This is a genomic window from Pseudomonas sp. AP3_22 TE3818, assembly GCF_053628995.1.
This window is the reverse complement of sequence record NZ_JBRJHL010000001.1, coordinates 834,224-890,606: the sequence shown is the minus strand read 5'-3', so window position 1 is coordinate 890,606 and position 56,383 is coordinate 834,224. Positions and strand designations below refer to the sequence as shown.

54 protein-coding genes and 1 pseudogene (2 of these 55 cut by a window edge) are annotated in these 56,383 nt (G+C 60.3%); 24 read left to right on the top strand and 31 right to left on the bottom strand.

The genetic code is table 11. The annotated features are described in order from the left end of the window. On the bottom strand, positions 1-47 hold the start of the coding sequence (locus tag AB7M25_RS04230) for an aldehyde dehydrogenase (protein WP_429518505.1). The gene continues 1,444 nt to the left of window position 1, outside the view; only the first 47 of its 1,491 coding nucleotides appear in the window; the start codon lies at positions 45-47; the stop codon falls past the left edge of the window. A 227-nt stretch (positions 48-274) separates the two neighbouring features. Between AB7M25_RS04230 and AB7M25_RS04225 the strand changes: the two genes are divergently transcribed. Then, the gene (locus AB7M25_RS04225) at positions 275-1,204 is read left to right on the top strand and encodes a LysR substrate-binding domain-containing protein (RefSeq protein ID WP_454237004.1); all 930 of its coding nucleotides are present in this window, start codon (positions 275-277) and stop codon (positions 1,202-1,204) included. 30 nt (positions 1,205-1,234) lie between these two features. Here the strand turns inward: AB7M25_RS04225 and AB7M25_RS04220 are convergent. The 4 genes and pseudogenes from AB7M25_RS04220 to AB7M25_RS04205 form a co-directional block, all read right to left on the bottom strand. After that, a pseudogene (locus tag AB7M25_RS04220) lies at positions 1,235-1,372 on the bottom strand (helix-turn-helix transcriptional regulator); the annotation flags it as partial. A 14-nt stretch (positions 1,373-1,386) separates the two neighbouring features. Next, on the bottom strand, positions 1,387-2,622 hold the full coding sequence (locus AB7M25_RS04215; protein WP_454237003.1) for a hypothetical protein: 1,236 nt from the start codon (positions 2,620-2,622) through the stop codon (positions 1,387-1,389). Between the two features lie 115 nt (positions 2,623-2,737). Next, entirely contained in the window at positions 2,738-3,310 is a 573-nt protein-coding gene (locus AB7M25_RS04210; protein ID WP_454237002.1) for a lysozyme inhibitor LprI family protein, read from the bottom strand. Continuing rightward, on the bottom strand, positions 3,292-5,958 hold the full coding sequence (locus tag AB7M25_RS04205) for a hypothetical protein (protein ID WP_454237001.1): 2,667 nt from the start codon (positions 5,956-5,958) through the stop codon (positions 3,292-3,294). Before AB7M25_RS04205 ends, AB7M25_RS04210 begins: the two co-directional genes overlap by 19 nt. Before the next feature lie 618 nt (positions 5,959-6,576). On the opposite strand from AB7M25_RS04205, the gene AB7M25_RS04200 reads away from it, so the two are divergent. Beyond that, a complete protein-coding gene (locus tag AB7M25_RS04200; protein ID WP_454237000.1) occupies positions 6,577-6,888 on the top strand; it encodes a DUF6124 family protein in 312 nt (103 codons plus the stop codon). A gap of 93 nt (positions 6,889-6,981) precedes the next feature. Here AB7M25_RS04200 and hrpB read toward each other — a convergent pair whose 3' ends face one another. Further along, positions 6,982-9,498 carry an ATP-dependent helicase HrpB gene (gene hrpB, locus AB7M25_RS04195; RefSeq protein ID WP_454236999.1) on the bottom strand — a complete coding sequence of 839 codons (2,517 nt, stop codon included), beginning with the start codon at positions 9,496-9,498 and terminating at the stop codon, positions 6,982-6,984. Between the two features lie 109 nt (positions 9,499-9,607). Here hrpB and AB7M25_RS04190 point away from each other — a divergent pair, with 109 nt between their 5' ends. Both AB7M25_RS04190 and AB7M25_RS04185 read left to right on the top strand, forming a co-directional pair. After that, a complete protein-coding gene (locus AB7M25_RS04190) occupies positions 9,608-10,027 on the top strand; it encodes a polyribonucleotide nucleotidyltransferase (RefSeq protein WP_116581861.1) in 420 nt (139 codons plus the stop codon). Positions 10,028-10,068: 41 nt separating this feature from the next. After that, positions 10,069-10,965 (top strand): cation diffusion facilitator family transporter, encoded by an 897-nt coding sequence (locus tag AB7M25_RS04185; protein ID WP_116581862.1) that lies wholly within the window; start codon positions 10,069-10,071, stop codon positions 10,963-10,965. Here AB7M25_RS04185 and AB7M25_RS04180 read toward each other — a convergent pair. After that, entirely contained in the window at positions 10,959-12,035 is a 1,077-nt protein-coding gene (locus tag AB7M25_RS04180; RefSeq protein WP_454236998.1) for a DUF6515 family protein, read from the bottom strand. The genes AB7M25_RS04185 and AB7M25_RS04180 overlap by 7 nt on opposite strands. A gap of 438 nt (positions 12,036-12,473) precedes the next feature. Here AB7M25_RS04180 and AB7M25_RS04175 point away from each other — a divergent pair, with 438 nt between their 5' ends. Together AB7M25_RS04175 and AB7M25_RS04170 are read left to right on the top strand one after the other, a co-directional pair. Beyond that, positions 12,474-12,953 carry an Lrp/AsnC family transcriptional regulator gene (locus tag AB7M25_RS04175; protein WP_007937367.1) on the top strand — a complete coding sequence of 160 codons (480 nt, stop codon included), beginning with the start codon at positions 12,474-12,476 and terminating at the stop codon, positions 12,951-12,953. Positions 12,954-13,166: 213 nt separating this feature from the next. After that, complete coding sequence (locus tag AB7M25_RS04170; RefSeq protein ID WP_007975837.1) at positions 13,167-13,376, top strand: DUF2788 domain-containing protein; 210 nt, start codon at positions 13,167-13,169, stop codon at positions 13,374-13,376. Here the strand turns inward: AB7M25_RS04170 and AB7M25_RS04165 are convergent. From AB7M25_RS04165 to AB7M25_RS04150, 4 genes are all read right to left on the bottom strand, one after another. Then, on the bottom strand, positions 13,371-14,009 hold the full coding sequence (locus AB7M25_RS04165; protein WP_095965705.1) for a pseudouridine synthase: 639 nt from the start codon (positions 14,007-14,009) through the stop codon (positions 13,371-13,373). The two genes, AB7M25_RS04170 and AB7M25_RS04165, sit on opposite strands and share 6 nt — an antisense overlap. 71 nt (positions 14,010-14,080) lie before the next feature. Further along, entirely contained in the window at positions 14,081-15,580 is a 1,500-nt protein-coding gene (gene amn, locus AB7M25_RS04160) for an AMP nucleosidase (RefSeq protein WP_454236997.1), read from the bottom strand. A gap of 186 nt (positions 15,581-15,766) precedes the next feature. Continuing rightward, the gene (locus tag AB7M25_RS04155) at positions 15,767-17,416 is read right to left on the bottom strand and encodes an acyl-CoA dehydrogenase family protein (RefSeq protein WP_454236996.1); all 1,650 of its coding nucleotides are present in this window, start codon (positions 17,414-17,416) and stop codon (positions 15,767-15,769) included. 74 nt (positions 17,417-17,490) lie between these two features. After that, entirely contained in the window at positions 17,491-19,875 is a 2,385-nt protein-coding gene (locus AB7M25_RS04150) for a 7TM diverse intracellular signaling domain-containing protein (protein WP_454236995.1), read from the bottom strand. A gap of 387 nt (positions 19,876-20,262) precedes the next feature. Here AB7M25_RS04150 and AB7M25_RS04145 point away from each other — a divergent pair, with 387 nt between their 5' ends. The 4 genes from AB7M25_RS04145 (at position 20,263) to AB7M25_RS04130 (ending at position 23,788) form a co-directional block, all read left to right on the top strand. After that, positions 20,263-21,060 carry a hydroxymethylpyrimidine/phosphomethylpyrimidine kinase gene (locus AB7M25_RS04145; protein ID WP_057713171.1) on the top strand — a complete coding sequence of 266 codons (798 nt, stop codon included), beginning with the start codon at positions 20,263-20,265 and terminating at the stop codon, positions 21,058-21,060. Between the two features lie 31 nt (positions 21,061-21,091). Next, entirely contained in the window at positions 21,092-21,715 is a 624-nt protein-coding gene (thiE, locus tag AB7M25_RS04140) for a thiamine phosphate synthase (RefSeq protein ID WP_007990651.1), read from the top strand. A gap of 10 nt (positions 21,716-21,725) precedes the next feature. Next, entirely contained in the window at positions 21,726-23,009 is a 1,284-nt protein-coding gene (hemL, locus tag AB7M25_RS04135) for a glutamate-1-semialdehyde 2,1-aminomutase (RefSeq protein WP_007975850.1), read from the top strand. Between the two features lie 224 nt (positions 23,010-23,233). Beyond that, positions 23,234-23,788: a tetratricopeptide repeat protein gene (locus AB7M25_RS04130; protein WP_428607021.1), complete on the top strand. Its 555-nt coding sequence runs from the start codon at positions 23,234-23,236 to the stop codon at positions 23,786-23,788. 110 nt (positions 23,789-23,898) lie between these two features. On the opposite strand, the gene AB7M25_RS04125 is transcribed toward AB7M25_RS04130, so the two are convergent. Next, a complete protein-coding gene (locus tag AB7M25_RS04125; RefSeq protein WP_003185742.1) occupies positions 23,899-24,228 on the bottom strand; it encodes a DUF1820 family protein in 330 nt (109 codons plus the stop codon). Between the two features lie 135 nt (positions 24,229-24,363). On the opposite strand from AB7M25_RS04125, the gene miaB reads away from it, so the two are divergent. The 5 genes from miaB (at position 24,364) to lnt (ending at position 29,779) form a co-directional block, all read left to right on the top strand. After that, on the top strand, positions 24,364-25,692 hold the full coding sequence (gene miaB / locus AB7M25_RS04120) for a tRNA (N6-isopentenyl adenosine(37)-C2)-methylthiotransferase MiaB (protein WP_102700944.1): 1,329 nt from the start codon (positions 24,364-24,366) through the stop codon (positions 25,690-25,692). Between the two features lie 215 nt (positions 25,693-25,907). Further along, on the top strand, positions 25,908-26,915 hold the full coding sequence (locus AB7M25_RS04115; protein WP_015096962.1) for a PhoH family protein: 1,008 nt from the start codon (positions 25,908-25,910) through the stop codon (positions 26,913-26,915). Next, positions 26,908-27,402, top strand: a complete 495-nt coding sequence (gene ybeY, locus AB7M25_RS04110) for an rRNA maturation RNase YbeY (RefSeq protein WP_015096963.1) — start codon at positions 26,908-26,910, stop codon at positions 27,400-27,402. The genes AB7M25_RS04115 and ybeY overlap by 8 nt, the downstream gene beginning before the upstream one ends. Before the next feature lie 5 nt (positions 27,403-27,407). Beyond that, positions 27,408-28,247 carry an HlyC/CorC family transporter gene (locus tag AB7M25_RS04105; RefSeq protein ID WP_007975860.1) on the top strand — a complete coding sequence of 280 codons (840 nt, stop codon included), beginning with the start codon at positions 27,408-27,410 and terminating at the stop codon, positions 28,245-28,247. A gap of 8 nt (positions 28,248-28,255) precedes the next feature. Further along, positions 28,256-29,779, top strand: coding sequence for an apolipoprotein N-acyltransferase (gene lnt / locus AB7M25_RS04100; RefSeq protein WP_429383894.1), 1,524 nt, complete (start codon positions 28,256-28,258; stop codon positions 29,777-29,779). A 132-nt stretch (positions 29,780-29,911) separates the two neighbouring features. On the opposite strand, the gene AB7M25_RS04095 is transcribed toward lnt, so the two are convergent. Both AB7M25_RS04095 and AB7M25_RS04090 read right to left on the bottom strand, forming a co-directional pair. After that, positions 29,912-30,691: a YdcF family protein gene (locus AB7M25_RS04095; RefSeq protein ID WP_429383896.1), complete on the bottom strand. Its 780-nt coding sequence runs from the start codon at positions 30,689-30,691 to the stop codon at positions 29,912-29,914. Between the two features lie 104 nt (positions 30,692-30,795). Then, on the bottom strand, positions 30,796-31,116 hold the full coding sequence (locus tag AB7M25_RS04090) for a hypothetical protein (protein ID WP_429383898.1): 321 nt from the start codon (positions 31,114-31,116) through the stop codon (positions 30,796-30,798). A gap of 281 nt (positions 31,117-31,397) precedes the next feature. Between AB7M25_RS04090 and leuS the strand changes: the two genes are divergently transcribed. From leuS to AB7M25_RS04065, 5 genes are all read left to right on the top strand, one after another. Continuing rightward, positions 31,398-34,004, top strand: a complete 2,607-nt coding sequence (gene leuS, locus AB7M25_RS04085) for a leucine--tRNA ligase (protein ID WP_429383900.1) — start codon at positions 31,398-31,400, stop codon at positions 34,002-34,004. Positions 34,005-34,091: 87 nt separating this feature from the next. After that, positions 34,092-34,697: an LPS-assembly lipoprotein LptE gene (locus AB7M25_RS04080; protein WP_116581889.1), complete on the top strand. Its 606-nt coding sequence runs from the start codon at positions 34,092-34,094 to the stop codon at positions 34,695-34,697. 39 nt (positions 34,698-34,736) lie between these two features. Continuing rightward, positions 34,737-35,774 (top strand): DNA polymerase III subunit delta, encoded by a 1,038-nt coding sequence (gene holA, locus AB7M25_RS04075; RefSeq protein ID WP_429383903.1) that lies wholly within the window; start codon positions 34,737-34,739, stop codon positions 35,772-35,774. A 229-nt stretch (positions 35,775-36,003) separates the two neighbouring features. Beyond that, the gene (gene arfA, locus AB7M25_RS04070) at positions 36,004-36,168 is read left to right on the top strand and encodes an alternative ribosome rescue factor ArfA (protein ID WP_007975872.1); all 165 of its coding nucleotides are present in this window, start codon (positions 36,004-36,006) and stop codon (positions 36,166-36,168) included. 61 nt (positions 36,169-36,229) lie between these two features. After that, entirely contained in the window at positions 36,230-37,552 is a 1,323-nt protein-coding gene (locus AB7M25_RS04065; RefSeq protein ID WP_429391926.1) for a lytic murein transglycosylase, read from the top strand. A gap of 122 nt (positions 37,553-37,674) precedes the next feature. Here AB7M25_RS04065 and AB7M25_RS04060 read toward each other — a convergent pair whose 3' ends face one another. From AB7M25_RS04060 to AB7M25_RS04000, 13 genes are all read right to left on the bottom strand, one after another. Next, positions 37,675-38,625 (bottom strand): S66 peptidase family protein, encoded by a 951-nt coding sequence (locus AB7M25_RS04060; RefSeq protein WP_454236994.1) that lies wholly within the window; start codon positions 38,623-38,625, stop codon positions 37,675-37,677. Positions 38,626-38,801: 176 nt separating this feature from the next. Beyond that, positions 38,802-39,800, bottom strand: coding sequence for a lipoyl synthase (gene lipA, locus AB7M25_RS04055; RefSeq protein ID WP_162130289.1), 999 nt, complete (start codon positions 39,798-39,800; stop codon positions 38,802-38,804). A gap of 25 nt (positions 39,801-39,825) precedes the next feature. Beyond that, complete coding sequence (lipB, locus tag AB7M25_RS04050; protein ID WP_007975880.1) at positions 39,826-40,473, bottom strand: lipoyl(octanoyl) transferase LipB; 648 nt, start codon at positions 40,471-40,473, stop codon at positions 39,826-39,828. Beyond that, the gene (locus AB7M25_RS04045; RefSeq protein WP_056855803.1) at positions 40,473-40,748 is read right to left on the bottom strand and encodes a DUF493 domain-containing protein; all 276 of its coding nucleotides are present in this window, start codon (positions 40,746-40,748) and stop codon (positions 40,473-40,475) included. The genes lipB and AB7M25_RS04045 overlap by 1 nt, the downstream gene beginning before the upstream one ends. 83 nt (positions 40,749-40,831) lie before the next feature. Then, entirely contained in the window at positions 40,832-41,989 is a 1,158-nt protein-coding gene (locus AB7M25_RS04040; RefSeq protein ID WP_007975884.1) for a D-alanyl-D-alanine carboxypeptidase family protein, read from the bottom strand. Between the two features lie 185 nt (positions 41,990-42,174). Then, positions 42,175-43,182 carry a septal ring lytic transglycosylase RlpA family protein gene (locus AB7M25_RS04035; RefSeq protein ID WP_429518495.1) on the bottom strand — a complete coding sequence of 336 codons (1,008 nt, stop codon included), beginning with the start codon at positions 43,180-43,182 and terminating at the stop codon, positions 42,175-42,177. After that, positions 43,182-44,192, bottom strand: a complete 1,011-nt coding sequence (gene mltB, locus AB7M25_RS04030) for a lytic murein transglycosylase B (RefSeq protein ID WP_454236993.1) — start codon at positions 44,190-44,192, stop codon at positions 43,182-43,184. The genes AB7M25_RS04035 and mltB overlap by 1 nt, the downstream gene beginning before the upstream one ends. Before the next feature lie 17 nt (positions 44,193-44,209). After that, positions 44,210-45,313 carry a rod shape-determining protein RodA gene (rodA, locus tag AB7M25_RS04025; RefSeq protein WP_050549215.1) on the bottom strand — a complete coding sequence of 368 codons (1,104 nt, stop codon included), beginning with the start codon at positions 45,311-45,313 and terminating at the stop codon, positions 44,210-44,212. Between the two features lie 31 nt (positions 45,314-45,344). Then, a complete protein-coding gene (gene mrdA / locus AB7M25_RS04020) occupies positions 45,345-47,240 on the bottom strand; it encodes a penicillin-binding protein 2 (protein WP_007975894.1) in 1,896 nt (631 codons plus the stop codon). 12 nt (positions 47,241-47,252) lie between these two features. Continuing rightward, the gene (rlmH, locus tag AB7M25_RS04015; protein ID WP_007937439.1) at positions 47,253-47,720 is read right to left on the bottom strand and encodes a 23S rRNA (pseudouridine(1915)-N(3))-methyltransferase RlmH; all 468 of its coding nucleotides are present in this window, start codon (positions 47,718-47,720) and stop codon (positions 47,253-47,255) included. A gap of 9 nt (positions 47,721-47,729) precedes the next feature. Further along, a complete protein-coding gene (rsfS, locus tag AB7M25_RS04010; protein ID WP_007975896.1) occupies positions 47,730-48,224 on the bottom strand; it encodes a ribosome silencing factor in 495 nt (164 codons plus the stop codon). Positions 48,225-48,297: 73 nt separating this feature from the next. Continuing rightward, complete coding sequence (gene nadD / locus AB7M25_RS04005; RefSeq protein ID WP_007975898.1) at positions 48,298-48,987, bottom strand: nicotinate-nucleotide adenylyltransferase; 690 nt, start codon at positions 48,985-48,987, stop codon at positions 48,298-48,300. A 1-nt stretch (position 48,988) separates the two neighbouring features. Further along, a complete protein-coding gene (locus tag AB7M25_RS04000) occupies positions 48,989-50,260 on the bottom strand; it encodes a glutamate-5-semialdehyde dehydrogenase (protein WP_429383915.1) in 1,272 nt (423 codons plus the stop codon). Positions 50,261-50,450: 190 nt separating this feature from the next. Here AB7M25_RS04000 and AB7M25_RS03995 point away from each other — a divergent pair, with 190 nt between their 5' ends. Both AB7M25_RS03995 and AB7M25_RS03990 read left to right on the top strand, forming a co-directional pair. Next, on the top strand, positions 50,451-51,149 hold the full coding sequence (locus AB7M25_RS03995) for a DNA-3-methyladenine glycosylase (protein WP_429518494.1): 699 nt from the start codon (positions 50,451-50,453) through the stop codon (positions 51,147-51,149). Between the two features lie 191 nt (positions 51,150-51,340). After that, positions 51,341-52,657 (top strand): bifunctional DedA family/phosphatase PAP2 family protein, encoded by a 1,317-nt coding sequence (locus AB7M25_RS03990; protein ID WP_429383917.1) that lies wholly within the window; start codon positions 51,341-51,343, stop codon positions 52,655-52,657. 193 nt (positions 52,658-52,850) lie between these two features. Here AB7M25_RS03990 and AB7M25_RS03985 read toward each other — a convergent pair whose 3' ends face one another. The 4 genes from AB7M25_RS03985 to AB7M25_RS03970 form a co-directional block, all read right to left on the bottom strand. Beyond that, entirely contained in the window at positions 52,851-53,219 is a 369-nt protein-coding gene (locus tag AB7M25_RS03985; protein ID WP_429383918.1) for a hypothetical protein, read from the bottom strand. 217 nt (positions 53,220-53,436) lie between these two features. After that, a complete protein-coding gene (locus AB7M25_RS03980; RefSeq protein ID WP_007998442.1) occupies positions 53,437-54,027 on the bottom strand; it encodes an LON peptidase substrate-binding domain-containing protein in 591 nt (196 codons plus the stop codon). 10 nt (positions 54,028-54,037) lie between these two features. Beyond that, complete coding sequence (locus AB7M25_RS03975) at positions 54,038-54,754, bottom strand: LrgB family protein (RefSeq protein ID WP_007975911.1); 717 nt, start codon at positions 54,752-54,754, stop codon at positions 54,038-54,040. Further along, positions 54,751-55,113, bottom strand: a complete 363-nt coding sequence (locus tag AB7M25_RS03970) for a CidA/LrgA family protein (RefSeq protein WP_015096984.1) — start codon at positions 55,111-55,113, stop codon at positions 54,751-54,753. The genes AB7M25_RS03975 and AB7M25_RS03970 overlap by 4 nt, the downstream gene beginning before the upstream one ends. A gap of 193 nt (positions 55,114-55,306) precedes the next feature. Between AB7M25_RS03970 and AB7M25_RS03965 the strand changes: the two genes are divergently transcribed. Together AB7M25_RS03965 and AB7M25_RS03960 are read left to right on the top strand one after the other, a co-directional pair. Continuing rightward, a complete protein-coding gene (locus AB7M25_RS03965; RefSeq protein ID WP_008001099.1) occupies positions 55,307-55,762 on the top strand; it encodes a MaoC family dehydratase in 456 nt (151 codons plus the stop codon). Positions 55,763-55,876: 114 nt separating this feature from the next. Continuing rightward, positions 55,877-56,383: the beginning of a C13 family peptidase gene (locus AB7M25_RS03960; protein WP_095965726.1), read on the top strand. The gene runs 1,212 nt beyond the window's last position; only the first 507 of its 1,719 coding nucleotides appear in the window; its start codon is at positions 55,877-55,879; its stop codon lies beyond the right edge, outside the window.

Below are 56,383 nucleotides of genomic sequence, written 5' to 3'. Positions count from 1 at the left end.
AACCGCAGGGAAGCGGCTTTGCGTTGCCAATACTCAAGCTCGAACACGTTCGGATGCTCCAGAGGACATTCTTGTGTATTGGATAGTCGCTCAGGCCCGAGCGGTGGAAAACCAGTAAAAATGTGTTCGCAGGCCAAGAAAAAACTACGTAGCCAATCTCCCTTCTGGCGCAGCATGTGGTTATTGTTCAACCACAACAAATCGCTACCCGAGCGGATAGGGGTGGCGCGCAAATTGCCTGGATGCCTGATTCGTTCTCCCCCCGAGGTTTGCTGTGGCTGCCTACAATCTGCGTCAACTGAAATACTTCATTACCACCGTCGAGTGCGGCAGCGTCGCCGAGGCCTCGCGCAAGCTGTACATCGCCCAGCCGTCGATCTCCACGGCCATCAAAGGGCTGGAAGACAGCTTCGGCGTGCAACTGCTGATTCGCCATCACGCCCAGGGCGTGTCATTGACGCCCAGCGGTGCACGCTTCTACCGCAAGGCCCAGGAACTGCTGCGCATGGCCAAGGAGTTCGAGCAGAACGCCCTGGCCGACAACGATGTGGTGTCCGGGCAGATCGATATCGGCTGCTTCGAAACCGTCGCGCCGCTGTACCTGCCGCAATTGATCGCCGGGTTTTCGGCGCTGTACCCGGGAGTGGAAATCCGCATCCGCGACGGCGAGCAGCAAGAACTGGTGCAGGGCCTGACCTCCGGCGCCTTCGATCTGGCGATCCTCTATGAGCACGATCTCGACGGCACCATCGCAACCGAACCCTTGATGCCGGCGCAACGGCCTTACGCCCTGCTGCCGGCCGATCACCGTTTTGCCCAGCAGGCACAAGTCTCACTGCGGGACCTGTGCCTGGAGCCGATGATTCTTTTGGACGTGCAGCCGAGCCGGACCTATTTCGTCAGCCTGTTCGAAGAGCTGGACCTGACCCCGCGCATTGCCTTCAGCTCGCCATCGATCGAGATGGTGCGCGGCATGGTCGGACAAGGCTTTGGTTTCTCGATCCTGGTGACCAAGCCGCATTCGGAGTGCACCTACGACGGGCAGAAAGTGGTGTGCGTGGACATCGCCGAAGACGTCACCGGCTCCGGGTTGGTGGCGGCCTGGCTCAAGCGTGGGCAACTGACCAAACCGGCGCAGTTGTTTGCCGACTATTGCCGTGAACAACTAACCGCCAAATCCGACAGCTCGCACCCTCCCCTGTAGGAGCTGGCTTGCCAGCGATCTTTTGACTTTTTAATGCCTGCACAACAATTCGATAAACTGCGCAAACAACTCCGACTGCGATCCCACTTCCAGTTTCAGGTACAGGTTTTTGCTGTACATGCACACGCTTTCCGGTGAGATATTCATCTGGCAGGCAATAGAATTGACCGGCAGAACTACGTTCAAGACGCCTGTTCCAAAAGTGGTGACACCGGAATCAACACCGCGCCCCACAGACCAGCCGCAGCCGCGCCGCCACTGAAGATGAATTGCGGCCCGACACCGCGCCGAATCGCCTGCGGCCCGGCAGCGACGGCTAACCAAGGCGAAGCGCAGCCTGGATGCCCCAGCATTGCATCGAGGTTGCACAATCCCGACCTATTGATTGACATGGGAACTTCAGACAATACGCCTGCAAGGGCGGCAGCCCGTCGCGCGTCAATACCCACTCGCCAAACTTGTTCGATTGATGTCGATTCAAGCGGCACCCAATCAAGAGCCTGGCGCGTAGCGTAAAGCAGGTCATCGGCGGTGGGCTTACGCTCCTGCTCCGGGCGGTGAAGATAGGCTATCGGCGGTAATCTGGTTTGCGTCAGACGGTTGCCAAACAACAATCCGACAGCGGCTTCCGCCGTGCCCTGAGGCTGCTGCGGCGCAAACTGCATGGCCACCACCAGCAGCATCGCTCGATCACCAATACGCTGGTCGAGCCAATAGTCCAATGCCGCCAGCCCGCTGCCATCGACGGAGGTTATGGGCTGGCGAATGCCCGATTCGCGCCATGCCTGCTTCCAAACCCGGCGCCATTGCTTCTCCGGCAAACCGGTATCGACGTCCAGCAACAGGGCCAAAGGTTGATCATCAGGCAACAGCGCCAAAGTGGGTGCAAGGTCAGCGAGCGTCTGCGCCCATATACTCAGCAATATTGCTTCCGGATTTTCATCTGCATCGCACGATAAACAACTATGGCGAAGTGTTTCGCCATCCATCCTGGACGCTTGTGACTTCAGCGCCGTCGTCCCACTCAGCAGAGCGTCCAGTTGTATTTTCGGATCATCCGCAGGTTCTCCAAGAGCAGTCTGCAAGCTCACGCCCAACACCTGTTGCGAGCGACGTCCCTGACGAATCTTGCGGTTCATGTCTTCTTCACGAGCGTCATCCCATCCATCGGCGGCACCATGTTCGCCGACGTGCAACAGCACTCGTCCGAATCCCAGCACGCACCAAGCCAGGAATGGGATGCCCAAGGCCAAGGTCCAGAAATCCGAAGGTCGCTCGGGTAACGTTTCGTCACCGAACAGCAGCGTCCCTACCGTTCCCAGCAAACAACAGAGCAACAACATACCAAGCCAAAATAAGAACCGAGGTCGTTGAGGACGCAGTGCGAGAGGAGGCATTTTATCCAGTCTGATTGGCATGATTAACTTATCCTCGTTTCAAATTAGGAACGCCATATGTGAAGTTACTATTAGGCGAAAATATAAAATCGGACGTTCTAACCACACCATCATCTTTCACCACATAGCCTCACACCTACATCGCCTGAAATTTCATTCGAATCCGACAGATTCTTTCTTCTTCTGAATGAATAGCGTTTGTTAACTCACAATTTTTCTTATAGTACTCAGTCTCTTCAGGAGATTTTTCTAAATTTTCTATGCGCGAAAATACTTCCTCCCTCGCCATAGAAGAAACCCCACCCATAATAGAAAGTGAGCTATAGAAGCCATCTCCGCTAATGCCTATATCCAAATACAACAACTCCATCAATCTTGATGTTGTCAAAGAAGCTAGACACGCTATTCTCTCAATTCCAGCCTCTTCACCTGGCAATATAGAATCGTAAACATTTTCGCAATAAACATCCCTATATCTAATCCAAGCGCGCTCACCATCCAAAAGCAAATCTCTATGAAGAAATTTTGGGTCCGTAACCAGCGCCGAATATTGATCATTAAGTTTTTTATCAACTTTTTTGTACACAACATCCGCACACTGCAAAATGTCTTTAGTGATAAAGCTATTTTTATTGCAGCCTCCGTCAGCAAAAGATGACGAAATCCAAAAAACACTGAAAGCGCAAAACGTTAGTGCCAGCAATCGCATTTCAAACCTCTCTCAAAAAGTTTAGCCTCATCTTCTCGTCGGGTTATTAGCCCTCCAAGCCCGGCTTTTCCCTCCCAAAGTCTTTTCATCGAGCGCAGTCTAGATGGAATGTTCTCGGGAGTTCGACTCAATAAATCGTCGTTAATTTGCTTCATTTCCAATCGAGAATCAGTAGTTGGTCGAGAAAATGAGTTTCCTCTATTGACCACAAGAGACAGTAACGCTCCTTGGCAATGCGGATGCAAATCCATCACTCCGGGATAAGCGTCAATCACTAACTGCGCATAGCGTTTTTTCATTCTCACGGCAAGAGCTATAGAATTTTCTTTGCTAACAGATATATGGCTTACAGAACTTAAGATGCTTCTGGCTTGGTCCCCTTGCCTCCCGACAGCACCTATTAAAGCTTCAATATCGGACTGAGCATAGAGCTGAGCAAGATCTTGACGAACTTGCAATACCGATTGTTGCCCCAAATCATACCCATATCCAATAGTAACTCCGCTAGCACCAGCCGGCACGTAAGGGTATTTGCTATACCCTTCCTTTTCCAAAATAAACTGAAATGATTCTTTTGAGACGACAAGGAAACCAGCCAATCCCTCCAGCGTATAGGTTTCAACAACACATTCTTTTGGGCACTCAGTATTAAATCTTGTGGCTAACCCAATCGGATGAAAGTGATACGCACTCCCCCAAGAAGGCAACCCCACTTTTTCCGCCACTTCCCTCCACCACCCCAACTGCGCTATCCGCTGCTTCTCCGCCAGCCAATTCAGATGCGGCGTCGAGCCGCTATGGCCGAGCAATTCATCCAGTGCGTCCCATATTTTTGGCTGCTGAAACCACTCGCTTTCCTTGTAAAGGATCATCTGCGAAATCGACTGCGCATGAGCCGGTCGCTCAAGGGCAGCTTGCAGTTCAGTGGCCGTCATCTTGCCGTCGCGGTTGCGATCGATGATCTCGTACAACCGGCTTTTCATTGGGCCCTTGTCGTCTTTTTCGGCAATGGGGCGATAACGCTCGCGTTGCGCGTCGTTGAGACCGTCGACAGCGCTGAGAAAAGAGGCCAGCAAGTGTTTGGGTCTGCTGTAGTCGATGATGACGTCGTAGCCTTCCCAAGCCCACGGACTGACCCAAGGCGTTACGCCGGACTCTTCACACACCCAGCCGTCGAGAAGATTGTTGTCGGCGTCATGAAGCAAATTTTTCAGGTGATACCAGGTACGAGCTTTGCGCGTCGGGCTCGCGGGCACATGGATTTTTTGAGCAGTCGGAAGCTCATCGAGCACCTTCCTGGGGATCAGCAAATCGGCGGCACTGTGCGGGCTGGAAGCACTCGACGCCTGTAACAGTGCGGCGGTGGTATTTCCTTCAGGCGGCACCACCGGGGTGCCCTTGGCGAGTTTCAGCCAGGTTCTGTCTTTTTCCGGCAGGCGCTTGGCCCACAATCGACTGGCTTCGATGAACGCCTCGACGTCGTCGCCACTGAAGGTTTCAAGGTGCAACTTTTTTTCCGGTTGATTCGCGTCGCCATCCTGATACAGGCCGAGATGGCCGATCAAGTCTCCAGCCTTGATCGCCATGGGCTCGTCAAGCACCACTACCTGATCTGCCGCTACCGGCTCAATGGCACCTTCCAACGAATCAAAATGCACATACTGATTGATGCGTTCGAGCTTGCGAAACTCGCCTTCGCCACTGACCGCTACTTCCGAGTCAACCGGCAGATCGAAAATTACGTTATCAGCAGAAATTACCGGCTCGGCCCGAACGTTGACCAACTTCTTCGATGAACTGATGCGGGTTTCTTTGCGGTCTGGGTGTTTGAGCACCTGAGTAGAGAGATAGCCCTTGATAGAGCCATCGGGGTTGAGCAGCTTGGCCGGTCCCAGACTGCTCTCCAACTTGCGAAATTGTCCGGTGCCGCTGATAGCCACTTCGGCCCCTCGCGGCAGGAAATCGATTACCTGGCCTTTCGACTGGTTGTGCACCTTCAAACCACGCTGCTCAGGCTGGCCGGGGAGAAAATCGTCTGCCGTCTGCCTCACGCGATAGGTCGGACGCTCGGGCCAGTAACTCGGCCTGGGCAGGGTGGAATCCTGCTGATACTTCGCCCAATCCTGCAGATGCAGGTAGAGGCTGTAAAAAGTCAGGCTCGGTGGAATGTCCGTACTGCCATCTATCTTCGGTGGCTGAAGACGATGGCGCACCAGGACGAAATTGCGCGAGAAGGGTTTCTCGACCGTTTCTTCGACGAAGTAGCGCGTGGTCGGTGACTGTGTGTCGATGCGGTAGGCCACCACTTCACCGTCGGCCAGGTAGTGCACACTGGATTGATCGAGAGTGCCAGCAGTACCGCTGTCGAAATGCACGCCGCCGTGAAACAGCCCGTTGCGGCCAATTGGATAGAAACCAGCATTGGCATTGGCCATGTGAGTCAACTGCGCCAGCGAATCGCGTTTGTCCTTGAACGGATGGCACCAGTTTTTCAGAGGGAGCAGTGTACGGGTGGCGGGCTCTGCCGCCGGCGATGTGGGGAGAGAACGGCTATCAGGCTCCGGCAAGTTTGAGACCTGCGGTGCATCAGATCGCGAAGTCGTGTCGTACTTGTGGAGTCCAAAAAGTCGAGAAAGAACGCTGGCCATGTTGCATGTCGCTCCTTGTTTTGCAAAAGGGTTCAACTAGAGAGATGCGCACGTCCGGGGCATCAGATTTATGCTCGGTCAGTTCAGAGTGATGAAGGTCCGACAGCTTTCTAGAAGCTCGAAAACGTTGAAATAGGAAATATCCCGAAGGCACGTAGGATGGGTCCGGATTGACTGTGCGCCTGATCTGTCAGGCCTTGAACGGACTTGTCCGCAGGTTGTGGCGAGGGGTTTTCGGCTTTTGTTCACAGCGTTTTTTTGCGGGCAAGCAACTACTTGTTTAAACGCCCTCAAGGTTACTTCACGAAAGCTACACCACCTTGCGTCGTTGCCTACGGTTACGCCAGAATCCGCCGGCTTGTGCGCCCTAGGGCCGCTCGGTAACTTGATTCGCGTCACTGATTGCCAGTGATCGGGTTTAGTCGCCCGGGCAAGGTTAAAGCGGTCGCATGAGTATCATCAGTCAGGTATCAGCCTGCGCTTGATGGTGGCTGTGCGCTTGGCGTCTTCGGACGCGCCGGTTTTTGCTTTCCTTGCCGGTCGACTAACTTGCGCGCAGCCGCCACCCCTACGTTTAGTCGCGAGATGGTGCGGCCCCACTATTAAAGGGAAGCATTTATGATCAAACCTACACCGAATCCGCCGAACAACTATTCGGAAACACCTTCAGAGCGCATCCCCTCATTCGCGGACATACAGGCCACTCCCCGCAAACTCTGCAGCATGTTCATCGTAAATCCGGAACTCGATACCGAAACCTTGCTGGCTCATGCCTGCGAGTCAATGGCCTCGGCCAATGTCATGACCCTGGATCTGGCAGATCGTACGGAGGGGACCAGTCGCAATACGCTGCTGGGCATTGCACAGGTCATTTTGCTGGGAGAGTTGGCGGTAAATAGAGCCCTGGACCGGGTCGCCCCACCTGAGTAGAAGCGTAAAAAATCGCAGCCTGCCGCAACTCCTACATCGGGTGCGACCTTTGGCACCTTTTCAAGATCAATGGATCTCAGCCTGAAGCAGCGATTACCGCCGTGGCTTGATCCGCGCGGTGGCTTCGGCCACCAGCGGATCATCCGGCCAATAATGCTTCGGATAACGTCCCTTCAAATCCTTCTTCACTTCGGCGTAGGTGCTGCGCCAGAAGTTGGCCAGATCCTGGGTCACTTGCACTGGCCGACGTGCTGGTGACAGCAGATGAAGTTTCACGACTTGCCGCCCGCCGGCGATGCGCGGGGTTTCGGCCAGGCCGAACAACTCCTGCAGTCGCACCGCCAGGATCGGCGGCTGTTCGCTGTAGTCCAGGCGAATCGACGAGCCCGAGGGCACGCTCAAATGATGCGGCGCCAACTCGTCCAGCCGCTGCGGCAGCGGCCAGGGCAACTGGTTGTGGACGATGCTCGACAGGTCCAGATTGGCGAAGTGACTGAGACGCGACACTTTGCCCAGATACGGCATCAGCCAGTGTTCCAGGCTTTTGAGCAACGCGGCATCGCTGACATCCGGCCACTCGCTCTCGCCCTTGCCGGCGAGGTCCAGTTGCCGCAACAACGCCACTCGTGCCTGCCACTGACGCAGCTCCGGGGTCCATGGCAACAGCTCAAGGCCTTTGCGCCGCACCAGATTCACCAGCGCCTGGCTGCGGGCGCTTTCGTCGAGGCCGGTGAGTGGTTCACGGCTGAGGATCAATTCGCCAACCTTGCGCTGACGCTCGGCCCGCAGCACACCTTCGCGCTCATCCCAATCCAGTTGATCGACGCAACGCACCTGCTCGGCCAGCACTGAGTCGAACAGCGCCGGATCGAAATCCGTCGCCAGGTAAATCCGCTCTTCACGTTGGCCCTGGCGACTGCCCAGATCGGCGATCACCAGCCACGGCTGCTTCATCAGGCTGTCGGCCTCGGCGAACAGCGCGGCACGACCGTTGGCCAGGCGATATTCCGCACCACCGGCACGCCGTTGTTGGGCGACGCGGTCGGGATAGGCCAGCGCCAGCAACGCACCGAGCCAGCGCGGGTGATCAGGGTCGCTGACCGGCTCCGAGGCTTTGCCGCGCAAGTAACCACGGTATTGCCGCGCCAGTTGCCGTGCGCGTTGCACGCCACCCTGCGCGCCACGTGCGGCGCGTTCTTCGCCAGACAGCAATACCAGTCGGCTGTGCAAGTCCGCCCCGCCACCACGCAAAATGTCGCGTTCGCCGAGCAGTGCGGCGACGTCGCACGCCATTTCCGCCAGACCCAGCGCCTGGCCGCGCAACAGCAAATGCGCGATACGCGGATGGGCCGGCAGTTCGGCCATGGCCTGGCCGTGACGGGTCAGCGCTTCACCGTCCAGTGCACCCAGGCGTTCGAGCAGATCCTGAGCCTGTGCATAAGCGGCGGCCGGTGGCACGTCAAGCCACACCAGTTGCCCGGGTGTCACACCCCAGCGTCCCAATTGCAGGGCCAGCCCGGCAAGGTCCGCCGAGAGGATTTCCGCACTGCCATAAGCCGCCAGTTGCTCGTGCTGGTCCTGGGACCACAGGCGATAACAAACACCGGGTTCCAGACGCCCGGCCCGGCCCGCGCGCTGGGTCGCACTGGCCTTGGAAATGCGCTGGGTGTCGAGACGCGTCATGCCGCTGCCCGGGTCGAAACGCGGCACCCGCGCCAGCCCGGCATCGATCACCACGCGCACGCCGTCGATGGTCAAACTGGTTTCGGCGATGTTGGTGGCCAGCACCACTTTGCGCTTGCCCGGCGGCGCAGGATCGATCGCTGCCCGTTGCGCTGTCAGGTCCAGTTCACCGTGCAACGGACACAACAGAACCTGTGGGTTGTCACCCAAGGCATCGGCCAATTGCTGATGCACGCGGCGGATTTCCGCTTGCCCCGGCAGGAACACCAGCACGCTGCCAGTCTCGTCGTTCAAAGCTTCGAGGAGGGTCTGCACCAGGCGCGGCTCGATGAATTCACCGGCCTGGAACGGCCGGCCCCAGCGCATCGCCACCGGGTACATGCGCCCTTCGCTGCGCAGGATCGGCGCGTCGTCGAGCAACCCGGCCAAGCGTTCGCCTTCAAGCGTGGCGGACATCAAGAGGATTTTCAGCGGCTGGTCGTCACGGAACAGTTCGCGGCCATTGAGGCTCAGGGCCAAGGCCAGGTCAGCGTCGAGGCTACGTTCGTGGAATTCGTCGAAGATCAGCAGGCCCACGCCTTCCAGCGCCGGGTCATCCTGCAGGCGCCGGGTGAGGATGCCTTCGGTGACCACTTCGATTCGGGTATTGGGACCGACCTTGCTGTCGAGGCGAATGCGATAGCCCACGGTTTCGCCGACCTTTTCCCCCAGCTCACTGGCCAGCCGCTCCGCCGCTGCGCGTGCGGCCAACCGGCGGGGTTCAAGCATCAGGATGGTCTGCCCGGCCAGCCACGGCTCGTTGAGCAAAGCCAAAGGGACGCGGGTGGTTTTACCGGCGCCGGGCGGTGCTTCGAGCACGGCTTCGTGGCGTGTAGCGAGGGCTTCACGCAGGGCGGGTAAAACTTCATCGATTGGCAAAGAAATCATGCTGGCTCCCAAACAGAGCCGCGAGTATAACGGCGAACTGCGTGGCGTTAATCACGGTCCTAATTCATACCGACGACGTTACGTTTCGAGATTACCCAGGAGATTTCATATGCGTGCTCCCTTTCGCCTGATTGGCGGTGTTCTGGTCGCCACCTTGCTGACTCAAGTGACCGCCTGCGGGTCGATTTTCTACCCCGACCGCCGTGGCCAGATCGAAGGCAAGATCGACCCGGCCATCGCCGCGCTCGATGCCGTGGGCCTGCTGTTCTACATCATCCCCGGCCTGATCGCGTTTGCCGTGGACTTTGCCACCGGCGCGATTTATTTCGAACCGGGCAAGACCGCCCAGGTCGATCCGCAAAAACTCAAGGACGCCATCGGCCCCGACGGCCAGGTCGATAACCGCAAGTTGCAGACTATTCTGGAAAACGAGCTGGGCCGCAGCTTCCCGCTAGACGATCCACGCCTGATCCAGAGCAAAGGCAGCGCCCAGCAACTGGCGATGTTCGGCCTGCAACCGGCGGCGTAATCCCTACACGCGAAAGGACTCTTCAAGGAACGATGGCCACTATGACCTCCAGCTCCGAACACGCCCGCCTGCTGCGGCTGGCGACCCGTGCCTCGGTGGCGGTGGCGTGCACATTGATTGTCGCCAAAGCCATCGCCTGGTGGCTGAGCGGCTCGGTGAGCATGCTCGCCGGGCTCACCGACTCGACACTCGACGGCGTCACGTCATTGCTCAACCTGCTGGCGGTGCATTACGCCCTGCGCCCCGCCGACAATGATCATCGCTACGGGCACGGCAAGGCCGAGTCATTGGCGGGCATGGCCCAGGCGTTGTTCATTGGCGGCAGTGCAGTACTGATTGCACTGCAGGCCTATGATCGGCTCAAACATCCCGAACCGGTCGGCGCACCGTGGATCAGTATCGGCGTGATTGTGTTGTCCCTCGTACTGACCCTGGCGTTGTTGATGTTTCAACATCGGGTGGTCAAGGCCACCGGCTCCAACGCGGTGCGCGCCGACTCCCTGCACTACCGCTCGGACCTGCTGCTCAACGGCAGCATTCTGATCGCGCTGGTGTTGGCCGGGTTTGGCCTGCATCAGGTCGACCCCTGGTTCGGTCTGGGAATCGCCGCCTACATTCTGTGGAGCGCAGTGCAGATCGCCCGGGAGAGCTTTGCGGTATTGATGGATGAAGAACTGCCGCCGGAGGTCAGCCAGCACATGCTGGAATTGGCGTGCAGCGTGCCCGGCGTGCTGGGTGCCCATGACCTGCGCACGCGAATCTCCGGCAACCAGTGGTTTGTACAGTTGCATCTGGAGCTGCCGGGGGAACTGACGCTGTCAGTCGCCCACGGCATCAGCGATCAGGCGGCCGCCGCCATTCACACCGCCTACCCGCGAGCTGAAGTGCTGGTGCACGCCGACCCGCAGGAAGTGGTGAAAACCGCTCGGGCTCAGTAGTTCACCTGATAACCACGACTGCTCAGGCAACTGCCCTGGGCCTGTCGGTAGGTTTGCACCACCGACGGGTCTGGCTGGTAGGTGGCGGTGCGTGGATCGAAACCACTCTGCTGCACCGCGTATTGATAACACTCGTAGCCATCGCGACTGACCTGCTCCGGCGATTGGCCGTTGGCCGGGTACGCCTCCACGTCATAACCATTGCTGGCGGCCAGGGGTGGCGACTGCGGCTGACCAACCGGCGGCTCGACCACAACGTAATCCCGGGTGCTCTCCTGATAGGCGTAATACGAACCGGCCGCGAGGAACAGCAGCGCCCCGCCGATCCACACCTGCTCGGCATAATCAGGAAGGTAGCTGACGCGAATCCCGCGTGGCGGCTCTACCACCTCATAACGCGGACCCAGCGGGCGATACCAGTAGCCACCGGAATAGTAGTAATCCATGCCACGGTAAGGCACGCGGAAGTTACGTTCGGGGAAGCGATCGATCACCTGGCCGGGGCGATACCTGGGACCTGGCCCCCAGCCGTTACCGTGTCCGCCCGGGCGTCCGTCCCAGTGATTGTCATTGGTCGGCGCACCGATATAGCCCTTCCAGCGCTGATTGTAATCGTTGCGATGCGGCTGATCCTGGTAGTGCTGATCCTGGTAGTCACCGCGCCGCGGCGGCTGGGTCTGGCGCACGGTGTCGGGGCGAGGCTGGATCGGCATGTCAGTGGCCGGTGCCTGCGGCGGTGGCGGTGGTGAGCGAACCGGGCTGTTGAAATCCGGCGCGGGAGGGGGCTGCCTCTGGCTATTGTTCTGATGTTGATTCTGGCCGTTGTGCTCGTACTGGCGGTTGTCGTTGTTCTGCGCACGCGGCGGGTTCTGTGGCGGGCCGTTCTGCGGACGTGGCTGGTTGTTGCCACCATGGCCCTGACTACCCCCCTGGTTACCAACCTGATGCCCATCCTGACCGTGCTGCCCGCCATCATGGCCACGGTTTTGCTGCTCATCGGCCAGCGATTGCGCAGTGACACTGACACACAGCAAACCAACACCGGCCAAACGCCAGATGCGCGATTTCATGCTTATCCTCATTGCGTGTTAGGGCCTGTACGTAAGACTGGGAAAGCAGTGGCCGGTTCTGCGACAGGTTATCAGTCACGCAACTTATTTATTGAGACCAGGAGGGTCAAATTCCACGCAAGAAAAAAGGGAGACCCGTCGGCCTCCCCTTGGAGAACTTCGTCCTGGCTCAACGCTTGTGGCGCCGGCTCACCTCACGCCGTCTTCTGGACAGTGTGTAGCTCGGGGGCCGGCACATCCCCGGTGGGGGTGGCGACCGCGGCGGGCCTGATTGGGCGAGCCGCACTGGACTGTTTGTCCGAGCAGTGATTCTGGTGATAAGAATAGGCCGTGAGTGCCGACAGAGGATTGCGAAGATTGCTCAATTAAACATCACTTGCGCAATTTTTAACCCCGGATACATAATCTGCCGCAATAGTTACGACAAAGGACTGATTGATGAGCAAGCTCGATCGTTACGACCTGAGTATTTTGGCGGAATTGCAGCGCGACGCACGCATCTCCAACCAGGAGTTGGCCGAGCGCATTGGTCTGTCGCCTTCGCCGTGCTCGCGGCGGGTCAAGCAACTGGAAGACGACGGCTACATTTCCCGTCAGGTCGCCCTGCTCGACCGCAAAATGCTTGGCCTGAGCCTGACGGCCTACGTGCTGATCGGTATGGACCGTCATACGCCGGAACGTTTCGAGAACTTCGAAGCGGCCATTCGCACCTTGCCCCAAGTGCTCGAATGCAGCCTGGTGACGGGGATGGATGCCGACTATCAACTCAAGGTCGTGGTGCCGGACATGGATCACTACCAGAAACTGCTGCTCGGGCATCTGACCCGGATTGAAGGCGTGACCAGCGTGCGTTCGAGTTTTGTGCTGAACCAGGTGCTCAACAGCACCGAACTGCCGTTGACTCATTTACGTAGCTAAGTACGCCATCGCTGGCAAGCCAGCTCCCACAGGTTTTGAGTCGGTCACATTATTGGGATCAACACAAAAACTTGTAGGAGCTGGCTTGCCAGCGATGGGGCAGGCACAGGCGACGAATGACTGCGACACACCGACGCAGGTCAATACTGCACGCAGCCAGCGAAGCGTATAATCTTCGCGCCCTTTTAGCCTCGCCCGCGCTGGAGATGTTCGATGGATCCTGCAGTCTTTGAAGAGTGGATGATGACCGGTCTGGTCACGATCCTGATCATTTTCATGGGTTTCATCGTCTGGGATCTGGCGAAGAAGTCCAAGGCCGGGCGCTTTGGCTCGTTCATCCTGTTCTTCGTGCTGGGCCTGGGCGTGGCCGCGTTCATCATCAAGAGCGTGGTGATCGGCCTGATCGAATCCGGCGCCTTATAAGCGCGCCGGTACTTCTTTCCACTGGCCCTGATCGAGCCCTTCGATCGTCCAGTCACCGATTCTGACGCGCACCAGGCGCAAGGTCGGCAAACCGACCGCAGCGGTCATGCGCCGCACCTGCCGGTTGCGCCCTTCGCGAATCACCAACTCCAGCCAACTGGTCGGCACGCTTTTGCGAAAGCGCACCGGTGGATTGCGCGGCCATAGCTCGGGCTCGTCCAGTTGTCGCGCCTCGGCGGGCAAGGTCATGCCGTCATTCAATTCGACGCCGTCACGCAGGCGCTGCAATTGCTCGGCGCTCGGCTCGCCTTCGACCTGCACCCAATAGGTCTTGGCCAATTTGTGCTTCGGGTCGGCGATTCGCGCCTGAAGCTGACCGTCGTTGGTCAGCAGCAACAAGCCTTCACTGTCGCGATCCAGCCGTCCAGCCGGATAGATCCCCGGTACATCGATGTAGTCCTTGAGCGTCGCTCGCCCTTCGCCGTCGCTGAACTGCGTCAGCACATCGAAGGGTTTGTTGAACAGGATCAGCTTCGGCTCGGCCGGTGGTGCCTTGGCGACACGGCGCGGGGCTGCAGGCGATGGTTTCGTGCCTGGGCGGCGGGAAACGGGGCGTTGAGGAGGACGAGACATGAGAAAGGAAACATCTAACGGTCAGGGCTGCCAATGCTAGTGCCCCAACCGTCAAATGACCATGACAACCGTTAGCGGAACGGCGGCTCGTCGAAGCTGCGAAGTTTGCGCGAGTGCAGTGAGTTGAGTTCGGTGCGCAACAGATCCACCGCCTCGATACCGATCTTCAAGTGCTGGCTGACCGCGCGCTCATAGAAGGCGTTGGCCGAGCCCGGCAACTTGATTTCGCTGTGCAGCGGTTTGTCCGAGACGCAGAGCAACGTGCCGTACGGCACCCGCAAACGATAACCCTGGGCGGCGATGGTGCCACTTTCCATGTCCACCGCCACGGCGCGGGACAGGTTGATCAGCGGCCGTTCCTGGGCCCAGCGCAGCTCCCAGTTACGGTCGTCGTAGGTCAGCACGGTGCCGGTGCGCAGGCGTTTTTTCAGCTCGTCACCCTTCTCGCCGGTGATGTTGGCCGCCGCCTGCTGAAGCGCCATCTGCACTTCGGCCAGGGCCGGAATCGGAATGTTCGGCGGCACGACCCGGTCGAGAATGCCGTCGCGGCGCATGTAGGCGTGGGCCAGCACGTAGTCGCCAATCGTCTGCGACTGACGCAGGCCGCCGCAGTGACCGATCATCAGCCAGCAATGCGGGCGCAGAACGGCGAGGTGGTCGGTGATATTCTTGGCGTTGGACGGGCCGACACCGATGTTGACCAGGGTCACGCCGTGGCCGTCACTGGCGATCAGGTGATAGGCCGGCATCTGGTAACGGTGCCAGACCACGCCGGCGGCAATCGCCGACGCTTCGCCGTGATCCATGCTTTTTTCGATGATCACGTTACCCGGCAGCACCATGCGCACGAAGCGCGGGTCTTTGCGCAATTGCTCCAGGCCGTGGACGATGAACTGGTCGACATAGCGATGGTAGTTGGTCAGCAGAATCCACGGCTGCACATGGCGCCAGTCGCTGCCGGTGTAATGCACCAGTCGGCGCAGGGAGAAATCCACCCGTGCGGCATCGAAAAGGGCCAGCGGCAGCGGATCGGTGTTTTCCCAGTCGTACAAACCGTCGGCAATGCCGTCGGTCGCGGCCGACAGGTCGGTACTCGGGAACACCCGCGCCAGCACGGCGGCGGTGACGCCGGAACCTCCCAGCTCATCGCCTTGCTCGACCACATACGGATACGGGATGTTCTGCTGGCTGACACCGACTTCCACCGTCACGGTGAAGTCGTGCATCAACGGAACCAGTTGTTCCAGCAGGTACTTACGGAAAGCCGACGGATGGGTGACGGTGACGCTGTAGGTGCCCGGCAGCTGGACCTTGGCATAGGCACGGGTGGTCTGCGGGACTTCGCCCTGGCAAAGGTAGGTCAGGCGCAGCTCGGGATAACGGAACAACGCCCGCTGCTCGGCATCAGGCTCGACGCGGTCCTTGAGGTAACGCTTGAGCGCCTGACTCAGCGCGGTGGTTGCACGATTGTGCAAGAGTGCGAGCCGATCCACGGCTTGCTCGGCGGTTTGAACGACAATAAAAGCTTCGGTCACGATCAGCATCCTGTGTTCTGACTTGCAGACCTTCATCTTGCCTGCATCGTCGCTTCACGGGAACAGTGATTGCTACACAAACCCCGGGACACACCGCAGATCAAATGTGGGAGCGGGCTTGCTCGCGAAAGCGGCCTGTCAGTCACATCAAGGTTGAATGTGAAACCGCATTCGCGAGCAAGCCCGCTCCCACATTGGTCCAGTGGCGTCCTGCACCTGGGATCAGAAACCCTGCGGGGTTGATCGGGCGACAATCGCTTCCACGTCCAGGCCGCGTGGCAACGCGCCGTACACTCGGCCGCCACCGTCCAGGCGACTGGCGATGAAGGCATCACTGACCACCGAATTCCCGGCTTCCAGCAGCAACTTGGCCTGCAATCCCAAGGCAATGTCTTCAGTCAATTGCCGGGCGCGGTACTGAATGTCACTGGTGTCCTTGAAGGCCGCCTGCAATTGCTGGATGTGCGCGGCAAGGCGCTGGTCGCCATGGCCATCGCCCAACTCGCTGAACAGTGCATCGAGCACGCCCGGTTCTTTTGACAGGGCACGCAGCACGTCCAGGCACTGCACGTTGCCGGAACCTTCCCACGTTGAATTCACCGGCGCCTCGCGGTAAAGCCGCGGCAGAATGCTGTCTTCGACATACCCCGCCCCCCCCATGCATTCGGCGGCTTCATTGATCATGGCCGGCGCCCGCTTGCAGATCCAGTACTTGCCCACCGCCGTTACCAACCGGGCGAACCTGGCTTCCTGCGAATCGTCCAGATGATCCAGCGCCCGGCCCATGCGCAGGCTCAAGGCCAGGGCGGCTTCGCTTTCCAGCGCCAGGTCCGCCAGCACGTTTTGCATCAACGGCTGCTCGCTGAGCACTTTGCCGCCGACCGAACGGTGAGCGCAGTGATGGCTGGCCTGGGTCAGCGCCTGGCGCATCAGCGAACTGGAACCGACCATGCAATCGAAGCGGGTCATGGCGACCATCTCGATGATCGTCGGAACGCCACGCCCCTCTTCACCGATCATCCACGCCAGTGCGCCGCGGAACTCCACTTCGCTCGAAGCGTTGGAGCAATTGCCGAGCTTGTTCTTCAGGCGCTGGATGTAGAACTGATTGCGTGTGTCGTCCGGGCGATGGCGCGGCAGCAGGAAACAGGTCAGGCCCTTGTCGGTCTGCGCCAGTGTCAGGAAGGCGTCGCACATCGGCGCCGAGCAAAACCACTTGTGCCCCACCAACTCATAGGCCTGGCCGGGACCGCTGGCTCCAACCGGATACGCCTTGGTGGTATTGGCCCGCACATCGGTGCCGCCCTGCTTCTCGGTCATGGCCATGCCGATGGTGACCCCGGCCTTGTGGGCCATGCCGACGTTGCGCGGGTCGTATTCGGTGGCGAGGATTTTCGGCAACCACTTTTTCGCCAGGTCCGGTTGCAGTCGCATGGCCGGAACGCTGGCGAAGGTCATGGTCAACGGGCAGCCACTGCCGGCTTCGGCCTGGCTGTGCAGATACGACATGCTAGCGCGGGCGACATGAGCGCCGTCCTGCGGATGCGCCCAGGGCAACGAGGTCAGGCCGTGCTCGACTGCCGTGCGCATCAGTTGGTGATAGGCCGGATGAAATTCCACCAGATCGATGCGATGACCAAAGCGGTCATGACTGTTGAACACCGGCTTGTTCTGATTGGCGAGGAACCCGGCTTCCATCAGCGGGCCACCGGCCAGCGCGCCGTAAGCGTCGATCCGCGATTCGGCCCAACCGGCCCCGAACCGCCGCGACCATTCCTGCAACGGCAAGTCGATGCGGTAGAGGTTGGCGCCGTCCAGTGACGGTGGCTGGTTGGTGACTTCGTGGGTTTCGGCAAACTGATGCAGGTTCATGACTGGGTTCCTTTGGTCGGCCAAGGGACTTCAGTTAAGCACCGCCCCTCAGCCGAACAAAGTGTCATATCCGCCTAATTGTCGGCGCTTTCGCCCTGTTGCGAGCAGAGCACCCGACGGTAGAGCGCGGCCTGCAAGTCTTCGAATTTCACCGGTTTGCTCAAGCAGTCGATCAACGCGCCGGTCGGGCAGCGTTCACGGTCACCGCCCAGGGCGATCATGAACAACGGCAGTTCGGCATAGCCCGGCAACGCGCGGATCTGGCAGCACAGTGACTCACCGTCCTGACGCGGCAACTGACAATCGACCAGCACCGCGTCAAACACTTCGCGCTGCAGGAGATCGAGCGCGACATCGGCTCCGTCGGCCGTACGCACGCGAAAACCCAGCTTGAGCAACATGCCGCGCATCACCAACTGGCTGATGCTGTTGTCATCCACCAACATCACGGCACAATCCTGAGGCAAGCGCAGGCGCGGAAAATCCCGGGGCATCAATGGCGCCAGCGGGCGTTCGGCCACCGACAGCCCGACGTCCACATCCAGCTGAAACCGGCTGCCGCGTCCTGGCTCGGAGCGATGCGTCAGGCGTCCACCAAGCAATTCCACCAACTGTCGGCAAATCGCCAGGCCAACACCCAGGCCACCGTATTCACGGGTCATAGAGCCGTCGAGCTGGAAGAACCGTTGATACATCGTGGCCTCACCCAGATCGGTGAAACCAATGCCCGTGTCGATTACCGCAAAGGTCAACGCCAGCCGGTCGGGCTCAACGGCCTTACCGGTCACCCGCAAGGCCAGGCCGCCAACCCGGGTGAACTTGATGGCGTTGTCCAGCAGACACTCCAGGCATTGCGCAATCTTGGTGTTGTCGCCGTGCAAGCGATCCGGCACGCCGGATGCGACGTCGACCTTGAAGTCCAGCGACTTGCTCGAAGCGTTGCCCTCGAACTGCGTGTGCAGTGCCTCGACCATGCCGCGCAAGCTGAAGGTGTCGGCGCAGGCCTGGAGCTTGCCGGCCTGCAGTTCGGTGAGGGTCAGGATGCCGTTGACCATGCGCATCATGTCCCGCGCCGCCCCCGAAGCCGTCTGCTGATACTGCTCAAGCTCTGGGTCCATTTCGACCGTCTGCATCAGTTCCAGTGAACCGATCACACCGTTCATGGGCGTGCGCAGTTCGTGGGTCAGGGTGGCCAGGAATTCGTCCTTGAGCTTGTTACTGCGAGCCAGTTGCTGGTTGAGGATTTCAAGCTTCTGGCCAGCGTCGAATAGCGTCTGCGCCTGCTGCTCGCGCATGTCGTTAATGCGGTCGGCCAGTGCCAGGGACAGTAACGCCACTTCGATGGCCGAGCCGATCTGGCTGGAATACATGGTCAGGAACACGTTTGGCAGGTATCCCAGCACCATCAACGTATTGACGATGCCGCCGAGCAAAAATGCCGACCAGGCAATAATGAAATACCGCGCGACGCGCAGGCCCCGCAACCAGGCAAAGATCCCGGCGGCAAAAATCACCACCGTGAACGTCAGCGCCAGAGCCGTGGCCAGGCGCAAGGCCAGGGCGTAGCTGGTCATCAATGACAGGCCGACCACCAGCGCACCGAAGGCAACCAGCGCCAGCAACAAGCGGTCGAGCCAGCGACTGTGGGTAGCCATTTGCAGGAAACTGCGGGCGAACTGACTGCCGAACAGCCCCGCGCTGCCGATGAAAAACGGCGTCGCGGCGTTGGCCCACCAAGGGTTGTCCGGCCAGAAATACTGCACCGCCGCGCCGTTGACCGACAGCTGATACAAGCCGAACGAGGCGATATAGAAGATGTAGTAGAGGTAACTGGTGTCGCGCACGCTGAGGTAGATGAACAGGTTGTAGACCAGCATCCCCAGCAATACGCCGTAGATCAGCCCCAGTACGTAGAGGCGCACGGGCTGCTCTTCGAGGTAGGCGGTGCTCGACCACAAGGTTACCGGTGCCTGGATCGAGCCTTCGCTTTGCAAGCGCAGGAAGACGGTTTCGGCCTGGTCAGGTTTGAACGTCAGGTCGAACAGATAGTTGTTCTGACGAATCTCGCGGCTGGCGAAAGGCAAGGCATCGCCGGTCTGCCCGACCAACTGATAATTGCCGGCCGCATCGGGCAAATAGAGATCGAGATGATCGAGGGGTGGATAGGCCAGTTCCAGCAGCCAGGTCCGTTGCGCCGCCGGATCGGTCGGGCGGTAATGCAGGTCGATTTTCAGCCAAAACACCGAGCGCGAGTACCCGGCGTTGAGCGTGTCTTTGTTGTGCGCCTTGAAGTTGCCGGCCGCCGCTTGCCCGCGAATATCCGCGATAGTCGCCTGACCACCTGCGTCCTCATAGACCTGCAGGGTTCGGCCCAAGGGGAGGCTCTGAGTGAACTCATCGAACTCGACGGCGTTTGCCAGGAGGGGCAAACACAACAGCAACATCAGCAAATAGCGCATTGAAGCCCCAGCGTGGCCTGTCCGGTTCTGTCAGGAAGCCCCCCATTCCTTTTGAGCAGACATAAAACCGGTATCACCTGTTATTGGTTTGGATCCACTCTAGCATAGCCGTTGGTGGCCATTAAACACCATTGAAATTTTTCCTGAAAAGGCTCTAGGACGGGCGTTTCAGCAACACAAACAGTGGCACGAAGACGACTGTGGCGAGGGAGCTTGCTCCCGCTCGGCTGCGAAGCCGTCGTAAAACCAGTCGACGCAATGAACATGCAGGTTTTTTTGGGCCGCTTCGCGCCCCAGCGGGACGGTGCGGCGATCCGACAAGCTCCCTCGCCACAATGGAGTGTCGCTGCACCCGAAAAAGAATGTTTGGTGGTAAGCTCGCGCACCATGAATATCTACAGCTCTCGCCCCGTTGTCCTCTGTCTCTCCGGCCACGACCCAAGTGGTGGCGCCGGCTTGCAGGCAGATATCGAAGCCCTGCTCGCTCAGGGTTGCCATGCGGCTCCGGCCGTCACCGCCCTGACCGTGCAAGACACCGTCAATGTCACTGACTTCCGCGTCCTCGACCGTGAGTGGGTACTGGCCCAGGCCAATGCCGTGCTCAACGATTCCGAAGTCGCGGCGGTCAAACTGGGCATGCTCGGTTCCCTGGAAATGGTCGACACCGTGGTCGAACTGCTTTCGGCGCACCCGCATTTGCCAGTGGTCTGCGACCCGGTGCTGCGCGCCGGCGGCGGCGGACGCCTGGGCAAGGACGAAGTCGGCTACGCCATGCGCGAACGCCTGCTGCCCTTGTCGATCATTGCCACCCCCAACCTTCCCGAAGCCCGGATCCTCGCCGAACTGCCCGAAGGCACCGCGGACGAGTGCGCGGAAAAACTCTTGCCGTTCGTCAAACACCTGCTGATCACCGGCGGCCATGGCGACGAAACCGAAATCCACAATCGCCTGTACAGCCGCGACGGCCTGCGCGAAACCTTTACCTGCCAGCGCCTGCCCGGCAGTTATCACGGTTCCGGTTGCACCCTGGCCAGCGCGCTGGCCGGTCGTCTGGCCCAGGGTGAAAACCTCGCCAGCGCCGTGCAGACCGCGCTTAACTACACATGGCGCACCCTGCGTGACGCCGAGCAGCTGGGCAAAGGCCAGTTTGTGCCGCGCCGCCTGCCGCTGGATTTCTGTTCGTAACTTCCATTTGTAATGCGGTGAGGCTTGTCCGATGAAACTACGTGGCCTGTACGCCATTACCGACAGCCAGTTGCTGGCCGGTAAATTTCTTTCGTACGTGGAGGCGGCGCTGGAAGGCGGCGTCACCCTGCTGCAATACCGCGACAAAAGCAGTGATGAGGCCCGCCGCCTGCGCGAGGCCGAAGCACTGCGCGATTTGTGCGAACGTTACAAGACCCAGTTGATCATCAACGACGACGCCGAACTGGCGGCACGCCTGAACGTCGGCGTGCACCTGGGCCAGACCGATGGTCCGTTGTCGCCGACTCGTGCCTTGCTGGGTCGCGATGCGATCATTGGCTCAACCTGCCACGCGCAACTGGGGCTCGCCGAACAGGCCGCCAAAGAAGGCGCCAGTTATGTCGCCTTCGGCCGCTTCTTCAATTCCAATACCAAGCCTGGCGCACCGACCTGCAGCCTCGAATTGCTCGATCAGGCCCGCCAGCAACTGCACTTGCCGATCTGCGCGATCGGCGGCATCACCCTGGACAACGCCGCCCCGCTGGTGGCCCATGGGGTCGATCTGCTGGCCGTGGTGCATGGCCTGTTCGGCGCCGAGAGCACGGCTGAAGTCACCCGCCGCGCCCGCGCCTTTAACGAATTACTTAAAATCTGAGAGCCCGATCATGTCTCGTTCCGAAACGCTGTTTGCCAATGCCCAGAAACACATTCCCGGTGGCGTGAACTCGCCGGTTCGCGCGTTCAAGAGCGTCGGCGGCACGCCGTTGTTCTTCAAGCACGCCGAAGGCGCCTACGTCACCGACGAAGACAACAAGCGCTATGTGGATTACGTTGGTTCCTGGGGCCCGATGATCCTCGGCCACAGCCACCCGGACGTGCTGGACGCGGTGCGCAAGCAGCTGGAGCACGGCCTGTCCTACGGCGCGCCGACCGAGATGGAAACGCAGATGGCCGACCTGGTCTGCTCCCTCGTGCCGTCGATGGAAATGGTGCGCATGGTCAGCTCCGGCACCGAAGCGACCATGAGCGCCATTCGCCTGGCCCGAGGCTTCACCGGCCGCGACAGCATTATCAAGTTCGAAGGCTGCTACCACGGTCACTCCGACAGCCTGCTGGTCAAGGCCGGCTCGGGCGCACTGACCCAGGGCGTACCGAGTTCGGCCGGCGTACCGGCAGCGTTCGCCAAACACACCCTGACCCTGCCGTTCAACGACATCGACGCCGTTGAGGCCATGCTCGCCGAAGTCGGCCAGGACGTGGCCTGCATCATCGTCGAGCCAGTGGCCGGCAACATGAACTGCGTGCCGCCGGCACCGGGTTTCCTCGAAGGCCTGCGGACCCTGTGCGACAAGCACGGCGTGGTGCTGATTTTCGACGAAGTGATGACCGGTTTCCGCGTCGCCCTCGGCGGTGCCCAGGCGTACTACGGCGTGACGCCGGACCTGACCACCTTCGGCAAGATCATCGGTGGCGGCATGCCGGTCGGCTGCTTCGGCGGCAAGCGTGAAATCATGCAGCGCATCGCCCCGCTGGGCCCGGTCTACCAGGCCGGTACGCTGTCCGGCAACCCGCTGGCGATGGCCGCCGGCCTGACCACCCTGCGCCTGATCAGCCGTCCGGGCTTCCACGCCGAGCTGACCGACTACACCACTCGCCTGCTCGACGGCCTGCAACAGCGCGCCGATGCGGCGGGCATTCCGTTCGTGACCACGCAAGCCGGCGGCATGTTCGGCCTGTACTTCAGTGGCGCCGACGACATCGTCACTTTTGATGACGTGATGGCCAGTGACGCCGCCCTGTTCGGCCGCTTCTTCCACCTGATGCTCGAAGGTGGCGTGTACCTGGCACCGAGTGCCTTCGAAGCCGGTTTCACTTCGATCGCCCACGGCGAAGCCGAACTGAAACTGACCCTGGACGCCGCCGAGCGTGCCTTCGCAGCCTTGAAATAACGCTGTAGCGCTGACGTTGGCCATTGCCAGCGTCAGCTTTCACCTACACGCCCGCCTTCATTCCTACACTTTCAGCAAAAATCCTCCGCAAAACGGGAGATATATTTCCCGCGCAGCAGAAAAACGAGTAAAGACTTTGTAAGGTTGGCCCTGCTTATTTCATAATGCGCGCTTATTGGATCCCTCGATGGGTCCGCGCGCCCTTCAGAGGTAAGTCGATTCCCATGAACCGCACCGGCCGCACCCTTGCACTGGGCTGCCTGTTGCTTCTTCAGCCCCTGCTCGCGCACGCACAAGCAGGCGGCAACTCGTTGTTGATCCCAGCGATGGGTCGCTGCACCCTCAATACCCAGCCGCAAGACCTGGAACAGGCGATCGCCGCCTGCCGGAAAGCGTCGGATGAAGGGGATGCGCAAGCGCAATACGAGTTGGGTGAGTTCTATTACGAAGGCAAAAACGCACCGCGCGACCTCAATCAAGCCCTGAGCTATTTCGAAAAGGCCTCGCTGCAAGGCCACGCCCAGGCGCAATTCAAACTCGGTACCATGTTCTTCCACGGCGAAGGCGTACCGGCCAATAACGTTCAGGCGTATATCCTGCTGAAGATGGCGGCGGTCAATGGCGCCGAAGATGCACTGGACACCGCTGACGAAGTCACCGAAAAAATGCCCCGCGAAGAACTGGAGGTTGCCACCCAGGTGCTCGGGCAAATTTTCCGTAAGTATCTTATGGAGTTGCAGAGTGCCGATGGGCGTACGCCTTTCGCGCCGCTTCCCTGAATTCTGCTTGGTGGCGGTTGACACCATCGCTGGCAAGCCAGCTCCTACAAGGTCCGCGTAAATCTGTAGGAGCTGGCTTGCCAGCGATCAGAGCGACTCGATCTTGAGGCTTACTTCTCAGGCATCGGCATCGGAAACGGCATGACATTGCCGACCGCGCCGCGGGCTTCGCTGATTTTCGGGGTCCCCAGACGCTCGACTTCGTCGATACGCACGATCGAATGCATCGGCACAAAACTGCGCACCACGCCTTCGAACTGAGCCTTGAGCTTTTCTTCGCTCGGATCGACGACCACTTGCGTGCGCTCGCCAAAGACGAACTCTTCCACTTCCAGAAAGCCCCACAGATCACTTTGATAGATCTGCTTGGCGTACATTTCGAACACCTGGCCCTGGTTGAGGAAAATCACCTTGTAGATTGGAGCTTCACGTTTGGTCATGGTGGGCGGGTAACACATCGAGGGATAAAAAAGAGGGCGCGAACTATAGCATAGCCGCCGGACGCACAGCGGTAGGAACCTTGGAACATGTTCCCTATAATGCGCGGTTCTTTGAATCACGTGATGACTCTTTCCATGGCCAAGAAGCTTTACATCGAAACCCACGGTTGCCAGATGAACGAGTACGACAGCTCGCGCATGGTCGATCTGCTGGGCGAACATCAGGCCCTGGAAGTCACCGCGCGCGCTGAAGACGCCGACGTCATCCTGCTCAACACCTGCTCGATCCGCGAACGTGCGCAGGACCGGGTCTACTCCCAGCTCGGGCGCTGGCGCGAACTGAAGCTGGCCAACCCGGACATGGTGATCGCCGTCGGCGGTTGCGTGGCCAGCCAGGAAGGCGCGGCCATCCGCGATCGCGCGCCGTACGTCGACGTGGTGTTCGGCCCGCAAACCCTGCACCGCCTGCCGGAAATGATCGACGCCGCGCGCATCACCAGGCTGCCGCAAGTCGATGTCTCGTTCCCGGAAATCGAAAAGTTCGACCATTTGCCCGAGCCGCGCATCGACGGCCCGAGCGCTTACGTGTCGGTGATGGAAGGCTGCAGCAAGTACTGCACGTTCTGCGTGGTGCCCTACACCCGCGGCGAAGAAGTCAGCCGGCCGTTCGACGACGTGATTGCCGAGATCATTCACCTGGCCGAAAACGGCGTGCGCGAAGTGACACTGCTGGGGCAGAACGTCAACGGTTATCGCGGCCTCACCCATGACGGGCGCCTGGCGGATCTGGCCGAGCTGATCCGCGTGGTTGCCGCCGTCGATGGCATCGACCGCATCCGCTACACCACGTCGCATCCGCTGGAATTTTCCGACAGCCTGATCCAGGCCCACGCCGATGTGCCGGAACTGGTCAAGCACCTGCACTTGCCAGTGCAGTCGGGCTCGGACCGCATCCTCGCCGCGATGAAACGCAACCACACCGCGCTGGAATACAAATCCAAACTGCGCAAGCTGCGCGCCGCCGTGCCGGGAATCTGCATCAGCTCGGACTTCATCGTCGGCTTCCCGGGTGAGACCGAGAAAGACTTCGAACAGACCATGAAGCTGATTGCCGACGTCGGTTTCGACTTTTCCTACTCGTTCGTCTATAGCCAACGCCCGGGCACACCGGCCGCCGACCTGGCCGATGACACGCCGGAAGAGCTGAAAAAAGAGCGTCTGAACGCCCTGCAACATCGCTTGAACCAGCAAGGTTTCGAGATCAGCCGACAAATGGTCGGTTCGATCCAGCGGATCCTGGTGACCGACTACTCGAAAAAAGACCCGGGCGAGCTGCAAGGCCGGACCGAGAATAACCGTATCGTCAACTTCCGTTGCGACAATCCGACCCTGATCGGCCAGTTCGCCGACGTGCACATCGATGCCGCGCAGCCGCATTCGCTGCGGGGTTCGCTGATCCAATAACACCGAATATCCCTGTGGGAGCGGGCTTGCTCGCGAAGGCGGTCTGTCAGCACCAATAATGTCGACTGACACTCCGTCTTCGCGAGCAAGCCCGCTCCCACAGGTACAGCGCCAGAGGCGGGAATCGGGTTGCCTCATTTAAGAGCTTTCGCACCCAGCCCACTGGCGTTATCCTTGATTTCATCTCAATTGCCCCAGGGCGGCTAAATACGACCTTGAACGCACCCATAGAACCACATCGTTTCATCCTCGAGCCTTTTGAAGCTCGCCGCTTCGCCAATCTGTGCGGGCAATTCGACGAGCATTTGCGCTTGATCGAACAACGCCTGACCATCGAGATCCGCAATCGCGGCAACCAGTTCGAGCTGATCGGCGAGCCCAAACACACCACCTCCGCGGAAAACCTCCTGCGCCGCCTGTACCGGGAAACCAAGGGTACCGAGCTGTCGCCGGACATGGTGCACCTGTTCCTGCAGGAGTCTGCCGTGGAACAGTTGGACAACCACTCCCCCGCCGAACCGTCCGTGGCGCTGCGCACCAAGAAAGGCATGATTCGCCCCCGCGGCTTGAATCAGCTGCGCTATGTGAAGGAGATCCTCGGTAACGACATCAACTTCGGCATCGGCCCGGCCGGTACCGGCAAGACCTATCTGGCCGTCGCCTGCGCGGTCGATGCACTGGAGCGCGAGCAGATTCGCCGCATCCTGCTGGTGCGCCCGGCGGTCGAAGCGGGTGAAAAACTCGGCTTCCTGCCCGGCGACCTGTCGCAGAAAATCGACCCGTACCTGCGCCCGCTCTACGACGCACTCTACGAAATGCTCGGCTTCGAATACGTCGCCAAGCTGATCGAGCGCCAGGTGATCGAAGTCGCGCCACTGGCTTACATGCGCGGCCGTACGCTGAACAACAGTTTCATCATTCTTGACGAAAGCCAGAACACCACGGTCGAGCAAATGAAGATGTTCCTGACCCGGATCGGCTTCGGCTCCACGGCCGTCATCACCGGGGACATCACCCAGGTCGACCTGCCACGCGGCACCAAGTCCGGCCTGCACCATGTGATTGAAGTGCTCAAGGAAGTGCCGGGGATCAGCTTCACCCATTTCCAGCCCAAGGACGTCGTGCGCCATCCGCTGGTACAGCGCATCGTTGAAGCCTACGAGCGCTTCGAAACCCGTGCGGCCGATGATGCAGCCGCCAAGGATAGCCGCCGCGATGCTTGAGCTTGACCTGCAAATCGCTACCCAAGCCCCTGCCCCCAGCGAAGCCGAGTTCCGCCAGTGGTGCGAACTGGCTTTGCGCCAGCGCAGCGCCGACTCGGAAATGACCATTCGCCTGGTCGACGAAGCCGAAGGTCGCGAGCTGAACCACACCTGGCGGCAAAAGGATTACGCAACTAACGTCTTGTCATTCCCGGCCGATGTGCCGGACGAGTTCCTCGACATCCCGCTGCTGGGCGATCTGGTGATCTGCGTGGCGGTGGTCGAGCGTGAAGCCGCCGAACAAGGCAAGCAACTCAAGGCCCATTGGGCACACCTGGTGATTCACGGCTGCTTGCATCTGCTTGGTTACGACCATATTGATGACGACGAAGCCGAAGAGATGGAAGCACTGGAACGAACGTTGCTTGCAGAACTGGGCTTTCCCGATCCATACGCGGACGACGAAACCGATTTATCCCCCACAGAAACAACAAAGGATTCAGAGTAATCGCTATGAGCGAAGATCGATCGAGCAACGGGCAGAAGTCATGGTTGGGTAAGCTCACCCAGGCTTTTGCCCACGAGCCGAAAAACCGCCAGGAGCTTTTGGAGCTGCTGCGCGATGCACACCAGAACAAACTGTTGGACAGCGAAGCGCTGGCCATCGTCGAAGGCGCCATCCAGGTGGCCGACTTGCAGGTGCGGGACATCATGGTCCCGCGCTCGCAAATGGTCAGCATCAAGGCGAACCAGACACCCCGCGAGTTCCTGCCTGCCGTGGTCGACTCGGCCCACTCGCGCTACCCGGTCATCGGCGAAAGCCACGATGACGTGATGGGCGTGTTGCTGGCCAAGGACCTGCTGCCGTTGATCCTCAAGGAGAACGGCGACAGCTTCAACATCAAGGATCTGCTGCGTCCGGCCACCTTCGTGCCGGAATCCAAGCGCCTTAACGTGCTGCTGCGCGAATTTCGCGCCAACCACAACCACATGGCCATCGTCATCGACGAGTACGGTGGCGTGGCTGGCCTGGTTACCATCGAAGACGTGCTGGAACAAATCGTCGGCGACATCGAAGACGAACACGATGTCGAAGAAGACAGCTACATCAAGCCGCTGCCGAGCGGTGATTTCCTGATCAAGGCCCTGACGCCGATCGAGAACTTCAACGAGTTTTTCGACAGCGAGTTCTCCGACGATGAATTCGACACCGTTGGCGGTCTGGTGATGAGTGCGTTCGGGCATCTGCCAAAACGTAACGAAATCACTGAAATCGGCCCATACCGCTTCCGCATCCTGAACGCCGACAGCCGTCGGATTCACTTGCTTCGCCTGACGCCCATTGCTCGCTAAGGATTGAAATGCGCTGGACAACCCGCCCCGGCTGGCCCGGTAACCTGCTGGCCGTGGCGGCCGGTGCAATCACCACCCTGGCCCTGGCGCCGTTCGATATCTGGCCACTGGCACTGCTCGCCGTCGGCCTGTTCTATGCCGGCCTGCGCGAACTGAGTCCACGTCAAGCCTTGGGTCGCGGCTGGTGTTTCGGTTTCGGCCTGTTCGGTGCCGGCACCAGCTGGATCTACTACAGCATTCACCACTTTGGTGGCGCTTCGGTATTGCTGGCCGGTTTCCTGATGCTGCTTTTCACGGCGGCGATTGCCTGGTTCTTTGCCCTGCCCGCCTGGATTTGGGCGCGCTGGCTACGCCGCAATGAAGCGCCGCTGGCCGACGCCCTGGCCTTCGCTGCGCTGTGGGTCGCCCAGGAAGCCTTCCGCGGCTGGTTCCTGACCGGTTTCCCGTGGCTGTATTCCGGTTACAGCCAGCTCGACGGCCCGCTGGCCGGGCTCGCGCCCCTCGGCGGGATGTGGCTGATTTCCTTTACCCTGGCGCTGACAGCGGCGTTGATCTACAACGGCTTGCGCCTGGTTCGCACGGGACGCAAAGGCTTCATCGCTGCCGGTGTGTTGCTGCTGGCCGGACCATGGCTGGTCGGCACGGCGCTCAAGCACCACGCCTGGACCAGCCCTTCGGGCCCGCCACTGAGCGTCGCCGCCATTCAGGGCAACATCGAACAAAGCATGAAGTGGGATCCGGCGCAGCTCAACGCGCAGTTGGCGCTGTACCGCGACATGAGCTTCAGCTCCAAACGCGTCGATCTGCTGATCTGGCCGGAAACGGCGATCCCGGTGCTCAAGGAGTCCGCCGAGGGCTACCTGAACATGATGGGCAACTTCGCGGCCGAACGTAAGTCGGCGTTGATTACCGGTGTCCCGGTCCGCATGGAGGTACGCCACGAGAAGCGTTTCTTCAATGGCATCACCGTGACCGGTGAAGGCGACGGCACTTACCTCAAGCAAAAACTGGTGCCCTTTGGTGAATATGTTCCCTTGCAGGACATCCTGCGCGGACTGATCGCCTTCTTCGACCTGCCAATGTCGGACTTCGCTCGCGGCCCGTCTGACCAGCCACTGCTGCAAGCCAAGGGTTATCAGATCGCACCGTTCATCTGCTACGAAGTGGTTTATCCGGAGTTCGCCGCCAGCCTCGCCGCCCGCAGCGACCTGTTGCTGACCATCAGCAACGACACCTGGTTCGGCACCTCCATTGGCCCGCTGCAACACCTGCAGATGGCACAGATGCGCGCGCTGGAAGCCGGCCGCTGGATGATCCGCGCCACCAACAACGGCGTGTCCGGCCTGATCAACCCGTTCGGTCAGATCACTGATCAGATCCCGCAGTTCGAACGCGGCATCCTGTATGGCGAAGTGGTGCCGATGCACAACCTGACGCCGTACCTGGAATGGCGTTCATGGCCATTGCTCATAGTCTGCGTGCTGTTGTTTGGCTGGGCACTGATTGCGAACCGGATGGCCAAGACCCTTTAAAAGCTTCGCGAGCAAGCCCGCTCCCACATTTGATCGGCGTCGTACACAAATACTGTGACCGACTTAGATCCAGTGTGGGAGCGGGCTTGCTCCGGGCGGCGATCCGACGAAGGCGGCCTCACTGGCACCGCATCAATCAGTGCCAACATCACCTCGATAGAACAACGAATAACCGACCTGCCCCACCGCCTCGTTCATCAACTGCCCGTTCTGCCAGATCGCCTTGAACTCCGGCATCCAGCCGCCCAGCGGCCGCGCGTTATCGCCGCCCAGAAACCCTACCGGCGCCGGCACCACCTCAAAACCGGCCTTGCGGAAGCTCCAGGCCGCCCGTGGCATATGCCAGGCCTGAGTCACGAGCACCACACGCTTGATGCCCTGGGGAAGCAACACCTCGGCGCTGAACTGCGCATTTTCCCAGGTCGTGCGGCTGCGCCCTTCCTGCCAGCGCACGCTCAAGCCAAAATCGTCACGCAAGGCGTCAGCCATCATCTGCGCCTCGCTGGGCGGCGTGCCGTAATGCAGGCCGCCGCTGGTCAGTACCGGCAACCCGGAAGCCTTGGCCAGCCGCGCGGCAAAGCGCTGACGCTCCAGACCGACGCCCGTGGGCTGGTCGGCGCCCCAGGCCACATCACCGCGCTCACGCCCCGAGCCAAGGACCACGATCGCGTCCGCACGTTGCCCCAGGACTGCCCATTCACTGCGGGCAAGCGGCGGCTCCCGCTCGAGCAGGCCGGCACTCCACTGCACAACCACCGGCAGGCTCATCAGCCAGAAACCACCCAGGCCCAGAGCAAAGCATGCACCGGCAAGCCTCGGCCTTGAGCGGCGCAACCACCAGGCAAGCAAAAGCAGCAGCAATAGAATGCCGGGCGGCAATAGAAGTTGTTTTACGAAATAACGGAACGGCATCGAGCATCTCCTGGAGATGCCCGAAGCCTAAGTGGGTTGGCGCAATGCGACAATCAATATGAAAGGATTATGCTTCAACAATTCAAGGAGCATGGCACCGTGTCCTATTTGAACTGCAAAGACCGGACCTTTACCGCGTCTCTGCCGGGAACCTTGTCCTTGAGCCAGATGATCTTGGCTGAACGTGGTGTGTCGAGTTGCTTTACCGCTTCTGACAAGCATCCGTGCGTCTCACGTTCACTGCGGTCCAGATACGCCTTGACCAGTGCAAACTCTGCGGCGCTCAGGCCGCGCAGCTCCAGCTCCAGAGGGCGTTCGTCGCGCAACCGGCCAGCGGTCCTTGCCGCATCCAGGGCCAAGGCCAAACGATCGATCAGCCTTTCGTACAGCTCCGGTTTTGTAGCTTTTTGCTGTGACTCAACCATCCCTCACCTCATTGGAAGATATGACCTACTCCCCAGTTAGAGCTTAGCTTCCATGAACAAACCGGCTGAACGCCGCGACCAACGGCCCTCGCAGCGGTTTTCGCAGGACGTGTGGCAGCAATCAGGGTTTCCCTCGGTAGAGCGCGGTCATGTATGCTACGGCGCTTCCTGTAACTCCACTTCCAGCTCGGCTGGGCAGCGAAAACGCCAATTTGGCGACTTCAACGTCCAGCGTTGCATTGAAGAGGATTAGGCCACCCCTATTCAGTTCAAAAGTAGCCATGCACGAACAATATCAGCCCCGTGAAATCGAAGCCGCCGCCCAGTCGTTCTGGGACGAGCAAAAGTCCTTTGAAGTCAGTGAACAGCCAGGCAAGGAGACTTACTACTGCCTGTCGATGTTCCCTTACCCCAGCGGCAAGCTACACATGGGGCACGTGCGCAACTACACCATCGGCGACGTGATCTCCCGCTACCAGCGCATGCAGGGCAAGAACGTTCTGCAACCGATGGGTTGGGACGCCTTCGGCATGCCGGCGGAAAACGCCGCGATGAAGAACAACGTAGCGCCCGCCAAGTGGACCTACGAAAACATCGCCTACATGAAAAGCCAGCTGCGCAGCCTGGGCCTGGCGGTGGACTGGTCGCGCGAAGTGACCACCTGCAAGCCCGATTACTACCGCTGGGAACAATGGCTGTTCACGCGCCTGTTCGAAAAAGGTGTGATCTACAAGAAAAGCGGCACCGTGAACTGGGACCCGGTCGACCAGACCGTCCTGGCCAACGAACAGGTGATCGACGGTCGCGGCTGGCGTTCCGGCGCGCTGATCGAGAAGCGCGAAATCCCGATGTACTACTTCAAGATCACCGCCTACGCGGATGAACTGCTGGAGAGCCTCGACGAACTGACTGGCTGGCCTGAACAGGTCAAGACCATGCAGCGCAACTGGATCGGCAAATCCCGCGGCATGGAAGTGCAGTTCCCGTACAACGTCGACTCCATCGGCGAAACCGGTGCGCTGAAAGTCTTCACCACCCGTCCGGACACCCTGATGGGCGCGACTTACGTCGCCGTGGCCGCCGAACACCACCTGGCCACCCTCGCCGCACAGAACAATCCCGAGCTGCAAGCGTTCATCGCTGAATGCAAGGGCGGCAGCGTGGCTGAAGCCGACGTCGCCACCCAGGAGAAAAAAGGCCTGCCGACCGGCTTGTTCGTCGAGCACCCGCTGACCGGCGAAAAACTGCCGGTCTGGGTCGCCAACTATGTACTGATGCATTACGGCGACGGCGCGGTGATGGCGGTTCCGGCCCACGACGAGCGCGATTTCGAATTCGCGCACAAGTACAACCTGCCGGTCAAATCGGTCGTACGCACCAGCTCCGGTGACACCAACCCCGCGCCATGGCAAGACGCCTACGGCGAGCACGGCACGCTGATCAACTCCGGCGAGTTCGACGGCCTCGACTTCGCGGGCGCCTTCGACGCCATCGAAGTCGCGCTGATCAAGAAAGAACTAGGCGCCTCGCGTACCCAGTTCCGCCTGCGCGACTGGGGCATCAGCCGTCAACGCTATTGGGGCTGCCCGATCCCGATCATCCACTGCACCACCTGCGGTGACGTGCCGGTACCGGAAGATCAACTGCCGGTCGTGCTGCCCGAAGACGTGGTGCCGGATGGCGCTGGTTCGCCACTGGCGCGCATGCCCGAGTTCTACGAGTGCACCTGCCCTAAATGCGGCGCGCCGGCCAAGCGTGAAACCGACACCATGGACACCTTCGTCGAGTCCTCGTGGTACTACGCCCGGTACGCCTCGCCACACTTTGAAGGCGGCCTGGTGGAAAAATCGGCGGCCGACCATTGGCTGCCGGTTGACCAGTACATCGGCGGTATCGAACACGCGATTCTTCACCTGCTGTACGCGCGTTTCTTCCACAAGCTGATGCGCGACGAAGGCCTGGTGAGCTCCAACGAGCCGTTCAAGAACCTGCTGACCCAGGGCATGGTGATCGCCGAGACTTACTATCGCCGCGAAGCCAATGGCGCCTACACCTGGTTCAACCCGGCGGACGTCGAGCTCGAGCGTGACAGCAAGGCCAAGGTTATCAGCGCCAAATTGAAAGCTGACGGCCTGCCGGTGGAAATCGGCGGCACCGAGAAGATGGCCAAGTCGAAGAACAACGGCGTCGACCCACAGTCGATGATTGACCAGTTCGGTGCAGACACCTGCCGCCTGTTCATGATGTTCGCCTCGCCACCTGACATGAGCGCGGAATGGTCCGACTCCGGCGTAGAGGGCTCGCACCGATTCCTCAAGCGCGTCTGGCGCCTGGCTCAAGCACACGTCACTCAGGGCCTGCCGGGCAAACTCGACGTCGCCAGCCTGAATGACGAGCAGAAAGCTGTTCGTCGCTCGATCCACCTGGCCATCAAGCAGGCCAGCCAGGACGTCGGCCAGAACCACAAGTTCAACACCGCCATCGCCCAGGTGATGACGCTGATGAACGTGCTGGAGAAAGCCGCACAAGGCACCGAACAGGATCGCGCGCTGGTTCAGGAAGGCCTGGAAACCGTGACCCTGCTGCTCGCCCCGATCACGCCGCACATCAGCCACGAGCTGTGGCATCGACTGGGCCACGCTGATCCTGTGATCGACGCCGGTTGGCCGGTGGTGGATGACAGCGCTTTGGTACAGGACAGCCTGCAACTGGTGATTCAGGTCAATGGCAAGCTGCGTGGTCACATCGAAATGCCGGCCAGTGCCAGCCGTGAAGACGTCGAAGCCGCCGCTCGTGCCAACGAGAACGTCCTGCGGTTCGTCGACGGTCTGACCATTCGTAAAGTGATCGTAGTGCCCGGGAAACTGGTCAATATCGTCGCCAGCTAATTGGATCAGGCGCCAGGTGAGCCTGGCGCCGAGTAAAACCTTTCGGGCCGCTTGATCGGCCCACATGGTTTCAAGGGGAGCAACAAGATGATCAAACGCAATCTGCTGGTGATGGGCCTCGCGGTTCTGCTGAGCGCCTGCGGTTTCCAGCTGCGCGGCACCGGCACCAACCAACTGGCGATCAAGGAACTTGACCTGAGCGCCCGTAACGCTTATGGCGAAACCGTGACCCAGTTGCGTCGGGTACTGGAAGGCAGCGGCGTCAAAGTCTATACCGGCGCACCGTACAAACTGGTGCTGACCAATGAGCAGGAAAGCCAGCGCATCCTCAGCTACGCAGGCGCCAGCAGTACCGGCGAGTACCAGATCACCACCGTGCTGAGCTATGACATCCGTGGTCGCGGTGATCTGCCATTGTTGAGCGACAAGCTTGAAGTGCAGAAAGTCTTTATGCACGACGGCAGCAACCTGGTGGGGTCCGACCAGGAAGCCCAAACAGCCCGTGCAGAAGGCCGCCGGGAGCTGGTTCAACGCATGATGCTGCGTTTGGAGCAACTGAGCCCGGACCAACTGGACAAATTGCAGCAGACTGCCGAAGCCAAGGCCAAGGCTGACGCCGCGGCACTGGAAGCGGCAAAAAAGGCTGAAGCGGAAACCCCGCGCCAGTCGCCTGTCGAACTGCCGCAGCAGTAAGACTTACGGGGCGCTCAGGCGCCCCGTTCGCCCTTTCTTATGAAACTCGCCCCCGCCCAACTCGCCAAACACCTGCAAGGCGCCCTTGCGCCCGTCTACATCATCAGCGGCGATGACCCGCTGCTGTGTCAGGAAGCGGCCGACGCCATCCGCACGGCTGCCCGTCAGCAGGGATTCGATGAACGCCAGGTGTTTGCCGCCGACGCCAATTTCGACTGGGGGACCTTGCTGCAAGCCGGTGCCAGCATGTCGTTGTTCGCCGAAAAGCGCCTGCTGGAGCTGCGCCTGCCTTCCGGCAAGCCCGGCGACAAAGGTGCCGCCGCGCTTATCGAGTATTGCTCGCGCCCGGCTGACGACACCGTGCTGCTGATCAGCTTGCCGAAACTCGATGGCAGCGCACAGAAAACCAAGTGGGGCAAAGCGCTGGTCGAAGGACAGCAGACCCAGTTCGTGCAGATCTGGCCAGTCGACGTCGCCCAGTTGCCCAGCTGGATCCGCCAACGCCTGTCCCAGGCCGGGCTGTCCGCCAGCCAGGACGCTGTTGAGCTGATCGCAGCACGGGTCGAGGGCAACCTGCTGGCCGCCGCCCAGGAAATCGAAAAGCTCAAACTGATGGCCGAAGGGGGTCAGATCACCGTCGAAACCGTGCAGGCGGCGGTGGCCGACAGTGCGCGCTTCGACGTCTTTGGCCTGACCGATGCGGTGCTCAATGGTGAAGCGGCCCACGCGTTGCGCATGCTCGAAGGCTTGCGCGGCGAAGGCGTCGAGCCGCCGGTGATTCTCTGGGCCCTGGCCCGGGAGCTTCGCCTGCTGGCCAATATTTCCCTGCAATACAGCCAGGGGACGCCGCTGGACAAGGCCTTCAGCCAGGCCAAACCTCCGGTCTGGGACAAACGTAAACCGTTGATGAGCAAAGCCCTGCAACGCTACTCGGCACAACGTTGGGCGCAACTGTTGCTGGAGGCGCAACGCATCGACGCGCAGATCAAGGGCCAGGCGGCGGGTTCGCCGTGGATGAGCTTGAGCCGGTTGACGTTGTTGATGGCCGGTCAGCGCTTAACCCTACCCGCTGAATAACCCCGCCCCCCCCCCTGTAGGAGCAGCCGGTCGACGCTCGATTGCTCGCGAAGCACCTGAGGGCACTGCGTTAAATCAGAAAGTCTGGTGTTATCGTTAACGAGCATCGCGAGCAAGCTCGCTCCTACAGAGAGCGGCGCTTTTTCTGATTAGTCACCGGGACTAGACACCCGCCAAACTTCGGCCGATTATTTGCCCCGCAAAAACCATTCACTTGCGAGGCATCATCATGAGCAAAAAGCCATCAAAGCATGGCCCCAACAAGGCCAAATCCATCATCGCCCAGCCATTGTTCCGCAGCCGCCAGGAACGTCCCGCCAAGGGCAAAGGCAGTTACCGCCGCGAAGCCTTCCAGTCTGACAACTGGGAGGCTTCTTACTTTCTGGCTGCGTAAAGCAGAACACCCCTTCAACATGTTAAGGTCTGTACCTGATTCGTACTCCCTGGACCCGTGCATGCCCTTTTGTCTTCCCCGCCGTTGGCACCTACGCCAATTGATCGCTGCCTCCAGCCTTGTTTTGCTTGTCGCCTGTGCGGAAAAACCGACCGCAGCCGACGCTCAGCCGCTTCAGACGCTTCCTGTCGCCACCGCCCCGGCGGTTGTTCCGCCTGTGGTTCCGACGGGTGAGAACCTCGACATCCAGCCAACCCAGACCTTTGCCGAATGGCAGGCAGGTTTCCGCAAGGATGCCCTGGCCGCGGGTATCCGTGCCGACCTGTTTGATCGCGCTTTCGCCAATGTCAGCTTCGACCCCAGTGTGATTAGTGCCGACCGCAGCCAACCGGAATTCGCAAAGCCGGTGTGGGAATACCTCGATGGCGCCTTGTCGCCGCTGCGGGTACGCAAAGGCCAGTCGTTGATCAACCAGTACGCGGACACCCTGCAAAGCATCGAGCAGCGTTATGGCGTTGATCGTCAGGCCCTGGTGGCCGTGTGGGGCATGGAAAGCAACTTTGGCCAGTTCCAGGGCAACAAGTCGGTGATCAACTCACTGGCAACCCTGGCCTATGAAGGCCGCCGCCCTGGTTTCGCCCACGCGCAATTGATTGCCGCCCTGCAAATCCTGCAACAAGGTGATATCGAGCCCGAGAAGATGCTGGGATCATGGGCCGGCGCCATGGGCCAGACCCAGTTCATCCCGACCACCTACAACACCCATGCCGTGGACTTCGATGGTGACGGGCGTCGCGATATCTGGAGCAGTTCGGCCGATGCCCTGGCGTCTACCGCGCACTACCTGCAGAGTTCTGGCTGGCAGAGAGGCCAGCCATGGGGCTTTGAAGTCCAGCTGCCGAGCGGGTTCAACTACCTGCTGGCCGACGGCACGATTCGCAAGAGCGTCGCCGAATGGCGGCAACTGGGCATTACCCTGCCCAACGGTGGCCAGGTCCCGGCCGGCTCCGAGCAATTGTCAGCTGCCCTACTGCTGCCGGCCGGTTACCGTGGCCCGGCGTTCCTGGTGCTCGATAACTTCCGGGCGATCCTCAAGTACAACAACTCGTCGTCCTACGCGCTGGGGGTGAGCCTGTTGTCCGAACGCTTCAATGGTGCGGGCTTGATCAGTGGCACGTGGCCAAAGGATGACCTGCCGCTGAGCCGTACCGAGCGGATCGAGCTGCAAAACCTGCTGAGCGCACAAAACTATGATGCCGGCACCGCCGACGGGATCATCGGTGCCAACACCCGCAAGGCGATCCGCAGCGCCCAGCAGTCGTTTGGCTGGCCAGCGGATGGGTATCCGACGCACAAGTTGCTGGAAGGGTTGCGCAACCGCTAGTTAGCTGTATGGCTGAAACCGCTTTCGCGAGCAAGCCCGCTCCCACATTGATTTTGTGGCGCTCACAGATCAAATGTGGGAGCGGGCTTGCTCGCGAAGACTGACTCTCAGTCGGCAGATCTCTACGATCTAATCACCACATCCTGCTCCAACATCAACTCCTGATTCCCCGCATCCAGCCTGACCAATGCCCCCATGGGCAGCGTCAGATTCGGATCGCAATGCCCGCTTCGCCACCCGGACAACACCGGAATCTTCAATGGCGCGAAGGTCTGTTTGAGCAACCTGTCCAGCGCGGCCACCTCCACCCCCGCCACATCCCCGACCAACACGCCGCGCAGCTTCTGCAACGTGCCCGCCAGCCGCAGTTGGGTCAGCAACCGGTCGATGCGATACAACGGCTCGTTGATGTCCTCGATCAACAGAATGACGCCCTCGGCATCAATCTCGTAGGGCGTGCCCATGGTCGCGGCGATCATGGCCAGATTGCCTCCGAGCAAACGCCCATGAGCGACGCCCGGCTCGATCGTGGTCAGCGGGTAGGCCACCGGATGCGCCAGCACCGAGCCCGCCCTCACCTGCCCGCGCAGCATGTTGAAAAAGGAAGACTCCGTTGGTATTTGCTTGCCACCCAGCAGGTCGGCATTGAGCAATGGACCATGAAATGTCACGAAGCCGGCATAACGACTGATCACCAAATGCAGGGCAGTGATGTCGCTGTAGCCGATGAACGGCTTGGCATGGTCGCGCAGCAATTGGAAATCGATGCGATCCAGCAGCCGGGGCGTGCCGTAACCTCCGCGCAGACAGATGATGGCATCGACTTCACGATCCGCGAACGCGGCGTGCAGGTCATTGAGCCGCACATCGTCGCTGCCGGCCAGGTAGCCGTCTTTCTCGTAGACCCCGGGAAACACTTTCAGTGAGTAACCTCGGGCACACATCCATTGCACCGCCTTGTCGGTGTCCAGCGTCGCGGGACCGGCGGGTGCGATAACGCCAATCATGCCTTCCGACGGCAGTGCCGGGACGGGGGCATGAGGGCAAAGAGTGTGGGTCGGTCGAGCGGTCATTCGTGAATCTCCCTGCGTGAACACGTCAGCACACAGTAGTCAGGAACGGGGACAAACTGAAGTGGGTCAGTCACCCCGCAGATTGCAGGAAAAAGCGGCCAGTGCCGCATAGGCCAGGCAAAAAAACGCCCGCAAGGCTCAACACCGTGCGGGCGTTTTTCATTTCCGTGCGCAGATCAGGACGACATCAGCTCGGCCTTGACCAGCTTGGCCTGCTCGTCGGCGTGATACGAGGAACGTACCAACGGACCCGAGGCAACGTTCTTGAAGCCCATCTTGTAGCCTTCCTCGGCGAACCAGGCGAAGGTGTCCGGGTGCACGAAGCGTTGCACCGGCAGGTGGCTGCGGGACGGTTGCAGGTACTGGCCGAGGGTCAGCATGTCGATGTCGTGTTCGCGCATGCGCTTCATGACTTCGATGACTTCTTCGTCGGTCTCGCCCAGGCCCAGCATCAGCCCGGACTTGGTCGGAATGTGCGGCATCATCTGCTTGAAGCGTTGCAGCAGGGTCAGCGACCACTGGTAGTCAGAGCCCGGGCGCGCAGCCTTGTACAGGCGCGGCACGGTTTCCAGGTTGTGGTTGAACACATCCGGCGGCTCGGCGGCAGTGATTTCCAGGGCGATGTCCATGCGGCCACGGTAGTCCGGAACCAGGGTTTCGAGCTGCACGTTCGGCGACAGCTTGCGGATTTCGCGGATGCAGTCGGCAAAGTGCTGGGCACCACCGTCGCGCAGGTCGTCGCGGTCCACCGAGGTGATCACCACGTACTTCAGGCGCAGGTCAGCAATGGCGATGGCCAGGCTTTCCGGTTCGTTGACGTCCAGTGGCTTCGGACGGCCGTGGCCGACGTCGCAGAACGGGCAACGACGGGTGCAGATGTCACCCATGATCATGAAGGTCGCGGTGCCGCCGGAGAAACACTCGCCCAGATTCGGGCAGGACGCTTCTTCGCACACGCTGTGCAGCTTGTGTTTGCGCAGCAGGGCCTTGATGCGGTCGACTTCCGGCGAAACCGGGATGCGCACACGAATCCAGTCCGGCTTCTTCGGCAGTTCGGTGGTCGGAATGATCTTCACCGGGATGCGTGCAACCTTTTCGGCGCCGCGCAGCTTGACGCCGGCTTCAACCTTGGGACGCGGGGCCGGGCGCTCGGTGACATCGAGCGTCGGGATCATGGTTTGCACTGCATCAGTAGTCATATCAGTCGATTCCGCCCGTGAGGGTCGTCTGCTCAGCATAGTCGAGGTGTTTGACGAGCTGCGCGCGCAGCCGGGCACTTACCTCGGCAAATTCAATCGATCCTGCGTGATCGCTCAGCTGGGTCATCGCCAGCCCGGCGTAGCCGCAGGGATTAATCCGTCGAAACGGTTCCAGGTTCATGTCCACGTTCAAGGCCAGGCCATGAAAGGAACAGCCATGGCGGATCCGCAGACCCAGGGAGGCGATTTTCGCCCCGTCGACGTAGACACCCGGTGCATCGGGCTTGGCCGCGGCGGTGACACCGTAACTGGCCAGCAGCTCGATCAGGCATTGCTCCATCCGGCTGACCAGATCGCGCACGCCAAACCCGAGCCTGCGTACGTCCAGCAACAGATAAGCCACCAACTGGCCGGGGCCGTGGTAGGTCACCTGCCCCCCACGGTCGACCTGCACCACCGGAATGTCACCGGGAAGCAGCAGGTGTTCGGCTTTGCCGGCCTGGCCCTGGGTGAACACCGCCGGGTGTTCCACCAGCCAGACCTCGTCGGCAACATCGGTGCCGCGTTCGTTGGTAAAGCGTTGCATGGCATGCCAGACCGGCTCGTAAGCCATCTGGCCAAGCTCGCGAAAGCCCAGCGTGCCGGACATCACAACACCATGTGCACGAAACCGGTGGCCCGCAGTTCGCTGTTGATGTTGTACAGCTGGTCCTGGTCGGTCGCGACGATGTGCAACTGAATGGTGGTGTATTTGCCGTTGCTGCTCTGGCGCTCGTCAACACGCTCATCGTTGATCTTGGCGTGCTTGCGGACGATGTCGATGATTTTGTCCTTGTTGCCCACGCCGGTGTCGCTGATCACCTTGACTGGATAATCAGTGGCAGGGAATTCGATCTTTGGCGCCTTTACTTCGGTATCGGTCATGGCGTAACGGCCTCGTAAGCGTAAGCCGTGGCGACGGCAAAGCCCCGCGCCGGATCAGCACGGGGCCTTGCAGGAGCACACTATCAGTTGAACAAGCCGTAGAAGAATAGACGGATGCTATCCCACATGCGACGGAAGATACCACCCTCTTCGACGCCATCCAGAGCGATCAGGTCGGCGCTGTGCACCACCTTGTCTTCCAGTTTGACTTCGACTTTACCGATCACGTCGCCCTTGGCGATTGGCGCAACCAGTTGCGGGTTCATGGTCATGCTGGCGGCGAGCTTTTTCAGTTGGCCTTTTGGCAGGGTCATGGTCAGGTCTTCAGCCAGACCGGCCTTGACCTGGTTGGTGGCGCCTTTCCAGACCGGAGCCTGAGCCAGTTCGGTACCCTTCTGGTAGAAAGTCTGGGTTTCGAAGAAACGGAAACCGTAGGTCAGCAGCTTCTGGGTTTCGGCGGCACGGGCCACTTCGCTGTTGGTGCCGAACACCACGGCGATCAGGCGCATGCCATCACGTACGGCCGAGGACACCATGCAGTAGCCGGCTTCGTCGGTGTGGCCGGTCTTCAGGCCGTCGACGGTCTTGTCGCGCCACAGCAGCAGGTTACGGTTGGGTTGCTTGATGCCGTTCCAGAAGAACTCTTTCTGCGAGTAGATCGCGTAGTGAGCCGGGTCTTCGTGGATGATCGCACGGGCCAGCACAGCCATGTCGTGAGCCGACGAATAGTGCTCAGGATTCGGCAGACCGGTCGGGTTCATGAAATGGGTATTGGTCATGCCCAGATCGGCGACGGTCTTGTTCATCAGGTCGGCGAAGGCGTCTTCGCTGCCGGCGATGTGCTCGGAGAGCGCGACGCTGGCGTCGTTGCCCGACTGGATGATGATGCCGTGCAGCAGGTCGCTGACGGTGACTTGCGAACCCACCTTGATGAACATCCGCGAACCACCGGTGCGCCAGGCGTTTTCGCTGACGGTCACCGGGTCGTTTTCACCGATCTGGCCTCGACGGATTTCCAGGGTCGCAATGTACGCGGTCATCAGCTTGGTCAAGCTGGCCGGTGGCAGACGCTGGTCACCGTTGTTCTCGACCAGCACGTTGCCGCTGCTGGCATCCATGAGCACGTAGGCCTTGGCGGCCAATTGTGGTGGCGACGGCATCATCTCGGCCGCGAAAGCGGCGGGTGAGAGAAGCAGCGGGACTAACAGGAACAGGCGTTTGGCAAAGGTGGTGATGTTCATCCGTCTCTCGAAATCGCTAATGGAAACTGCCCTAGGGCAAAACTAATCAGATGACTTTCTAACGAGTCATCGCGTGTTCAGTTGCTCACTCTGTAACCCTTGCCGGGCTTTTGTTCTTCAACGAGCCAACAACCTGATTCACCCCCCAATCGCTGGTGAATCGTCAATCAAGTTCTACGTGTTGCTTATTCCGTGACCACACTTGGCGAACCAAGGTTGGCCAGGCGCACGCTGTTCTGCACCTGCTGGATTTCACCCGGCGATCCGATCGGGCCCAGGCGAACCCGGTGCAGGGTCTGCTGATTGCGCACGATCGAGCTGATGAACACCGGAGCGCTCACCATCCCGCTGAGCTTGGATCTCAGGAGTTCTGCAGCGTCCGGGTTGGCGAACGCGCCCACCTGCAGATACTGGCCAGAGGCTGGTACAGAAGCGTTTTTTTTTGCATCGAGCTGAACGGGCACGACCGCAGCGGCGTGTTGCTGCGGCGGCGGTGTCCATTGCTCGACGGTGCCGGCCGAAGCCGTGATCACCGGCGCGCTATTCTGCGCGACTTTCGGTTCGTTGAGCATTAATGGTGCCGGACGGCCTTTGGCCGCCCAATACGCCTGTGGATCGATGCCTTCGACCTTGACCCGCGCCGTGCCGGTTTCGGCGTAACCGAGTTTCTTCGCGGCAGCGTAGGACAAGTCGATGATCCGGTCCGAGTAGAACGGCCCGCGGTCGTTGACTCGCAGGATCACGCTCTTGTTGTTGTCCAGGTTGGTCACCCGGACGTAACTCGGCAGTGGCAATGTCTTGTGCGCGGCACTCATGCCGTACAGGTCATACACTTCGCCGTTGGCGGTGTTCTGACCGTGGAACTTGGTGCCGTACCAGGACGCCGTACCCGACTGCACGTAGGTCTTGGATTCCTGCAACGGGAAGTAAGTCTTCCCCAGCACGGTGTACGGGTTGGCCTTGTATGGGCCGGTGTGCAGGGTCGGCGTGGCGTCCGGGATACGCGACACATCGACGTCCCACCATGGCGCGCCATCCTTGTGGGCACGGTTGATGTCCAGCCCCGGCGTCGAGCGTACGGCAGTGCTGGACTTCTGGGCCGGCGCGCGGCTGGTCGAACAACTGGCGACCAGCACTGCCAGCGCGGCGAATGCCATCACCTTCAGGGGTTTATTGATAGGCAATGCCCGCATTACTTGACGCCCCGTGCTTGGACCAGCTGTTCAGACAGTTGATGTACGGCCATGGCGTACATCACGCTGCGGTTATAACGCGTGATCGCGTAAAAATTCTTCAGGCCCATCCAGTACTCGGGGCCATTGTCGCCTTCCAGGCGGAAAGCAGTAACCGGCATATCATCGCGCAGCGCATCATGACTTGACCACCCCAGGGCTCGCAACTCCCCGACGGTTTTCGTCGGTTCGATGCCTGCGGTCAAACCTTCGTCTACCTGATCGCCACGGACATCGGCGCGGCTGACCACCGGCTCGCCGGCAACCCAGCCATGACGCTTGAAGTAGCTGGCGACACTGCCAATGGCATCGTCCGGGTTGGTCCAGATGTTGATATGGCCATCACCGTCGAAATCCACCGCGTAGGCACGGAAACTGCTCGGCATGAATTGCGGCAAGCCCATTGCGCCAGCGTAGGAGCCTTTGAGCGTCAACGGATCGACCTGCTCTTCGCGGGCCAGCAGCAGGAACTCACGCAATTCCTTGCGGAAAAACTCGGCACGGGGAGGATAGTCGAAACCCAACGTCGACAAGGCATCGATCACCCGGAAATTTCCGGTATTGCGGCCGAAAAAGGTTTCAACGCCGATGATCGAGACAATCACCTGGGCCGGCACGCCGTATTCCTGCTCGGCACGGGCCAGCACCGCTTCGTGCTGACGCCAGAAGTCCACCCCACGGGCTATGCGCGCGTCGGTGATGAACATCGGGCGATACTCGCTCCACTGCTTGACCCGTTCGGCGGGTTTCGAAATAGCGTCCAGAATCGACTGCTTGCGCTCGGCTTCGTGGAACACGCCCATCAATTGCTCGCCGGCGAACCCGTAGTCGCGGGTCATTTCACCGACGAATTCGGCCACTTGGGGTGAGCCTTCGTAGTCGCCGGCCAACGCTTCCTGCACGCTGCCAAGGATGCTTACCAGGCCGACCCATGGCGCAAATCGAGTCGCCCAGCCACGCATTACTTGCATTGAAAATTTCACCTTATTCAAACCTGCGCGATCCACTTGCGATGGGTATGGATCGACATCAAAACCCCAAACGCTGACAGCAGCGTCACCAGCGAAGTTCCTCCGTAGCTAATGAACGGCAACGGCACCCCCACCACCGGCAACAGGCCACTGACCATACCGATGTTGACGAAAACATAAACAAAAAACGTCATGGTCAGGCTGCCCGCGAGCAACTTGCCGAACAATGTCTGCGCCTGGGCGGTAATCACCAGGCCACGCCCGATCAATAGCAGGTAGATCAGCAGCAACGCACAGATCCCTACCAGGCCGAACTCTTCACCCAGTACGGCAATGATGAAGTCGGTATGGCTTTCCGGCAGGAAGTCCAGGTGCGACTGGGTGCCCAGCAACCACCCCTTGCCGAACACACCTCCGGAGCCGATGGCGGCTTTGGACTGGATGATGTTCCAGCCCGTACCGAGCGGATCGCTCTCCGGGTCGAGGAATGTCAGGATTCGCTGCTTCTGGTAGTCGTGCATGATGAAGAACCACATGGCAACCGCCACGGGCACGGCGGCAGCCAGCACGCTGAGGATCCAGCGCCAGCGCAAGCCCCCCATGAACAGCACGAAAGCGCCGCCGGCCAGGATCAGCAGCGAAGTGCCGAGGTCCGGTTGCCGCACGATGAGAATGAACGGGATGCCGATCAGCATCAGACTGATGCCGACATGCTTGAGCTGCGGCGGCAAGGTGCGCTTGGACAGGTACCAGGCGATGGTTGCCGGCATCAGGATCTTCATGAATTCCGAAGGCTGGAAGCGAATCACGCCGGGAATATTGATCCAGCGCGTGGCGCCCATGGCGTTGTGCCCCATGACATCCACCACGACCAGCAAGAGCACGCCGATCACATAGCCGACCGGCACCCAGCGGGCCATGAAGCGCGGCTCGAACTGAGCGATGACGATCATCGACACCAGGCCGATACCGAACGAAGTGGCCTGTTTGGCCAGCAGGTCCCAGCTCTTGCCGCTGGCCGAATACAGCACGAACAGACTGCCGGCGGCCAGGGTCAGCAGCAAAATCAGCAACACGCCATCGATGTGCATGCGTTGCAGCAGCGTCGCGCGACGACGCATCACATCCTCACTGGAGAGCATGCGATCAAAATTATTCATCACGGGCCGTGGCCTCCGCGCTAGTAGGGCTGGCGTATTCGGCTTTGAGACGGCCGTCCTGGTCCAGCAGCCAGGCGTCCATCACCTGACGCACCACGGGAGCTGCGACGCCGGAGCCGGATTCACCGTTCTCGACCATCACCGACACCACGATTTGCGGGTCGTCCGCCGGCGCGAAACCAACGAACAAGGCGTGGTCTCGATGGCGCTCCTGAACCTTGGAGCGGTCGTATTTCTCGCCCTGCTTGATCGCGACCACCTGGGCCGTACCACTCTTGCCGGCGATCCGGTATTGCGCGCCGATCGAAGCCTTGCGCGCCGTACCGCGGGCGCCGTGCATGACCTGCTGCATGCCGTGGTTGACCTTGGTCCAGTCAGAAGGATCGCGCAGGATGATGTCCGGCATCGGGTTCTCATCCACCGGCTTCTCGCCTTCGATGGTCTTGGCCAGGTGCGGACGGTTCCAGATGCCTTTGTTGGCGACCAGCGCCGTGGCCTGGGCCAGTTGCAGCGGGGTCGACTGCATGTAGCCCTGGCCGATCCCGAGGATCAGCGTTTCCCCCGGGAACCACGCCTGGCGGCGGGTCGCTCGCTTCCATTCGCGGGTCGGCATCAGACCCGGCGATTCCTCGAACATGTCCAGAGAAACCTTCTGGCCGATGCCGAATTTGCTCAGGTACGACGACAACCGATCGATTCCCAGCTTGTGGGCCAGGTCGTAGAAGTAGGTGTCGTTGGAACGCATGATCGCCGTGTCGAGATCGACAAAACCGTCACCGGTACGGTTCCAGTTACGGTATTTGTGGTCGTAGTTGGGCAGCATGTAGTAACCGGGGTCGAACACACGGGTCGACGCCGTCACCACGCCGGAATCCAGGCCGGCAATCGCCACCGCAGGCTTGATGGTCGAGCCCGGCGGGTACAGACCGCGCAGTACGCGGTTGAACAGCGGCCGGTCGATGGAATCGCGCAGCTCGGAATAGGCCTTGGAACTGATGCCGGTGACGAACAGGTTCGGATCGAAGCTCGGCTGGCTGACCATTGCCAGCACCTCGCCGGTTTTCGGGTTCAGGGCCACCACCGCACCACGACGACCGCCGAGCGCGGCTTCGGCGGCTTCCTGCAATTTGATGTCCAGGCTCAGGACGATGTCCTTGCCGGAAACCGGCTCGGTACGCTTGAGCACCCGCAATACGCGGCCCCGGGCATTGGTCTCGACTTCCTCGTAACCCACCTGACCGTGCAGTTCCGGCTCGTAGAAACGCTCGATGCCGGTTTTGCCGATCTGATGGGTGCCGCTGTAGCTGACCGGGTCCAGGGTCTTGAGCTCTTTCTCGTTGATCCGCCCCATGTAACCCACGGAGTGCGCAAAGTGCGCGCCCTGGGGATAGTGGCGAACCAATTGCGCAACCACTTCTACCCCGGGCAGGCGGAACTGGTTCACGGCGATCCGCGCAATCTGTTCTTCGGTCAACTCGAACAAGATCGGCACCGGCTCGAACGGCCGACGTCCCTGGCGCATGCGTTTTTCGAAGACCACCCGGTCCTCGGGCGTCAGTTCCAGCACTTCGACGATCACGTCGAGCACCTGCTGCCAGTCGCCGGACCGCTCGCGGGTCATGCTCAGGCTGAAGCTGGGCCGGTTATCGGCGATCACCACGCCATTGCGGTCGAAAATCAAGCCACGGGTTGGCGGAATCGGCTGCACATGGACGCGGTTGTTTTCCGACAGGGTCGAGTGGTACTCGTACTGGATCACCTGCAGGAAATACAGGCGCGCAATCAGCACGCCGATCAGCGCCACCACTGCAATGGCCCCGAACACGACGCGGCCACGCACCAGACGGGCGTCTTTTTCGTGGTCCTTGATGCGGATCGGCTGGGTCATGGGAGCGCAGAACTACTTGTGGTAAGGGTGACCGGACAGCACGGTCCAGGCACGGTACAACTGTTCGCCGATCAGAATCCGCACCAGCGGGTGCGGCAAGGTCAGCGGCGACAACGACCAGCGCTGGTCAGCCCGGGCACAGACTTCCGGCGCCAGCCCTTCGGGGCCGCCGACCATGAAGTTGACGGTGCGCGAGTCCAGCCGCCAGCGATCGAGCTCGACCGCCAGTTGCTCGGTGCTCCAGGGCTTGCCGTGGACTTCGAGGGTGACAACGCGCTCGTTCGGCCCGACCTTGGCCAGCATGGCTTCGCCTTCCTGACGGATGAAACGGGCCACGTCGGCGTTCTTGCCACGGGTATTGAGCGGTATTTCCACCAGTTCCAGCGCCAGCTCGGACGGAAGACGCTTGGCATATTCATGCCAGCCTTCTTCCACCCACTTGGGCATGCGTGAACCGACGGCGATCAGTCGCAGTCGCACAGCGGTCCCTTATTCCTGGTCTTTGTTGAGCTTGTTGAAGTGCTCGTGACCAACTTCAGGGCTGTGGTGCTTGCCATCGGCCGCACGACTCTGCTCGGCACCTTTCCACAGGCGCTCCAGGTCGTAGAACTGACGGGCGTTGGAAGTCATCATGTGAACGATCACGTCGTCCATGTCCAACAGCACCCAGTCGCTGTCGCCCTTGCCTTCTTCACCCAGCGGCTTGATGCCCAGGGCTTTGACGGCCTCGCGGACCTTGTCCAGCATCGCGCCGATCTGGCGGTTGGAGGTACCGGTGGCGATGATCATGTAGTCAGTGATGCTCTGCTTGTCGCGAACATCAATCACCAGCACGTCCTGGGCCTTGACGTCTTCCAGGGCGGCTACGGCGATCTTGACCAGTTCGTCGCCTTTAGGCGGCTCAGCGGCGAGGACCTTTTCCGGCAGCGGGGCGCTCTTGAATGTGCCTTTGCGTTTTACTTTGCTTTCGTTGTTGCTCGTCATATAAAACTCGTTTTGCTCGTTTGTTCGGGCGCTTCAATACACGTTGTTGCCACGTGCCTTGAGGCACTCCTATTCAGTTCGACGCACGGTAGAGCCCGTGCGCATCGATGTAGGCCAGGACCGCGTCGGGCACCAGGAAACGTACCGACTTACCGCTGGCCAGCAGTTGACGGATCTGGGTGGCGGATACCGCGAGCGGTGTCTGCCAGACGAATGCAATCTGTCCGCTCGGCCCTTTGAGGGCCAGCGGGTCGCTCACCGAGCGCGCTGCCAGCAGGTTGCGCAAGGCATCCGGCGGTTCGCTGTCGGCATCCGGGCGTTGCAACACCAGGATATGGCAATGCTGGAGCAACTCTTCCCAGCGGTGCCAAGTGGGCAGGCCGCAAAAAGCGTCCCAGCCCAAAAGCAGAAAAACCTGGTCGGATACGGCCAGTTCGGCGCGCATCAGTTCCAGGGTATCAATGGTGTAGGACGGTTTGTCCCGCTGCAATTCGCGGGCGTCCACCACCAACGGCGCCACACCGGCCACCGCACACTCGACCATCGCCAGGCGGTCTTTTGCCGACACCTGCGGTTTGTCCCGATGGGGCGGCCTGGCACTGGGTGTCAGGCGCAGCTCATCGAGCGCCAGGGTTTCGGCGACTTCCAGTGCACCGCGCAAATGGCCGATGTGCACCGGGTCGAACGTTCCGCCCAGCACGCCAATGCGGCGAGGCGCTGGCTCGCTGACGGTGACCGGGGCTGACGGGTCGAAGTCGCCCAAGTCAGACCGGCTCCTGTCCACGCAGTTGCCCGTCGCCGACCACGATGTACTTCTCGCAGGTCAGTCCTTCGAGGCCCACCGGGCCACGGGCGTGCAGCTTATCAGTAGAAATGCCGATCTCGGCACCCAATCCGTATTCGAAGCCATCGGCGAAGCATGTCGGGGTGTTGATCATCACCGACGACGAGTCGACTTCAGCCACGAAACGCCGGGTGTCGCCTTGGTGTTCGCTGACAATCGAATCGGTATGGTGAGAGCCGTAACGGTTGATGTGCTCGATGGCCTGCTCCAGGCCGTCGACCACGCGGATCGACAGAATCGGCGCCAGGTACTCGGTGCTCCAGTCGTCCTCGGTGGCCTGTACGGCATCGATGATCGCCCGGGTACGCTCGCAACCGCGCAGCTCGACGCCTTTTTCGCGGAACTGGGCGGCCATCGCCGGCAGGAAATTCTTGGCGACGGATTGATCCACCAGCAGCGTTTCCATGGCACCGCAGATGCCATAACGGTAAGTCTTGGCGTTGAACGCGATGCGCTGGGCCTTGGCCAGGTCGGCGTGTTCACTCACGTAAACGTGGCAGATGCCGTCCAGGTGCTTGATCACCGGTACGCGGGCATCACGGCTGACGCGCTCGATCAGGCCTCGGCCGCCACGGGGCACGATGACATCGACGTATTCAGGCATGGTGATCAACGCGCCGACGGCAGCGCGGTCCGTGGTTTCGACCACTTGCACCACAGCGGCGGGCAGATCGGCCTCGGCCAGGCCGCGCTGGATGCAGGCGGCAATGGCTCGATTGGAATGAATGGCCTCGGAACCGCCACGCAGGATGGTCGCGTTGCCGGACTTCAGGCACAGGCTGGCGGCATCGATGGTCACGTTCGGCCGCGACTCGTAGATGATTCCGATCACGCCCAGTGGCACGCGCATCTTGCCGACCTGAATACCGGACGGACGGAAGCTCATGTCGCGGATCGCGCCGACCGGGTCCGGCAGGGCCGCCACCTGGCGCAGACCGACGATCATGCCGTCGATACGCGCCGGGGTCAGCGCCAGACGCTCAAGGAGGGCCGGCTCCAGACCATTGGCGCGACCGGCGGCCAAATCCAGCTCATTGGCCGCCGTCAGCTCGGCGCGGGCAGCGTCCAGCGCATTGGCGGCGGCCTGCAGGGCGCGGTTTTTCTGCGCGGTGCTGGCACGGCCGATCACGCGGGAAGCTTCGCGGGCAGCGCAACCCAGGCGGGTCATGTAATCAAGAACGGACTCAGTCATGGTCTGGCGTGGTCTTTGATAAGGTCTTGGTAAAGAGTAAAGCGGCAGATTATAGCTGTCGCGTCCCGGGACTAACAGCGGTGACGGGCGGATGGTCGAAATGGAGGGGGTATTTACCGACGTTCAGCCGGGATTAAGCTGCAAATTGTTATCATCACGACTCATTCAGCCCTGACAAACGCCGGCCATCATGTCCAACCTGACTGTTCGAGCGTCCGCCATGAGCCTGCCCGCGGGCCTCCCGGACGCGTTTTTCGACCGTGACGCGCAAATTCTGGCCCGGGACTTACTGGGCAAAGTCATTCGCCATCGAGTGGGCGACCTGTGGCTCAGCGCCCGGATCATCGAGACCGAAGCCTATTACTGTGCGGAAAAAGGCAGCCACGCGTCCCTCGGCTACACAGAAAAGCGTAAGGCTTTGTTTCTGGATGGCGGCCACATCTATATGTATTACGCCCGAGGCGGCGATTCCCTTAATTTCAGCGCCCAGGGGCCCGGCAACGCCGTGCTGATCAAGTCCGCCTATCCGTGGGTCGATGAACTGAGCGGGCCGGCCAGCCTGGCACAGATGCTGTTGAACAATCCCGATACCCAGGGTCACCCTCGCCCGTCACAAAAGCTCTGCGCCGGACAAACCCTGCTCTGCAAGGCGCTGGGCCTGAAAGTGCCGGTGTGGGACGCGAAACGCTTCGACCATGACGTGCTGCTGGTGGAGCATGTGGGCCAGACGCCCGCCCACGTCATCCAGACCACGCGCCTGGGCATCCCCCACGGACGCGACGAACACCTGATGTACCGCTTCGTCGACGGAGCCTACGCGCCTTACTGCACGCGGAACCCGTTGCGTCGGGGGCAAGTCGAAGGTCGCGATTATTTTGTGCTGTCCTGACTTGCCGGGACTTGAAGTAAAAGTGAGTCTCTGTGGGAGCGGGCTTGCCCGCGAAGGCGGTGTGTCAGGCGACAATAATATCGCCCGGTGGGCCCCATTCGCGGGCAAGCCCGCTCCCACAGGGTTCGGCGCCGTTACGAAAATTTGCGTTTGCCCACCAAGGGCCAATTGAATTCAATGGAGTGGTTTATATGGGCCAATGGCTCGATAGCGTGACCGGTTGGTTGACGGTCAACCCGCAATGGCTGGCGGCAGCAATATTTCTGGTGGCCTTTGTGGAATGCCTGGCAATTGCCGGGCTGATCGTCCCCGGCACGGTTTTACTGTTCACCGTTGCCGTACTGGCCGGCAGCGGAGCGTTGCCACTGAGTGAAACCTTGCTGCTGGGTTTTCTCGCTGGTGTGTTGGGCGACGTGGTTTCGTACTTCCTTGGACGGCACTTTCATCAGAATATCCGGCGCCTGCCCGGATTGCGCCACCACCCGGAATGGATTGCCGGGGCCGAGGCCTATTTCCAGCGCTATGGCATCGCCAGCCTGCTGGTCGGGCGTTTTATCGGGCCATTGCGGCCGATGTTGCCCATGGTTGCTGGCATGTGTGACATGCCCTTCCCACGTTTCATCGCCGTCAGCCTGCTGGCTGGTGCAGGGTGGTCAGTAGCCTATCTGTTGCCTGGCTGGGCCACCGGTGCGGCGATTCGTTTGCCGCTACCCGAAGGTTTCTGGCCTCAGGCCGGAATCGTTGTCGCCAGCGTTGCCGTGATGCTGGGATTGAGTGCCACCAGCAGCCTGCGCCAGCATCGCCGGGCCACAGCGTTGATTGCCGGCATGAGCTTACTGCTTCTGGTGTCGCTGTTTATCGGCTATCCGTACCTGAGCGCTCTTGATCAAGGTTTGATGACCCTGGTGCAGGAACATCGCAGCCCGATGCTCGATGAGGTGGCGGTGGTCTTCACGCTGATCGGCGAATTCCACAACATGCTGTTGTTCAGTGCGCTACTGACCGGTTTGCTGTTGCTGATGCGTCAATGGCGCCCGGCTATTTTCGCCGGAAGCACCCTGCTCTGCACTGCACTGGCGAACACCGCGACCAAACTGTTCTTTGCCCGCGTGCGCCCCGAAGTGCTGAGCGATCCGCTGATCAGCTACAGCATGCCCAGCGGCCATGCGTCGGGTTCTTTTGCACTGTTCCTGACCCTCGCCGTACTGGCGGGCCGCGGACAGCCGCCGCGGATGCGCCTGACCTGGCTATTGGTGGGGTGCCTGCCAGCAATGGCTATTGCACTGTCGCGGGTATACCTCGGCGCACATTGGCCGACCGATGTCATGGCCGGCGCGATGCTGGCGGCATGTGTCTGTGCGGCCAGCCTGTGGCTGACACAGCGCAAGGAACCGCTCAATGCCTTGCCACCCAAGGTCTGGTGGCTGGTGTTGCCAGCACTGGTGACATTGTTCGGGTTCTTCGTGTTGCGGCATTTGCCGCATACGATGTTGCGGTATGCGTACTAGATAAAGCAAAAGATCCCGGCCCTCGGTCGCTACTACATGAGTGGGGTGTTCACTCTATAGAAGCGACCAAAGGCTGCGATCTTTTCAATAATGTCAGGCAAACAACTTCTTGGCGGCTCCTCCTATCACAGCAGCTCAACAAAGAATCACCCCGACATCAAGGAACGGCCCGAACTGAAAGATTATATAAGCCTTAGTTACCGAACGGGAAACTTGGCAATTTCTCTTCTTCAACACCACGATACTTCACAATGGCCGTATCGGCTTGCCTTGCAACTTTTTCAGCGACGGCGACATAATCTTCAAGCTTCCAACGAACTTCCGTAGAAAACTTGATCATCGCCTCTCCCGCATAATCATCCCAGAGCCGCTGCTCAAAACTATCACGCCCGGTATCCAAACCCCGACGCCGTACCAGGATCAATGCATTCGCTGCATTCACCGCCGAGTCTGCAGCAAACTCAATTTCGACCTGCGGATCGCTTACGCGAACATACCGGACCATGATCCGGGAAAAGCACAAAGCCCACAGCGCACGCTCATCGCCAGTTAAATCTTTCATCAAATAATCCCTTATATATGCAATACCTACCTCATGCAGGCGGAGCAAATATAAACACCTCAACTTAACCGATCAACACAATCCACCCATCCAACTTATTAGAAATCAATACAAAGACCCGCCAAACAAACAGACCACCACCAAAACAACAAACTAATGCTTTGAAGATAAAACCAAACAACACTCAACCCAACATTCGACGGCTTGCAATGGCTAATCAGGCAAACAACTCGCCTTGCAATTCATCCAGCAACGCCTGAATCGCATCCAGTCGTTGTTGCGGATCATCAAGTTGCAACAGGTCGATCTTGTCCAGTTCGGCGAAAGGCAGCAGATAGGCCAACTGATTGGCCAGTGACTGTTGCCCGGTCGCTTCGGTGCCCATGTTCAAGGCTTCGACCATCGGGTGTTCAGCCAACGCCTTGAGCAATGCCACCAGATCGGCATCCTCGTCCTGCAACGGTTGCTCCGGCTCGTCTTCCAGCCACTCGACCTCGGCGACGGTCAACTGATCGCGCTGGACTTCCGTTCGTAATACATGGAAACGCCGCCCGCCCTGAACCCGAATCCCCAGCAGTCCGTTGTCCTGCTGTTTGAAGTCGGTGATCAGCGCTTCACAGCCCACCAGCGCGTAGCCGGCCGGGGCGATTCCGACTTCTTCGCCATCGAGGATGCACACCACGCCGAACCCGCCACCCTGCTTCATGCAGCGGCCGATCATGTCCAGATAGCGCGCTTCGAAGATCTGCAAGTCGAGGATGCAACCTGGGAACAGCACTGTGTTCAACGGAAAAAGCGGCAGACTCATAGACATTTCCTTACACCACCATCGACACCGCCAGCGGCAGGAAAACCGCCGTGGCCACACCCATCAGGCTCATCGCCAGCGCCGCGAAGGCGCCGCACTCTTCACTTTCCTGCAACGCCACCGACGTGCCGACCGCGTGGGCCGTCATGCCCAGTGCCATACCCCTGGCTTCCGGGCTGTGCACACCGAGGCGAGTCAACAGGGCCGGGCCGAAAATCGCCCCGATCACACCGGTAATCAGGACGAACACCGCTGCCAGCGCCGCGACCCCACCGATCTGTTCGGCCACCAGCATCGCAATCGGCGACGTCACCGACTTCGGCGCCATGGTCATCAGGATCATGTGCTCGGCACCGAACCACCAGCCCAACAACACGCCCATCCCCGTGGCCACCACCCCGCCTATCACCAGCGTAGTAAATATCGGCCAGAACAACTGCCGAATCCGTCGCAGGTTGAGATAAAGCGGCACCGCCAGCGCAACAGTGGCCGGACCGAGCAGGATGCTCAGGATCTCGGTGCTCTTGCGGTACTCGGCGTAAGTCAGGCCGCAACCCACCAGCACACCGATCACCAGCAACATGGAGACCAGCACCGGCTGCAAAAAGATCCAGCGGGTTTTCTCGAATGCCGCAAGGACGAGTTGATAGGCACCGAGGGTGATACCGATGCCGAATAATGGATGGTGAATCACCGAGGCCCAGGCGCCGTGCCAGTCGAAGATCATTGGTTGTCCTCGGAGTGAGCGTGACGCTTGACCATGCGCTGCATCAGCACCCCGGCGAAGGCCATCGAAAGCAACAGCGACAACACCAGCGCACCGACGATGGCCCAGAAGTCCGCCGCGATGTCAGCGGCATACACCATCACGCCCACGGCCGGCGGCACCAGCAACAGCGGCAGGTAGCGCAGCAGGCTGCCGGCCGCCAGGTTCAGTGGCTCGCCGACCTGTCCGCGGCAGATGAGGTACACCAGCAACAGCAGCAACCCCACAATCGGCCCCGGCAGCACAGGCAAAAACAAATGATTGATCGCCGTGCCGAGCAATTGGAACAGCACCAGCCACGTCAGGCCCCGTAACAACATCAAAGATCTCCCGCAAAATCCGTCACTCGCATTGGCTTGGCATTATAAGCATGCTCGCGCTATGGACCGGCATTCGCCAAAAGCATGGCCAGTTGACCGCAGCGTTCAGCCATGTTGATCTAAAGTGGTAAGCCGGGAGGTCAAATCCCCCCAACTCAAAACTATAAAACCGATGAACCCAAGGAGAGTCTCAATGCCCTATGTTCCAGTTGCAGAGCTCAAAGATTATGTCGGCAAGGAACTTGGACGTTCCGAATGGCTCACCATCGATCAGGACCGTATCAACCTGTTCGCCGAAGCCACAGGGGATTTTCAGTTCATCCACGTCGACCCGGTCAAGGCCGCGCAAACGCCATTTGGCAGCACTATCGCTCACGGCTTTCTGTCGTTGTCGCTGATTCCGAAATTGATGGAAGACATCCTCGTCATGCCCGAAGGCTTGAAGATGGTGGTCAACTACGGCCTCGACAGCGTGCGCTTCATCCAGCCGGTCAAGGTTAATTCGCGGGTGCGGCTGAAGGTCGACCTGACCGAGGTCATCGAGAAGAAACCCGGCCAATGGCTGCTCAAGGCCACCACCACCCTGGAAATCGAAGGTTCGGACAAGCCGGCGTATATCGCCGAACCCCTGTCCCTGTGCTTCGTGTAAACCTTCCGGGATGCGAAGCAGCTCCTGCTGTTTCGCGCCCTCTTGCGGTACCTCGCCCTATATAAGGACACATGGCTGCGGCATACTCCCTCGCCTAATTGCCCGGAATCCGCTATGCGCCCACTTGCACTCCTTGCCTTGACCCTGATGCTCACCGCTTGCGGCGACGGCGAATCGCCTTTGCCCCCCGACGCACGCCTGCCGGACGGCGGACGCTATCGCGGTGACCTGGTCAATGGCTTGCTGCAAGGCAAGGGTCGCATCGACTACCCGAACGGCAGCTGGTACGCCGGCGAATTCGACAAAGGCCAGTGGCAGGGCCAGGGCGAATGGCATGGCAGCAATGGCGAAGTCTATCGTGGGCAGTTCAATCAGGGACTGTTCGACGGCCAGGGAGCACTGACCACCAACGCCAACAGCTACAGCGGCGGATTCAAGGCTGGACGCCGTGACGGCGAAGGCACGCTCAAAGAAAACGGCATGAGTTACCGCGGTGAGTTCAAGGCCGATCAATACGCCGGCCTGGGTCGTCTCGAACTCGAAGACGGCAGCTCCTATCAGGGCCAGTTCGCCCACGGTAAACCCAACGGCGAAGGCCAGCGCGGTGACGGCAACGGCAAT

Excerpts from the sequence above, each read along its gene's own strand:
- arfA (WP_007975872.1), top strand. The coding sequence starts at position 36,004 with ATGAGCAAAAAGCCATCAAAGCATGGCCCCAACAAGGCCAAATCCATC.
- lipB (WP_007975880.1), bottom strand. The coding sequence starts at position 40,473 with ATGTCCGGCACGCTGGGCTTTCGCGAGCTTGGCCAGATGGCTTACGAG.
- AB7M25_RS04210 (WP_454237002.1), bottom strand. The coding sequence starts at position 3,310 with ATGCGATTGCTGGCACTAACGTTTTGCGCTTTCAGTGTTTTTTGGATT.
- hrpB (WP_454236999.1), bottom strand. The coding sequence starts at position 9,498 with ATGATTTCTTTGCCAATCGATGAAGTTTTACCCGCCCTGCGTGAAGCC.
- AB7M25_RS04130 (WP_428607021.1), top strand. The coding sequence starts at position 23,234 with ATGAACCGCACCGGCCGCACCCTTGCACTGGGCTGCCTGTTGCTTCTT.
- AB7M25_RS03970 (WP_015096984.1), bottom strand. The coding sequence starts at position 55,113 with ATGTTGTTACGGGGCCTGACGTGGCTGGTGCTGTTCCAATTGCTCGGC.
- AB7M25_RS04060 (WP_454236994.1), bottom strand. The coding sequence starts at position 38,625 with ATGACCGCTCGACCGACCCACACTCTTTGCCCTCATGCCCCCGTCCCG.
- AB7M25_RS03985 (WP_429383918.1), bottom strand. The coding sequence starts at position 53,219 with ATGAAAGATTTAACTGGCGATGAGCGTGCGCTGTGGGCTTTGTGCTTT.
- AB7M25_RS04145 (WP_057713171.1), top strand. The coding sequence starts at position 20,263 with ATGAATATCTACAGCTCTCGCCCCGTTGTCCTCTGTCTCTCCGGCCAC.
- AB7M25_RS04080 (WP_116581889.1), top strand. The coding sequence starts at position 34,092 with ATGATCAAACGCAATCTGCTGGTGATGGGCCTCGCGGTTCTGCTGAGC.
- AB7M25_RS04190 (WP_116581861.1), top strand. The coding sequence starts at position 9,608 with ATGCGTGCTCCCTTTCGCCTGATTGGCGGTGTTCTGGTCGCCACCTTG.
- AB7M25_RS04200 (WP_454237000.1), top strand. The coding sequence starts at position 6,577 with ATGATCAAACCTACACCGAATCCGCCGAACAACTATTCGGAAACACCT.
- AB7M25_RS04035 (WP_429518495.1), bottom strand. The coding sequence starts at position 43,182 with ATGCGGGCATTGCCTATCAATAAACCCCTGAAGGTGATGGCATTCGCC.
- leuS (WP_429383900.1), top strand. The coding sequence starts at position 31,398 with ATGCACGAACAATATCAGCCCCGTGAAATCGAAGCCGCCGCCCAGTCG.
- AB7M25_RS04105 (WP_007975860.1), top strand. The coding sequence starts at position 27,408 with ATGAGCGAAGATCGATCGAGCAACGGGCAGAAGTCATGGTTGGGTAAG.
- rsfS (WP_007975896.1), bottom strand. The coding sequence starts at position 48,224 with ATGACGAGCAACAACGAAAGCAAAGTAAAACGCAAAGGCACATTCAAG.
- AB7M25_RS04000 (WP_429383915.1), bottom strand. The coding sequence starts at position 50,260 with ATGACTGAGTCCGTTCTTGATTACATGACCCGCCTGGGTTGCGCTGCC.
- AB7M25_RS03990 (WP_429383917.1), top strand. The coding sequence starts at position 51,341 with ATGGGCCAATGGCTCGATAGCGTGACCGGTTGGTTGACGGTCAACCCG.
- lnt (WP_429383894.1), top strand. The coding sequence starts at position 28,256 with ATGCGCTGGACAACCCGCCCCGGCTGGCCCGGTAACCTGCTGGCCGTG.
- AB7M25_RS04040 (WP_007975884.1), bottom strand. The coding sequence starts at position 41,989 with ATGAACATCACCACCTTTGCCAAACGCCTGTTCCTGTTAGTCCCGCTG.
- AB7M25_RS04215 (WP_454237003.1), bottom strand. The coding sequence starts at position 2,622 with ATGCCAATCAGACTGGATAAAATGCCTCCTCTCGCACTGCGTCCTCAA.
- mrdA (WP_007975894.1), bottom strand. The coding sequence starts at position 47,240 with ATGACCCAGCCGATCCGCATCAAGGACCACGAAAAAGACGCCCGTCTG.
- AB7M25_RS03995 (WP_429518494.1), top strand. The coding sequence starts at position 50,451 with ATGTCCAACCTGACTGTTCGAGCGTCCGCCATGAGCCTGCCCGCGGGC.
- AB7M25_RS04175 (WP_007937367.1), top strand. The coding sequence starts at position 12,474 with ATGAGCAAGCTCGATCGTTACGACCTGAGTATTTTGGCGGAATTGCAG.
- AB7M25_RS04165 (WP_095965705.1), bottom strand. The coding sequence starts at position 14,009 with ATGTCTCGTCCTCCTCAACGCCCCGTTTCCCGCCGCCCAGGCACGAAA.
- amn (WP_454236997.1), bottom strand. The coding sequence starts at position 15,580 with ATGAAGGTCTGCAAGTCAGAACACAGGATGCTGATCGTGACCGAAGCT.
- AB7M25_RS04095 (WP_429383896.1), bottom strand. The coding sequence starts at position 30,691 with ATGCCGTTCCGTTATTTCGTAAAACAACTTCTATTGCCGCCCGGCATT.
- AB7M25_RS04045 (WP_056855803.1), bottom strand. The coding sequence starts at position 40,748 with ATGACCGATACCGAAGTAAAGGCGCCAAAGATCGAATTCCCTGCCACT.
- rodA (WP_050549215.1), bottom strand. The coding sequence starts at position 45,313 with ATGCGTCGTCGCGCGACGCTGCTGCAACGCATGCACATCGATGGCGTG.
- AB7M25_RS04185 (WP_116581862.1), top strand. The coding sequence starts at position 10,069 with ATGACCTCCAGCTCCGAACACGCCCGCCTGCTGCGGCTGGCGACCCGT.
- AB7M25_RS03965 (WP_008001099.1), top strand. The coding sequence starts at position 55,307 with ATGCCCTATGTTCCAGTTGCAGAGCTCAAAGATTATGTCGGCAAGGAA.
- thiE (WP_007990651.1), top strand. The coding sequence starts at position 21,092 with ATGAAACTACGTGGCCTGTACGCCATTACCGACAGCCAGTTGCTGGCC.
- hemL (WP_007975850.1), top strand. The coding sequence starts at position 21,726 with ATGTCTCGTTCCGAAACGCTGTTTGCCAATGCCCAGAAACACATTCCC.
- holA (WP_429383903.1), top strand. The coding sequence starts at position 34,737 with ATGAAACTCGCCCCCGCCCAACTCGCCAAACACCTGCAAGGCGCCCTT.
- lipA (WP_162130289.1), bottom strand. The coding sequence starts at position 39,800 with ATGATCCCGACGCTCGATGTCACCGAGCGCCCGGCCCCGCGTCCCAAG.
- ybeY (WP_015096963.1), top strand. The coding sequence starts at position 26,908 with ATGCTTGAGCTTGACCTGCAAATCGCTACCCAAGCCCCTGCCCCCAGC.
- AB7M25_RS04180 (WP_454236998.1), bottom strand. The coding sequence starts at position 12,035 with ATGAAATCGCGCATCTGGCGTTTGGCCGGTGTTGGTTTGCTGTGTGTC.
- AB7M25_RS03980 (WP_007998442.1), bottom strand. The coding sequence starts at position 54,027 with ATGAGTCTGCCGCTTTTTCCGTTGAACACAGTGCTGTTCCCAGGTTGC.
- miaB (WP_102700944.1), top strand. The coding sequence starts at position 24,364 with ATGGCCAAGAAGCTTTACATCGAAACCCACGGTTGCCAGATGAACGAG.
- mltB (WP_454236993.1), bottom strand. The coding sequence starts at position 44,192 with ATGCAAGTAATGCGTGGCTGGGCGACTCGATTTGCGCCATGGGTCGGC.
- AB7M25_RS04170 (WP_007975837.1), top strand. The coding sequence starts at position 13,167 with ATGGATCCTGCAGTCTTTGAAGAGTGGATGATGACCGGTCTGGTCACG.
- AB7M25_RS04155 (WP_454236996.1), bottom strand. The coding sequence starts at position 17,416 with ATGAACCTGCATCAGTTTGCCGAAACCCACGAAGTCACCAACCAGCCA.
- AB7M25_RS04065 (WP_429391926.1), top strand. The coding sequence starts at position 36,230 with ATGCCCTTTTGTCTTCCCCGCCGTTGGCACCTACGCCAATTGATCGCT.
- AB7M25_RS04090 (WP_429383898.1), bottom strand. The coding sequence starts at position 31,116 with ATGGTTGAGTCACAGCAAAAAGCTACAAAACCGGAGCTGTACGAAAGG.
- AB7M25_RS04150 (WP_454236995.1), bottom strand. The coding sequence starts at position 19,875 with ATGCGCTATTTGCTGATGTTGCTGTTGTGTTTGCCCCTCCTGGCAAAC.
- AB7M25_RS04125 (WP_003185742.1), bottom strand. The coding sequence starts at position 24,228 with ATGACCAAACGTGAAGCTCCAATCTACAAGGTGATTTTCCTCAACCAG.
- AB7M25_RS03975 (WP_007975911.1), bottom strand. The coding sequence starts at position 54,754 with ATGATCTTCGACTGGCACGGCGCCTGGGCCTCGGTGATTCACCATCCA.
- AB7M25_RS04205 (WP_454237001.1), bottom strand. The coding sequence starts at position 5,958 with ATGGCCAGCGTTCTTTCTCGACTTTTTGGACTCCACAAGTACGACACG.